The sequence below is a fragment of the Anaerophaga thermohalophila DSM 12881 genome, from assembly GCF_000191885.1.
Classification (GTDB): Bacteria; Bacteroidota; Bacteroidia; order Bacteroidales; family Marinilabiliaceae; genus Anaerophaga; species Anaerophaga thermohalophila.
Window position 1 is genome coordinate 1 of the sequence record NZ_AEWI01000012.1, and the last position, 57671, is coordinate 57671.

General features: G+C 43.4%; 49 protein-coding genes. 14 read left to right on the plus strand and 35 right to left on the minus strand.

Going from position 1 to position 57671, the window contains the following annotated elements; translation table 11 throughout:
• Positions 1-415: 415 nt before the first annotated feature.
• The 7 genes from ATH1_RS0104005 to ATH1_RS0104035 all read right to left on the minus strand — a co-directional run bounded on the left by ATH1_RS0104005 (position 416) and on the right by ATH1_RS0104035 (position 9551).
• Positions 416-1798, minus strand: a complete 1383-nt coding sequence (locus ATH1_RS0104005) for an aspartate aminotransferase family protein (RefSeq protein ID WP_280959755.1) — start codon at positions 1796-1798, stop codon at positions 416-418.
• Between the two features lie 276 nt (positions 1799-2074).
• Positions 2075-3166, minus strand: coding sequence for a hypothetical protein (locus tag ATH1_RS0104010; RefSeq protein WP_010417896.1), 1092 nt, complete (start codon positions 3164-3166; stop codon positions 2075-2077).
• A gap of 165 nt (positions 3167-3331) precedes the next feature.
• Entirely contained in the window at positions 3332-4849 is a 1518-nt protein-coding gene (locus tag ATH1_RS0104015; protein WP_010417898.1) for a SusD/RagB family nutrient-binding outer membrane lipoprotein, read from the minus strand.
• Positions 4850-4875: 26 nt separating this feature from the next.
• Positions 4876-6492: a TonB-dependent receptor domain-containing protein gene (locus ATH1_RS18905; RefSeq protein WP_010417900.1), complete on the minus strand. Its 1617-nt coding sequence runs from the start codon at positions 6490-6492 to the stop codon at positions 4876-4878.
• Positions 6493-6512: 20 nt separating this feature from the next.
• Positions 6513-7046, minus strand: a complete 534-nt coding sequence (locus tag ATH1_RS0104025; RefSeq protein ID WP_029163953.1) for a hypothetical protein — start codon at positions 7044-7046, stop codon at positions 6513-6515.
• Between the two features lie 92 nt (positions 7047-7138).
• Positions 7139-8245: a 2-aminoethylphosphonate--pyruvate transaminase gene (phnW, locus tag ATH1_RS0104030; RefSeq protein WP_010417904.1), complete on the minus strand. Its 1107-nt coding sequence runs from the start codon at positions 8243-8245 to the stop codon at positions 7139-7141.
• The gene (locus ATH1_RS0104035) at positions 8226-9551 is read right to left on the minus strand and encodes a DUF5690 family protein (protein ID WP_010417907.1); all 1326 of its coding nucleotides are present in this window, start codon (positions 9549-9551) and stop codon (positions 8226-8228) included. Before ATH1_RS0104035 ends, phnW begins: the two co-directional genes overlap by 20 nt.
• 209 nt (positions 9552-9760) lie before the next feature.
• Here ATH1_RS0104035 and ATH1_RS0104040 point away from each other — a divergent pair, with 209 nt between their 5' ends.
• The 3 genes from ATH1_RS0104040 to ATH1_RS0104050 are packed head-to-tail and all read left to right on the plus strand — an operon-like array spanning position 9761 to position 12174.
• Positions 9761-10342, plus strand: coding sequence for a helix-turn-helix domain-containing protein (locus ATH1_RS0104040; protein WP_010417909.1), 582 nt, complete (start codon positions 9761-9763; stop codon positions 10340-10342).
• A 2-nt stretch (positions 10343-10344) separates the two neighbouring features.
• Positions 10345-11061, plus strand: coding sequence for an HAD hydrolase-like protein (locus tag ATH1_RS0104045; protein ID WP_010417912.1), 717 nt, complete (start codon positions 10345-10347; stop codon positions 11059-11061).
• 12 nt (positions 11062-11073) lie between these two features.
• The gene (locus ATH1_RS0104050) at positions 11074-12174 is read left to right on the plus strand and encodes a zinc-binding dehydrogenase (protein ID WP_010417914.1); all 1101 of its coding nucleotides are present in this window, start codon (positions 11074-11076) and stop codon (positions 12172-12174) included.
• A gap of 51 nt (positions 12175-12225) precedes the next feature.
• On the opposite strand, the gene ATH1_RS18910 is transcribed toward ATH1_RS0104050, so the two are convergent.
• The 10 genes from ATH1_RS18910 to ATH1_RS0104095 form a co-directional block, all read right to left on the minus strand.
• Entirely contained in the window at positions 12226-12792 is a 567-nt protein-coding gene (locus ATH1_RS18910) for a sulfite exporter TauE/SafE family protein (RefSeq protein ID WP_010417920.1), read from the minus strand.
• Positions 12767-12988, minus strand: a complete 222-nt coding sequence (locus ATH1_RS22120; protein WP_245531703.1) for a hypothetical protein — start codon at positions 12986-12988, stop codon at positions 12767-12769. Before ATH1_RS22120 ends, ATH1_RS18910 begins: the two co-directional genes overlap by 26 nt.
• A gap of 229 nt (positions 12989-13217) precedes the next feature.
• Positions 13218-13928, minus strand: a complete 711-nt coding sequence (locus tag ATH1_RS0104065) for a tRNA threonylcarbamoyladenosine dehydratase (RefSeq protein ID WP_010417930.1) — start codon at positions 13926-13928, stop codon at positions 13218-13220.
• A 33-nt stretch (positions 13929-13961) separates the two neighbouring features.
• Positions 13962-14630 (minus strand): TatD family hydrolase, encoded by a 669-nt coding sequence (locus ATH1_RS0104070; protein ID WP_010417933.1) that lies wholly within the window; start codon positions 14628-14630, stop codon positions 13962-13964.
• A 57-nt stretch (positions 14631-14687) separates the two neighbouring features.
• Positions 14688-18326 carry an alpha-2-macroglobulin family protein gene (locus ATH1_RS18915; RefSeq protein WP_010417936.1) on the minus strand — a complete coding sequence of 1213 codons (3639 nt, stop codon included), beginning with the start codon at positions 18324-18326 and terminating at the stop codon, positions 14688-14690.
• Positions 18266-20215 carry an alpha-2-macroglobulin domain-containing protein gene (locus tag ATH1_RS22125; RefSeq protein ID WP_010417940.1) on the minus strand — a complete coding sequence of 650 codons (1950 nt, stop codon included), beginning with the start codon at positions 20213-20215 and terminating at the stop codon, positions 18266-18268. Before ATH1_RS22125 ends, ATH1_RS18915 begins: the two co-directional genes overlap by 61 nt.
• A gap of 538 nt (positions 20216-20753) precedes the next feature.
• The gene (locus ATH1_RS0104080; protein WP_010417943.1) at positions 20754-21515 is read right to left on the minus strand and encodes a class I SAM-dependent methyltransferase; all 762 of its coding nucleotides are present in this window, start codon (positions 21513-21515) and stop codon (positions 20754-20756) included.
• A gap of 280 nt (positions 21516-21795) precedes the next feature.
• Positions 21796-22701 carry a CPBP family intramembrane glutamic endopeptidase gene (locus ATH1_RS0104085; RefSeq protein ID WP_010417946.1) on the minus strand — a complete coding sequence of 302 codons (906 nt, stop codon included), beginning with the start codon at positions 22699-22701 and terminating at the stop codon, positions 21796-21798.
• A 6-nt stretch (positions 22702-22707) separates the two neighbouring features.
• Positions 22708-24000 carry a tyrosine--tRNA ligase gene (gene tyrS, locus ATH1_RS0104090; protein WP_010417949.1) on the minus strand — a complete coding sequence of 431 codons (1293 nt, stop codon included), beginning with the start codon at positions 23998-24000 and terminating at the stop codon, positions 22708-22710.
• 373 nt (positions 24001-24373) lie between these two features.
• Entirely contained in the window at positions 24374-24901 is a 528-nt protein-coding gene (locus ATH1_RS0104095; RefSeq protein WP_010417953.1) for a CvpA family protein, read from the minus strand.
• 335 nt (positions 24902-25236) lie between these two features.
• On the opposite strand from ATH1_RS0104095, the gene ATH1_RS0104100 reads away from it, so the two are divergent.
• Positions 25237-26748: a GH3 auxin-responsive promoter family protein gene (locus ATH1_RS0104100; RefSeq protein WP_010417954.1), complete on the plus strand. Its 1512-nt coding sequence runs from the start codon at positions 25237-25239 to the stop codon at positions 26746-26748.
• Between the two features lie 12 nt (positions 26749-26760).
• Entirely contained in the window at positions 26761-27375 is a 615-nt protein-coding gene (locus tag ATH1_RS0104105; protein ID WP_010417957.1) for a deoxynucleoside kinase, read from the plus strand.
• Positions 27376-27415: 40 nt separating this feature from the next.
• On the opposite strand, the gene nagA is transcribed toward ATH1_RS0104105, so the two are convergent.
• A complete protein-coding gene (nagA, locus tag ATH1_RS0104110; protein ID WP_010417961.1) occupies positions 27416-28558 on the minus strand; it encodes an N-acetylglucosamine-6-phosphate deacetylase in 1143 nt (380 codons plus the stop codon).
• A gap of 77 nt (positions 28559-28635) precedes the next feature.
• Between nagA and ATH1_RS0104115 the strand changes: the two genes are divergently transcribed.
• Together ATH1_RS0104115 and ATH1_RS0104120 are read left to right on the plus strand one after the other, a co-directional pair.
• Complete coding sequence (locus ATH1_RS0104115) at positions 28636-28836, plus strand: hypothetical protein (RefSeq protein WP_010417964.1); 201 nt, start codon at positions 28636-28638, stop codon at positions 28834-28836.
• Between the two features lie 425 nt (positions 28837-29261).
• Positions 29262-30251, plus strand: a complete 990-nt coding sequence (locus ATH1_RS0104120; protein ID WP_010417967.1) for a hypothetical protein — start codon at positions 29262-29264, stop codon at positions 30249-30251.
• 251 nt (positions 30252-30502) lie between these two features.
• Here the strand turns inward: ATH1_RS0104120 and frr are convergent, their stop codons facing one another.
• Complete coding sequence (gene frr / locus ATH1_RS0104125) at positions 30503-31066, minus strand: ribosome recycling factor (RefSeq protein ID WP_010417970.1); 564 nt, start codon at positions 31064-31066, stop codon at positions 30503-30505.
• Positions 31067-31443: 377 nt separating this feature from the next.
• Here frr and ATH1_RS0104130 point away from each other — a divergent pair, with 377 nt between their 5' ends.
• The 4 genes from ATH1_RS0104130 (at position 31444) to ATH1_RS0104145 (ending at position 36139) form a co-directional block, all read left to right on the plus strand.
• Positions 31444-32148, plus strand: coding sequence for a succinate dehydrogenase cytochrome b subunit (locus ATH1_RS0104130; RefSeq protein WP_029163955.1), 705 nt, complete (start codon positions 31444-31446; stop codon positions 32146-32148).
• 228 nt (positions 32149-32376) lie between these two features.
• Complete coding sequence (locus ATH1_RS0104135; RefSeq protein ID WP_010417975.1) at positions 32377-34317, plus strand: fumarate reductase/succinate dehydrogenase flavoprotein subunit; 1941 nt, start codon at positions 32377-32379, stop codon at positions 34315-34317.
• A gap of 175 nt (positions 34318-34492) precedes the next feature.
• Positions 34493-35248, plus strand: a complete 756-nt coding sequence (locus ATH1_RS0104140) for a succinate dehydrogenase/fumarate reductase iron-sulfur subunit (RefSeq protein WP_010417979.1) — start codon at positions 34493-34495, stop codon at positions 35246-35248.
• A gap of 183 nt (positions 35249-35431) precedes the next feature.
• Positions 35432-36139 (plus strand): hypothetical protein, encoded by a 708-nt coding sequence (locus ATH1_RS0104145; protein ID WP_010417982.1) that lies wholly within the window; start codon positions 35432-35434, stop codon positions 36137-36139.
• 12 nt (positions 36140-36151) lie between these two features.
• On the opposite strand, the gene ATH1_RS0104150 is transcribed toward ATH1_RS0104145, so the two are convergent.
• From ATH1_RS0104150 to ATH1_RS22735, 10 genes are all read right to left on the minus strand, one after another.
• A complete protein-coding gene (locus ATH1_RS0104150) occupies positions 36152-36898 on the minus strand; it encodes a glycosyltransferase family 2 protein (protein WP_029163956.1) in 747 nt (248 codons plus the stop codon).
• A gap of 236 nt (positions 36899-37134) precedes the next feature.
• Entirely contained in the window at positions 37135-38412 is a 1278-nt protein-coding gene (locus tag ATH1_RS0104155; protein ID WP_010417987.1) for a glycosyltransferase, read from the minus strand.
• Between the two features lie 34 nt (positions 38413-38446).
• Positions 38447-38698: a membrane protein insertion efficiency factor YidD gene (gene yidD, locus ATH1_RS0104160; RefSeq protein WP_010417989.1), complete on the minus strand. Its 252-nt coding sequence runs from the start codon at positions 38696-38698 to the stop codon at positions 38447-38449.
• Positions 38673-39089: a ribonuclease P protein component gene (locus ATH1_RS0104165; RefSeq protein WP_010417991.1), complete on the minus strand. Its 417-nt coding sequence runs from the start codon at positions 39087-39089 to the stop codon at positions 38673-38675. The genes yidD and ATH1_RS0104165 overlap by 26 nt, the downstream gene beginning before the upstream one ends.
• A gap of 175 nt (positions 39090-39264) precedes the next feature.
• Positions 39265-40011 (minus strand): uroporphyrinogen-III synthase, encoded by a 747-nt coding sequence (locus ATH1_RS0104170; RefSeq protein WP_010417992.1) that lies wholly within the window; start codon positions 40009-40011, stop codon positions 39265-39267.
• Positions 40012-40060: 49 nt separating this feature from the next.
• Entirely contained in the window at positions 40061-41233 is a 1173-nt protein-coding gene (locus tag ATH1_RS0104175) for a DUF4271 domain-containing protein (RefSeq protein ID WP_245531704.1), read from the minus strand.
• A 67-nt stretch (positions 41234-41300) separates the two neighbouring features.
• Positions 41301-41888, minus strand: a complete 588-nt coding sequence (locus tag ATH1_RS0104180; RefSeq protein ID WP_010417996.1) for an LOG family protein — start codon at positions 41886-41888, stop codon at positions 41301-41303.
• A 265-nt stretch (positions 41889-42153) separates the two neighbouring features.
• Entirely contained in the window at positions 42154-42858 is a 705-nt protein-coding gene (locus ATH1_RS0104185; protein ID WP_010417998.1) for a DUF6048 family protein, read from the minus strand.
• On the minus strand, positions 42818-43282 hold the full coding sequence (locus tag ATH1_RS0104190; protein WP_245531705.1) for a DUF6452 family protein: 465 nt from the start codon (positions 43280-43282) through the stop codon (positions 42818-42820). The genes ATH1_RS0104185 and ATH1_RS0104190 overlap by 41 nt, the downstream gene beginning before the upstream one ends.
• A 206-nt stretch (positions 43283-43488) precedes the next feature.
• Entirely contained in the window at positions 43489-43698 is a 210-nt protein-coding gene (locus tag ATH1_RS22735; protein WP_081467422.1) for a hypothetical protein, read from the minus strand.
• A gap of 311 nt (positions 43699-44009) precedes the next feature.
• Between ATH1_RS22735 and ATH1_RS0104195 the strand changes: the two genes are divergently transcribed.
• On the plus strand, positions 44010-45344 hold the full coding sequence (locus tag ATH1_RS0104195; protein WP_010418004.1) for a M16 family metallopeptidase: 1335 nt from the start codon (positions 44010-44012) through the stop codon (positions 45342-45344).
• A 48-nt stretch (positions 45345-45392) separates the two neighbouring features.
• Positions 45393-47456, plus strand: coding sequence for an insulinase family protein (locus ATH1_RS0104200; RefSeq protein ID WP_010418006.1), 2064 nt, complete (start codon positions 45393-45395; stop codon positions 47454-47456).
• Positions 47457-47721: 265 nt separating this feature from the next.
• Here the strand turns inward: ATH1_RS0104200 and dxs are convergent, their stop codons facing one another.
• The gene (gene dxs / locus ATH1_RS0104210; protein ID WP_010418011.1) at positions 47722-49632 is read right to left on the minus strand and encodes a 1-deoxy-D-xylulose-5-phosphate synthase; all 1911 of its coding nucleotides are present in this window, start codon (positions 49630-49632) and stop codon (positions 47722-47724) included.
• 349 nt (positions 49633-49981) lie between these two features.
• On the opposite strand from dxs, the gene ATH1_RS0104215 reads away from it, so the two are divergent.
• Positions 49982-51001, plus strand: coding sequence for an OmpA/MotB family protein (locus tag ATH1_RS0104215; protein WP_010418012.1), 1020 nt, complete (start codon positions 49982-49984; stop codon positions 50999-51001).
• Between the two features lie 343 nt (positions 51002-51344).
• Here the strand turns inward: ATH1_RS0104215 and nadB are convergent, their stop codons facing one another.
• From nadB to ATH1_RS0104245, 5 genes are all read right to left on the minus strand, one after another.
• On the minus strand, positions 51345-52952 hold the full coding sequence (nadB, locus tag ATH1_RS0104225; RefSeq protein ID WP_010418015.1) for an L-aspartate oxidase: 1608 nt from the start codon (positions 52950-52952) through the stop codon (positions 51345-51347).
• Between the two features lie 318 nt (positions 52953-53270).
• On the minus strand, positions 53271-54500 hold the full coding sequence (locus tag ATH1_RS0104230; RefSeq protein ID WP_010418017.1) for a glycosyltransferase family protein: 1230 nt from the start codon (positions 54498-54500) through the stop codon (positions 53271-53273).
• Between the two features lie 2 nt (positions 54501-54502).
• A complete protein-coding gene (locus tag ATH1_RS0104235) occupies positions 54503-55615 on the minus strand; it encodes a DegT/DnrJ/EryC1/StrS family aminotransferase (protein ID WP_010418020.1) in 1113 nt (370 codons plus the stop codon).
• A 44-nt stretch (positions 55616-55659) separates the two neighbouring features.
• Positions 55660-56127, minus strand: coding sequence for an acyltransferase (locus ATH1_RS0104240; RefSeq protein WP_010418023.1), 468 nt, complete (start codon positions 56125-56127; stop codon positions 55660-55662).
• A gap of 48 nt (positions 56128-56175) precedes the next feature.
• Positions 56176-57192 carry a Gfo/Idh/MocA family protein gene (locus ATH1_RS0104245; RefSeq protein ID WP_010418027.1) on the minus strand — a complete coding sequence of 339 codons (1017 nt, stop codon included), beginning with the start codon at positions 57190-57192 and terminating at the stop codon, positions 56176-56178.
• Between the last annotated feature and the right edge of the window lie 479 nt (positions 57193-57671).

Sequence of the window (57671 nt, forward strand, 5' to 3'; positions counted from 1 at the left end):
GAATGACAGACTGTCTAATGTCATTCTGAGGAGGTAACGACGAAGAATCTGTTACCTGTTTTTGGTTTCTTAGATGATTAAAGGTTAATTATACATGTTCTTTTGTGACAATTTTTGTCATGCTCGTTTCAATAGGTTTTCGGCATAGTGGATAATCCGGAGTATGCTGATCCCCTAATCCGGCAAGAAAATCCGCCATTTTTATAGCAAAAAAGCATGTCATTCCGGCGGATGCTGATCCCAATCAAGTAAAAATCCGGAGCATGTTGACCCCCTTGAGAGTTTCGTCCTTTCAGGATTCCGGAGCATATTGACCCCTTTCTGTAGTTATTAGTAGTTTAGCCCACATTGCAGCTATAGTTTCATAACTCCCAATTTTTCTGACAGGGCTTGCTTTTTGAAAATACAGGAAGCCTTACTCCATATTTTCAATAATGGCTGATTTCAGTATTGTTACCCCGGCAGATAAATCTTCCCTGGAAATTGTTAATGCAGGAGACAACTGAATAACATTGCCCTGCGACACCTTAAAACTCAGTCCTTGTTTTAAGCATTGGTACATCACTTTCTCCGCCAGATCAACAGCTTTTTCTTTTGTGGCAATGTTTTCTACCAATTCAACTCCCCACAGCAACCCCTTTCCCCTGACATCCCCAATTTTAGGACACAACTCTTTCAAAGCGTCCATTTGATCAGCCATAAACTGCTCATCATCTACAACTTTCTTAAGAATTTGATTTTCTTCAATAAATTCAAGGGTCGCCAGTCCGGCAGCACATCCCAGAGGATTTTTCTCAAACGTATAATGTCCCAAAGAAATATGTCCGGCTACATTATATTCCTCCCGGCAAACCATAGCTGCCATTGGTATCAAACCGCCACCAAGACCTTTGCCAAGACACAAAATATCGGGGACAATTCCGTAATGCTCAAACGCAAACATTTTACCAGTTCGTCCCATCGCGATGGGTATTTCATCCAGGATCAATAAAACGCCATGCTTGTCACAAATTTCGCGTACCCTTTGCCAGTATTGTAAAGAAGGTATCTGAACATCTGTGTTGCGAATGGTTTCGGCCACAAAAGCACCAATATCACCCTCTTTTTCAATAACATATTCCAAATAGTCGGCATATTTCAGTTGGTCCCCTTCATTATCGCCGAAAAAACCACGATATGTAGCTGGTGGCGGGATGCGGATTACGCCAGGCATCATGGGCCCCATATCCTGTCTAAAAACCGATTCTCCCCCAACCGATATAGCATCGAGAGAAGCTCCGTGAAACGAATCCCAGAGAGAAACAACTTTATGTTTGCCGGTAACTACCCGGGCAAGTTTCAAAGCCATCCCGATTGCAGATGTGCCTCCTGGAGCAAATAATACTCTGCTAAGCGGATCGGGCAACAATCCGGTTAACCGTTGAGCAAAATCTATCGCCACCTGGTTGGTATATCGCCTTGGGGAAAACGGGAGACGAACCATTTGTTCCATTACTTTTTGTACGACATATTCATTGCCATACCCGATTTGGTGAACATTATTGCCATGAAAATCGAGAATTTCCCGCCCCGACAGAGTTTTCAAACTGCTGTTTTTACAGGATTCCACGACTTCCATACAAGGAGAGGACATGGATTGATGCAGAAAAACTGCAGCGTCTTCTTCCAGCAATCTGCGTGTTGACGGATCCAGTGATTCAATCCATTTGGCTCTTTTCGGTGTTTGATTAATATCTCCTTCGATCATGTTAGAATTTTTTTTAGCGGACTCATCTTTCGAAACAAAAGAACCCCTCAATGCCAGACGGCATAAGGGGAAATAAAAGAGTAATCAGTATCTTTCCATGAAGTACCATTTGCGGTGTTACGTTTGCCGCCAAAATACTCATCCCGAAGTAGCTTTTGTAAGATTTTTCTTAATAAAAAACCAACAAGAAGCACATTCGGGACTCCGTTTTTGGCGGCTTCGCAAGCCTTGCAACCGACATTTTCTGAACAGACACATTATAAGTAAAAACATTCCCGACTTTATAGACGGGCACTGATTAAATCACTTACCTGCAATTGCAAAAACCTATAAATCAGTAAGATTAATGGACAGGGTTTTGTTGGTTCCGGTAAACATGTTTGTTACCCCGGCACTTTTCGCGTCATCGGGAAGTGTTAAATACACCTCAGCCAATGCAGGAATTGTAAACTGCTGACCGCTCTCATACGACAAATAAAACGGCATATCGGCCACGTTCTTTATCCTGAATACTTTTTGGTTTTTATCTTTGTGTCCGGTATTCCTGATCTCAACAGAAGCCTCAAAAAAAGCTTTCAACAACTCTTCGGGTCCGGCCATTTTATCATCAAACCAGGCAATGGTGCGACGGTCAAACATGGCTTCCTTGATAGCTTGCTGAGTTCGTTCTGTGGCAAAAACAAGTGTCATGGGACGATGTCCGTTTTCCACATCATAATAATGGGCATTGACATCGTGAATATCGGAATTCCCTATCATGGCAAGTTCTTTGTCCAGGCACCAATCGATTACTATCGGATACCATTCTTTTTCGTTGAAAACCTCTATCCCATGTATGTAGCCTTTCTCATACCAGTCCTGATGCATATCCATCCATACACAGGTATCCGGCTGCTGGGCCTTCCATCCCGGATGATTCCACAATACAAAACCGCCCTGGTTTATGGCAGCGCGTACCGCATCTTCCGGGTCGGGAGTGTCAAGGGCATTGACATCCTCAAGAAACAAACCGTTAAGATGTCCGGGAGGCATATCTCGAGTTATCTCTCCACCGCGAATAAGGATAATATCTTTTTGCTCAGCCACAGGCAATGCTATTTCATAAGGCGAATTGTGATTACCTTTTACATATTCGCGATGGGGCCTGTGCTCAATATGATCGGTAATAGATATGGCATCAAGCCCTTCTTCCCATGCCTCCCTGACCCGGGTAGCAGGCCAAACAATACCGTCCGAAAAAATCGTGTGCATGTGAAAGTCACATTTCAGGGTTTTATAGCCAGGGATATCAGGCAGTTGTATTTCTTTCCTGACCGATGGTTTTTTCATGTGCGATAATTGCATATTATTCACATTCTGTGACCAGCTCTGTAAAGCAATAAGGCTGATTATTGCTGACAAAAAAATAAGTTTTTTCATAATATAAGATATTTTGAATTATTGATTTTGAAATTCTTCGTTAAATATTTTGGGGTGCCGAAGAAGTCAGCGAATTAAGCGAAATTATTGAAAAGGTCTTCATAACAAAAAAAGTTTAAACCCGGCAAGCCCAATTGCCTGCCGGGTTGGATACAAGAAGACAACTTATTTATTTTCCCACCAAACAGGAGTCCAGTAGTCATAATTGCCAACACTTCCGGCCTGCCTGACAGCGGCCTCATCATGATTCTTAAGATTCAAAGCCTGCTCTTCATCCGGATAAAGGAACCGGCTGGGATAAACATCTCTGTTGGCATCAGGCCCGGGTTCGATAACCCGCGGGAAACCGGTTCTCTTAAATTCACAAAATCCCTGATAATCGGTATAAAAGAGAGCGAGCCATTTTTGTGTAATAATGGTTTCCACTGACCCGTCAAAAGCTACCGGTACCGAAACTTCCTGAGATGTTGAGGTTCTGAGCAAATAATCTTCAGGCATTTCAACATTCCAATAATCAAAGCTCAGAATGATGCCGGTCTCATAGTGGGTTTGAGCATTAGCGACAGCGCCCACTTCAGGGAAACGCACAGCGGCCTCGGCAATAATGAAGTGAACTTCGGCAGCTGTCATAACGATTCCCCGGGCTGCATTAGGCTCAAAATAAAAAATCTCAGGATTGATTTTGGAAATATTGGCGGGGCCCCCTTTATATTCATAAGCACTGCCATCAACCATACCATTAATCATTCCCGAATATTCCGGTGTTTCTTCATTCCTGGATGCCTCAGTCGGAGCAAACCACGTCATTTGGCGGGGATCATCATAAGCCTCCAAAACTTTTTCCACGGTTTCACTCATTCTGTATTCATCATATGAACCCACCCGGTGGCCCGATTGCTGCGAACGAGGATGAACATTGGGATAAGAAGTCGTGTATTCCAAAGCCACATTATAGCTGTTATTTTCAATTAACGGATATTTGACCGGGTTTGAAATTATGGCAGCCATTTTTCCTTCTACATCGATAGAGGTTTGCCCGACCATGTTTGATAAACGCATAAGAGCTCTTAGTTGCAGAGAATTGGCAAAACGCCTCCAGTTGTCCAAATCGCCGTTCAAAAGAATGTCACCTTTTACTACGTTCAGTCCCGAAGCTGACAGCAGATTATTGGCTTCCTCCAAATCATTAAGGATGGATGCATAAATCTCTTCCTGCTCATCGTAAACAGGGGCAAAAACATCACCATTCTTTCCCTTTAAAGCTTCCGAATAAGGAATGTCTCCCCACATATCTGTGGCAATCTGAAACATCCAACTCTTGAGGATCAACGAAATGGCCTGGTAACTATTGTTCTCCGTTTCTTCAGCAATGCTCTTAAGGTTATTGGCCTCTCTGGCCGACCGGTAGATGGTAGACCAGGTTCCGGAGCTTGTCCCCCACTCAAACTGATCAAAGGCAGTAAAAACAATTTTGGCAGAATACTGTGCCATCACATTTCCTTCGCCCCATGCATCATTCACCATAGTATTCACCATATTTCGCTCAATACCTGTAAGCAACAATTCAGGGTTATTACTGATATTCTCGGGGGCATTCGGGTTAACATTCATATTCCCCAAATCATCACAGCCAAAGGCACCAATCAGCAAAAAGGCCCAAAGTATTATTGTTTTAATATTCATCGTTTTATGCTTTTAAAGTCCAACAATTAGAATGTAAGGTTCACGTTAAACCCAATGCTTCGCAGCGATGGCATACTGTAATCTTCCACCCCGGGGATCAGGTATTGCCCGCTCATACCGAAAGTCTCGGGGTCACCATGCGGAAAATCCGTCCATAAAAACAAGTTACGCCCAATAACAGAGACTTTAGCGGTTTCGACAGGGGTATTTTTAAGTACTCTGGCAGGTACTTTATAGCCCAGTTTTACTTCACGTAATTTGAGATAAGTGGCATCGTACATACCTTCTTCTTCATTTTGGCGTTTATAACGCTTATTGTGATAGGACGATGCCTGCACCATCACATCATTTTCCACCAGATTACCCTGATTGTCGTACATCCAGCCGTCTGCAATCAAGCCATCGTAATAAGTCACTGTTTCACCTGCACTGTTGGTGGCTTCCCGGGGCAGCCCGCTGTCTTTTATTCCAGGATGCGCGCCACCATTTTTCTGATCTCGTCCCCATAACGTCTCCTCAATATTTCCGGAGGTAGCTGCAATCAGGCGTGTTGAAGAAAAAAGATCTCCGCCCTGGCTCCAATCCAGCAGAGCACTCAATGTGACATTGCCAAAAGAAAACTCATTGGTAAATCCCAGTTTAAAATCCGGATTGTAATTACCTATCTGTTTCAGCCGGTTATCTTCAACGGGAAGTCCATCCTGTAGGATTAAGCGTCCATCGGTATGTTTTTGGAGTCCTGTTCCGAAAATAGCTCCCATCTCTTCGCCTTCTTTGGCAATAATGGTTACCCGGTTACCGGCAATGGTATAAGAATCTATGCCTTCTGCCAGTTCATCAACAATGGTTTTATTGGTGGAGTAATTTGCCGTTGCAGTCCAGGAAAAGTCTTTTATTTTAGCAACTGTACCGGTAATAAGCAATTCAATTCCACTACTGGTTATTTGTCCAGCATTAATCCACTTTTTTGAATACCCCGTTGAAATAGGCAGGTTAGTCGCAATAATCTGATTCTTATTTACATTCTCATAGTAAGTAAAATCAATGCCTAACCGGTTGTTGAAAAAGAAAAGATCCGTCCCTATCTCATACGAAGACGCCTTCTCCGGCTTGAGTTCGATATTAGCAATAGAGGAAGACTCCGATGCAATAAGATTATCACCCCACGGCGTATCAAAAATATAGGTGTCGGATAAATTATATGGATCTGTATCGTTTCCTACCTGGGCATATCCGGCTCTTAGTTTGGCAAATGAAATAAATGCGGGCAGTTCAAACATATCGGATAGAACCATACTGGTAGTTACTGACGGGTAGAAGTACGAGTTATTGGAACCGGGTAATGTACTCGACCAGTCGTTTCGTCCGGTAAGTTCCAAAAAGAATCGCTCCTTGTAAGACAAAATAGCCAATCCGTAAAGACTTCTGATTTCTTTCTCATATCGGCGCATGTCCGAGGCTAATGGCACATCAGTATTGGAAAAATTATAAACACCCGGAATAACCAGTTGATTGGCGCTAAGTGCACTGTAATGATCTTTCTGGTTCATGATGTTACCGCCCAGAGAAGTATTGATCTGGAAGTTTCCCAGCGCTTTGGTGTATGACAATAGAAAATCGCTGTTTACTTCACGGAATATCACATTATCCTCGCGGTATTCTCTCAGGGGTATATCAGTTCAACCCTTGAGAATACATTCATAATTTCGGTAGCACTATCACTATTTTCCAGCTCGGACTCAAACCCGGGGGTTTCCTGAGAATAGATAGCAATAGCTACATCGAGCGCATGCTCAAATGTCTGGCCAAGCTGCCCGGCATTTTGAGCATTTCCTTCATAATTTATCTTTTTAAGATGTTTCTCCAGTTTGTTCAGTGCATTGTAAACCACAGGCTTTCGAATCACTGTTCGCATTGCAGGACTTCCGGGGCTGATAGGTGTTTGATAGGTGTATAAATTTTTAAACAGATAAAATTTCCGGGCAATATCTTCACCCAAATAATGTTTCCCTGCTTTGGAAACGGGAATTGACTCCCATTCAGATTTATCCGTAAAACTGAAAAACCGGAAATATTTGGTGGTATCTTCTGCACTACCCGAAACCGGACTTTCAGGTTCTTTCATCGTATCATTCCCGGTTGCTGAAATCAGACTGCAACCAAGAAAAACCATCAGTGAGACCAAAAATGTTTTCATAATTCTCATGTTTTAGATTAATTGTCTTCTTTTCGTAAATATGTATTTTGGCGGCAAGCGTAACGCAGCAAATAGTACTTTATGGACAGATACTATTTAGTCATGAAAGACTTTATCGTTAAAATCAGTCTTTCTATATCCGGAATATGGACATCTCCAATTGTTCCTATCCGAAAGCATTCGTAATGCGTGACCTTCCCGGGATATATCACAAACCCCTTTTGCTTAAGAGCGTCATAAAATTCCTGAAAGGAAAAATTATAGTCTCCTGGAAAAAGAAAAGTCGTAATAAACGGCGAATGAAACTGATCAGGCAAAAGAGGCATCAGTCCTAACTCCCGTAACCCATTAACCAGCAGAATCTGATTCGCCTGATAACGCTGATATCTTGCCACAGGGCCTCCTTCCTCGTCCAATTCGTTCAAGGCCTGAAGGAATGCTCTGACAACATGAGTCGGAGATGTAAACCGCCACTTGCCATCTCCCTGTTCCATGGTGTTCCATTGGTCATAAAGGTCTAATGAAAGCGACCGCGCCCGTCCCTTCAGTTTTTCCATTAATACTCTTCGGGCCACAACAAAGCCAAAACCGGGAACACCCTGAATACATTTATTGGCACTGCTTACAAGAAAATCAATGTTCCAGGCGCTGATATCGAAAGGAAAGCCCCCAAAACTGCTCATGGCATCAACGATAAATATCTTTTGATGCTTTTTGACCACTTCGCCAATGTCACTGACAGGGTTCAGCATGCCGGTTGTTGTTTCGCAATGAACAACGGCCACATGAGTGATGTCAGGATTTTCAGCAAGCGTTTTTTCCGTTAGTTCTGCATTTACCGGTTCTGTTTCCGAAAACCGCAGAACACTATTTTCAATTTGCAGATAACCGGCAATTTGAAGCATACGTTCCCCGTAAGCGCCATTGATCAGAATCAGTAATTTTCCATCGTTGGGAATTACAGACCCTATTACCGACTCCACAGAGAAAGTACCACTCCCCTGCATCAGAGTACAGGTATATTCCGATGAGGTTTGTGTAGCCATATTAACAATACGGCTTCGGATTTCCTTTACCAGATTATTATAATCCGTATCCCAGGTACACCAATCTCTCAACATTGCCGCCTTCACTGTTTTGGTCGTGGATAAGGGGCCTGGTGTTAAAAGCAGATAAGGATTATCTGGGTATTGTAGCATAGTCGTAATGTTTTGTGGTTAAAGGATATTCTAAACGATTGTATTTTCGCTGGAACCATATACTGGAGGCAATCATTATTACCACTCCGGCTACCGATACATAATAAGAGCTGCTTAAAAAAAAGTCTGCCCACGAATCAGAAGGTGAAAGAATATTTTTCAGCCCAAGAACACCAATGCTACTGAGATATCCGAAAGCATCAGCCAGGTACATCACATAACCGATGTTACTGCTATATTGAAAAGTGGCGATCATTCGTTCGAACAGCAAGGCATTGAAAGGAATAAAAGCCATGTACAAACCCAAACCGGTTATTACAACCCAATAGAACCCTGAGATATGATTACCCTGAAAGAGTATCGACCCCATACCTATCAAAATAAAGCCGCCCATAACTATGAAAATGATAGAAAACAGGGCTTTTATATTGCTGCGGATAAAAGAAACCAGCCCCAGAGAAAAAAGAGCAATTAGTCCTACCGGAATTTCCGATTTCGTAAAAATCTCAGGATTATCTACATACCCAAGGTCATTCCATATCTCTACCGCAAAATTATCTCTCATCTCCCTGAATATCATTAAAATAGAATATGCGCCAATTAACAACACAATGACTGTGGCGAAATGACGGAAGAAAGCCATTCTTTGTCTCTTGGTCATCGGCTTCCTCTCTGTTCGGAGAGCACGGTCTTCGGCAGTAGGTGAAGGAACTTTACTAAGGAGATAAAGAGAAATCAGCAATGGAAAAAAGAATAGAAGACCGGTCACAAAAGGCATCCAGTATTCAGAAACATTCAAATCGAGCATAACCCATTTCCCAACTGATTTGACAATTCCTGATGCAAAAATGAAGCTGACGCTCAGTCCGGCTCCAAGCAACTCGGTATATTTCCGCCCTTCGAGATAGGCAAACACCAATCCCCAAATCATCCCCAACGGCAGACCATTTGTAAATAAGAAGATAATTCTATAGGGAGACGGAACCAACCCGAAAAGGAATAAAGAAAGCCAGGACAAAACGATAAGCACCAATATGCCCGTAGCACGCTGTCCCGATTTCGTTTCAGACACTACCTTAATACCAATAAACTTCGAAAGGGTATAGCCTGCTACCTGAGCCGTGATAAACCATATCTTTTCATCTATTCCGAGAAACTGCTCACCCTCAAAAGTAGCCACCGCAAAAGGTTTTCGGAATGCATACATGCAGGCATAAGTAGAAAAAGAGGCTACAATGACATAAACCACAAAAACCCATTGGGGCTGTTTTTCTAACCATTGTTTTATATCAACTCTCAAAATCATCTCTTTCAAAGTTTACTATTAGTAAATTTATATTGCAAAACTACGAGGGATTTATGCCTTTTGTGTAAACCCTGTATTAAGGAATAATTAAGAACAAATTCGACACTTACATTTGATTTAAAGTAGTTTTAACAATATCTGTTGTGTTATTAATTAGATTGATTTAAATTTGCAATGTTTCTTATTAGTAAACTTTTTAACTTTTATATATGACGAGCAGTACCCTGTCAGGTATCAGTAAAAAAATTAAAGCCATACGGACGAACAAAATGCTTAAGCTCACCGAGGTGGCAGAAAAAGCCAAAATCAGCAAAGGACTCCTCTCCAGAATAGAAAACGGCAGAGTCATTCCCTCTCTTCCGGTATTACTGCAAATAATCAAAACTCTGGAAGTGGATTATGCCACGTTTTTCGATGGAATCGACAACGACCTGAACAGGGGATACCTCCTCATCAGAAAAGCTGATTATGAACGCATAGAAAAGGAGGATGCGATTGGTTTTCAATATTTCTCTATCCTATCCGAAAGTGTGGGGAACGTGTCGCTTGATTTCAACCTACTGGAACTATCCCCTAATGCTCAACGAGAGAAAGTGACAACACAGGGATACACCTATCTTTTTCTGATAAGCGGGAGCATTGAGTATATCCTGGACGATGAAGTACTTGTAATGAATGAAGGGGATTCTTTGTTTTTCAACGCAACCATCCCGCACGTTCCCAAAAACCCGACAACAGAAACAGCTAAAATTTTTGTTTTATATATTATTTCTCCGGGAAAAAACATTTAATTATGACACAGATCAAGCTTGTAGTATTCGACATGGCTGGTACTACCGTGAAAGACAACAATGAAGTTGAGCGGTGTTTTGTAGAAGCAGCTCATAAAACAAACCTTCCCTTTGCAAAAGAAGATATCCTTGCCATGATGGGATGGTCGAAAATAAAGGTTTTTGAAACCCTTTGGACCAAAGCATCTCCTGAATCAGACAAGAACACAATCAAAAAATTGGCCAATCAGTCATTTCTGGCTTTCCGGGAAATTCTGGAGAATCATTATCGAACCAGCCCGGTGGAACCCACCGATGGATGTATTGAGATGTTTGATTTTCTTCATTCCAATCACATAAAAATTGCGCTTACTACCGGATTTTACAGAGAGGTTACCAACATAATTTTATCGCGTCTGGAGTGGGACAAAAACCTTGATGAAAACTACCTGGGGAAAAATAACTCAATCATTGATTTATCCATATCCAGCGATGAGGTAGCCCATGGTCGCCCCGAACCCGACATGATAAAAAAAGCGATGAGTATAACCGGAATTAATGATCCGGAACAGGTAATTAATATTGGCGATACCCCATCGGATCTTTTGTCAGGGAAAAAGGCCGGATGCATTTACAGCCTTGGTGTTTGCAACGGAACTCACACTCGCGAACAACTCCAAAGCATCCCCAATGACGGACTGCTAAATAATATTGGCGAACTTGCGAATTATTTGAATTAAGAGAGTTGATGCATGAAGAACAGCGGTAAAGCAGTGGTTTTCCAGGGCTCCGGAAAACCATTGATGTTACGGGAATTTCCACTTCCAACATTAAAAGAAGGGGAGATATTGGTACAAATATCGCAATGTGCCATTTGCATAAGCGATTTGCACACGATCAGCGGAAAAAGGGAAAGCCCTCTTCCTTTGATCCCGGGTCATGAAATAGTGGGCACCATCAAAGAACTTCCGTCCAAAAGCAAATTAACCGATCTAAAAGGCCAAATCCTTCAACCCGGAGATATGATCTCCTGGACACTTAATACCTCATGTGGAAAATGCTTTAACTGCAAAAAAGAAATCCCTCAAAAGTGCAAACATCTCATAAAATACGGTCATTCCCCAATCAGTGAAGAGTATTCGCTCAACGGAGGTATGGCGGAATACATTCTCCTGCGCAAAGGAACCTCAATCATCAAACTGGACAATCACATTCCGGCACACCTGTACACCTGCATCAATTGCTCTTTATCCACCGTGATGGCGGCCATACATGCAGCGGGCAAAATTGAAGGGTCCACCGCTCTTATTTTTGGAGCCGGTATGCTGGGAACCCTTTGTTCAGCAGTCCTTAAATCACAAAAAGCAGAAAAAATAATTGCCATTGACCCCAACCTGAAGCGTTTAGAAATTATCCAACAGTTTGGCACAAGTCATGCTATTCAATGGCGCGATAACTTAAAAACAGAGGCCCTTATCCGACACATCCTTACGATCACAGAGAATCACGGGGCGGATCTGGTTTTTGAAATGAGCGGAGCTGAAATGGCTATCAGTACTGCACTTCAAACAATGGGCATAGGGGGAAAACTGATTCTTTGCGGCTCGGTTTTTCCTTCCCGTGATATATCATTTAACCCCGAAACCATTGTCAGGAATCTTTGGGAAATAAAAGGTATTCATAATTACAATACCCGGGATTTTCTGGCAGCCGAAAAATTTCTTTCCAATAATATAAGCAATTTCCCTTTTTCAGATCTGTTTCACCCCGGGTTCTACTCACTGGAGGAAACTGAAGAAGCCATAAAAACAGCAAGGACGAAGAAATTTCACAGGGTAGTCATAACACCTTAGGGTCAGGAATGACAGCCAGAGATTCCTTCACTACGCTGGCAATGACAGATTTTAAAAAAACAACAACACCGCCGAAATCGCGATCACCACTGTCACAAAAATCCGGAATTCCCGCTCGGGGATAAACCGCACCAGGTATTTCCCGGTCATCGAGCCAATCCATACAGCCGGCAGCATCACGAAATTCAGTTGCAATGTATCAAGGGATATTGATTTCCACACAAAAAAGTGAAGCGGTATTTTTAGCAGATTCAGGCTTATATAAAAGACAGCACCGGTAGCAATGAAGCTCTTTTTGGGCAATCGCATCGAGAGTAAGTACAAATTAAAAATTGGTCCTGCTGCATTGCCAATCATAGTGGCAAAGCCGCCGGTAAAACCAAGTGTCCGGGCGAACCAGCTTTTGCGGGTGAACCCGTTTGGTCCGCCGGAAAAGTCGCGATAGAAGATCAGTGCCAGGCAAAGCAATACGGAGATTCCTATGATGTTACGAAACTGATTATCCGAAATCATTCCCCCGACGATCAATGCCAGCACAATCCCGGTCAGGGCATAGGGGTAAAGTTTTTTAATGTGTTCCCACTTCAGATTTTTATAGTAATAACGGATGGCAAACATGTCGCCAAAAAACCAGAAATGGTACCAGTAGTCCGGCCGACGCCATGCCTCCGTAAAAGTGGGCCAACAACGGGATGGTGAACATTGCAATGCCTTTCAGCCCGCTCTTGGATACGCCCACCAGCCAGGCACTCCCCAACGTAATCAACCAGATTCCCCAACTTGTATCTAATGGATTTATTATTGATTCAATCATGCTGCAAAGAAACAAAAAAAGAACGGGTTCCACGGTTGAAGTTTTGGGTTCGGAGTTTTATGGTCAGTCATGGGCCGGGAGTGTTCATAAGGGAGTGTCTCTGTTTTCCGGTTATTTCCCCGTCTCAACCTCAACCTCAACCTTAACCTTAACCTTAACCTCAACCTCAATCTCAGCCTCAACCTTTTCCACACCCTTTGTTCCTTGCGCCCTTCTTTTTGCCCCTTGGTCATTTTATTAATTCCCGTATCACCTTTGAGGCTGCCATCATTCCAAAAATTGCCGGCATATATGAGATAGTGCCCACAGTGGTCTTTTTGTTCTGTTCGCCCCGGGTTTGTATAACAGCTGACTTGTGTACCGGCTCCGGACTGAAAACTACATCAAATCCTTTTTTGATGCCGAATTTGGTCAACCGTTTGCGTACCATTCGTGCCAGTTTACAGTGATAAGATTTGCTGATGTCTGCAATCTGTACCTGTTCCGGGGCCATTTTTCCGCCTGCACCCATGGAAGAGATCAGAGGGCGGCCATTCTGCATCGCAGCAACAATCAGGGAGACTTTGGGGCTGAGAGAGTCAATGGCATCCACCACATAGTTGAAAGGCTGTGTCATCAACACCTCAAAATCGTCGCCATTGTGAAAATGCCGGAAAGGATGCAGGATAATATCAGAATTTATTTCTTTGAGCCGGACCATCATCACATCGGTTTTTGACATTCCCTCGGTCGAGATAAGAGCCGGCAACTGCCGGTTTCGGTTCGAAGGATTTACTACATCACCGTCGATAATGGTAAGTTCTCCGATTCCCGCTCGGACAAGCATTTCGGCGCACCAGGAACCAACGCCACCGAGTCCGGCGACCAGTACATGCGACCGGGTTAATTTTTCAAGTTTTTCTTTTCCGATTAATAGTTCCGTGCGCTCAAGCCACTTCATGAGGATACTGTTTTTATAGATTCCCGTGCCGTTTTATTCAAACCTGAACAAGCGGTTAAAATTTTCTTCAATGCTACTGCCCAGTTTTTCAACTGTGGTATTTCTTATTTCAGCACCCCTGATATATAAGCCCGATATGGATTTATTGGTGTGATCGGTTTCCAGGAATAAATTTTTCTCCGGAATTTTTTCCAGTGATTCTGCCACTTTATAGTTTTGACGGTAAAGTATTTTCGGGCCGAACGAAAGATAAAAACCTTGTTTTACAAATTGTTCCATTTCCTGTGGATGCCCGCTAAAACCATGGATCACCCAGGGCTGTGAAGGCGTCGTTTTTTTATGCAGATTCAATATCTCGCTATTGGCTTTTACCGAATGAATGATCAATGGTTTTTTAATGTCCTCCGAAATATCAACCTGTTGACAAAATATTTTCTTTTGAAGACCCAGGGCAGGCCCCTTGATTTTATCAAGACCAGCCTCTCCAATGGCAATTACTTTAGGGTTTGCAGCAATATTTTTAACCTTATCCAATAATGCATGAATGTCTTGTCCGTGAATATACCAGGGATGAATTCCGTACGAAAACCATACGCCTTCAGGGCATTTCTGAAGAGGTTCCGGTGCCACACAGCTGACGATGGCAATTTCTGCATCAGGACTTTCGGGTGCTGTATGGGTGTGAAAATTGATGTACTTCATTAATATCTTTCCATTTTTATAGACGGGACATTATTTAGTACTTCCTGCTTCCCGCATTTAAGGAGTCGAAACAATGGTTTTTTCACCGGGAATTCCGGCCCTTATGGTATGATTATACATGGCTTCACAAATAACAGGGGGAAGATAATATTCACCGGGGAAAGCTGCATGTACTACAACAACAAATTGTTTGCTTTTACCGGCTTTCAGATCGAAATATGACAGAACCCTGTCATCACGGATGTCGCGATAATCAGGAAGGTCAACATCGTACGACCGGATACCTTCCAGGCGTGTATTACGTATTTCCCATCCTGACGGGATCATTTGTGTCAGGGCCAGATTCCGGGCGTCACCTCCAGAGCCGGGATTGCTGACTCTGATCACGTATTTGAAATCTGTTCCTTGCGGGATATTTTCGTATGAAACAGGGCGATCGTCCATGGTCAGGAATCTGCGTTCAATCTTCAGATTCTCTGAAAAGGCTGTCGAATCAACACCTCCAGGAGTTCCCTGAATCAGTAGTGAGGCAAACAGCTCCTTTTCCGAATCGTTGGTAACTGTTATTTGCCCGCTCGTTGCTTCACCAAAGCTGATGCTTCGTTGCGAAACCGGCTTGTCTGTTCCTACAGTGATATTATCTTCGTTATTCACAGAATAAGTGTATTGCAGTGACGAGTTATCTGCTCCGTTCCCGGAAAAATTAACAATACTCATCAATGTCCATGCTGTTGTTTGTGTACTGTACCAGTTCCCCGAATTAAGCGCCTCTGCTGCTTCTTTTACCAACGGCATGGCCGTTTCTTTTCGTCCCAGAAGATTCAAAGCCTGAATAAGAATGGCTTTATCGCGCAATGGTGAGCCGTACGTTTTGTATTGAATATCCGTGGCATTCAGCTCAGGTGCCTCATCCATTATTTCCGATGCAACTTTTTGCATACCCGTAAGAACATAGGCTGAAGCCAGTAACCATCTGGTTTGAGCGATGAGGTTGGACTGCTGACGCAGTCGGTTCATGGCACCGGTGGCAGGTTCGCCGGCGAGTGCAAGGGTAAAGAGCCTGTAAGCCTGAAGCATCTGTTCTGATGTATAAGCCTGTGTTTGGGGGCGTGGCAGCCACGATGAAGCCCTCTCTTTTTGCCATTCGATCCAGTCGGACTTTAATGAAGGACGCACCAGAAAGCCCTGTTTCTCTGCTTCGAGCATAAAATGGCCGGCATAACTGGAACCCCAGTCACTGGGTTGTGATTGTCCCGGCCAGTAAGCAAATCCGCCTTCGGGTGTCTGGTAAGAACTGTAGCGTTGAAGTACGCCGGTGATATTTTCCCTCACCCTCGTGCGTTGTTTCTCCGTAAGGTCGACAATCTTGCCGAGATACAATTGCGGAAAACCGCCCGAAGTAATCTGCTCGATACATCCATGCGGGTATTCAATGAGAAAGTTCAGTCGCCCGGCTAAATCCATTGGGGGCATTGCACTTACCTCCAGTTGCATGGTATTTGTTCCACGTATACCCGGGAGATTATATTCCAATGTCTGATTTGCTTTGGGATTAATAACGGCAAAGCGGGTTCGTGTCACAGGGGGATTGGGCATTCTTATTTCCAGATTCTTTGTCAGACGGTCTTTTTCCCCGTTGCCCGATGCTTCAATTACCAGTTGCGACTGGCCGGTAAGCGATTTGGTATGCACCTCAAAACTTACTGTTTTTTCACCGGGTGAATCGAAAGAGACGGTTTTGCTGCTGCTTTTTCCAAAGGAATAGTGTTGAGAACCTGTAATTGTCACCGTTACTTCCTTAATATTTTCTTCAGAAACAAAAACGGTAACCGGAAGGGACAATTTTTCATCAGGGCCTAACATACGAGGTAATGCAGTCCATGCCATCACGGGCTTTTTCACTTTTACAGTAGCCTCATTGCTGCCGGTAGCCTTTCCGTCGGTACCGATAACCATAACACGAACGGAGCCCGTATAAGAAGGAACTTCGAACCGGTGCGGGTTTTCCTCCCGCTTTTTCAACTTGTACGGACCGAAGAATTTCACCATGGGCTCGAAGCGTTGCAGACGGTTTTGGCCTTTATCACCCCTGAGCGATTCAGCTCCTCCAACGCTGAAGAGTTGTTCAATCCTTCCACCGAATGCACCTATGACGTCATCGTAAAGGTCCCAGGTTTTAACGCCAAGCGCCTGTCTTGCGTTGAAGCGCTCCCATGGGTCGGGTGTCTGAAAACCGGTTATATCCAGCAGGCCTTCATCTACTACTGCCAATACATAGTCCATTTCCCGGTTATTGGCCTCGCTGACTTTGATTTCAACATCTTCTCCGGGACGCCAGGTTTCAGAAGTCTTTATTTCCGGTTCGAGACGCGTGCCGGGATTTTCTATTTTAACCGGAATGATCCCGTAAAGACGCAGAGGGCGATTGTTGGTCGTCTGATCGTATGTTTGAATAAGCGTTATGCTGATATAAATATTGGGAGCCATCTCCGGTGTGGCTTCAAAGCTGAAGGTTGTTTCTTTGGACTGAGGTTCTATCCACCAGGATTTCAACACCTTGCTTCCCGACTCAAGACTGACAAGGGCTCGTCCCTGGTCGGATGAGGGGAACGTGACGGTAACTTCCTCACCAACCTGATATTTTTTCTTATCGGCAGAAAATACAAGGTGAGAAGCGCCGTCGCCCCCACGCGATTCACGTGCCCATCCCGGCCAGTCTACTCTCACTGTGGTGGCAGTTGAATGCCCCGACGAAGGATTTGTGACTCTTATCAGGTACCGTCCCCACTCCGGCTTGTTTATCCGAAAATTAAAACTGCCCGAGCCATCATCTCCGGTTATCAGTGTTCCTGAGTCGACAATATTCCGGCTGCTTGAGGTAATATAGCGTCCCAGGTCTTCTTCTGATGATTCCCACCACCAGCGCCAGTTTATTTTATAAACGGTATATTGTAGTTTTTGATTGCCTGCAGGATTTCCCTGGCTGTTTACAGTAACTACATCTATCCGGTGGTTTTGGTCGGTTAATAATAGTCCGCGATCATCGCCTTGCGGGGCACGAATGCCTGTATATACATCGAAGGGTGAAACAGCCAGGGTTTCGCTTCCGACACTAAAGGCGCCTCCTTTTTCAAATACACGGGTTCTTAATGTTGCCTGAACCATGCCTGGAACCAGGAGGAATTCAGGTATTCTGTAACGGAATGAAGAGCGGCCTTTTTCGTCCAACATGCCTTCGTAGATGGTTAGTTCCGATTCGTTCACCTCTCGTGAGGGATCGTCAAAAATAAAGTCTTCATATCCCTCAAAATGAGTTTTTGCGGGGTACAGGTTAAGTCTTACATCGGCTTTGAGATTGGAAGCAGGGGATCCGTGAAGCCAGTTGGACCGGATGTTGAAATTGTAGATTTGTCCGGATTCCAGAATTTTTCCGGGTGTTTCAAGTTCCACTTTCAGACGGTTGGGACGAAAGGTTTCAATGCGAAGATTCTTTTCGAACACAACACCTCCCACATGAACACTTGCGAGCCAATAGCCGGTGGGGGCGTCCTTGCCGGTTTTCGTCCTGAAAGTATATAAACTGTTTTCGGGATGTGTCTGGGTTTGTTTGTAAACAAGACGTCCCCTTGGATCCGTTAACTCAAACGTAACCGGATGATTTGGGGGAAGTGTTCCCGGCGTGCTTTCGACGGGCATAAAAGAGACAAAAAAGTGAGTCTCCCGGTCTCCATACCCCGCGTTCCCCGAAAAATGAATCCTCTCAGGCCTTCTTTCACGGTTTCACCTGATACGTCGAACCTGTCGAGGGCAAGCGCCTGCCCGTCATCGAGCCTTAAGTAACCTCTTTGCTTTCCATCTCTGGCAATCAGCAAAAAGGGAACTCCGTCAGCCGTTATACTTGCCTGTCCCTCTTTGTTGGTAGTGCCTTCCCCAATTTTAACCATTTGAAGGTTAAAAATCTCTACTTCGACATTGGCAAGGGGTTCGGATGAAATAAGGTCGTTCACGGTCACCAATAATTCGTTGCCGGTACCGCCTTTTACCAATAGTCCGAGATTCGAAGCCAGCACATTACGTGCCACCCGGCGGTCGCTTGTATAATATGAATCGGAGCAGGGGTTGTTTCTTTCGCTCCAACGATAATCCGGGTTATAGCGGTAAGGATAAACGGAGTAATAGTTATCGGTTTCATCCCAGAATCCTTCTTCCGGGTCAGGATGGTCGGTCTGTACGGAATTGTCCTCCTGGTCGTCACCTGCACAGGGATAAATGGCATCGGACTTTTCAAAGCCCAGCTCTACGCGGTAAATGGCTCCCGGATCGGGCTGAATGAAGCGGGATAAATCGAGAGAAAAGGTGTTCCATTTGGTTAGGTCGAGTGTCGGATCGGTGTTTATTTCGATGCGTTGCTTGTGAACCAGTCTTCCTGACCGCTTAAGCTGGTTTTCACCACCAAGTTGATTTACCTGAAGGAAATGACCGATGTTGTGTTCATAAATCTTGATAATACGGACTCTTACTGCATTCAGGCTAACCGCTCTGAAGGGCATGAACAAACCGTCTGAGTAAGGCATGACAGTTCCGTCTCCGATGATTTCTACCGCCGGCTTTTCACTTGAGAAAGAGAAGGTAAATTCTCCGCGTCCGGACAATTTTCGGCCCGATACATTTTTTACATCCTCAGAAATAATAAGCGTTTTTTCGCCGGTAATATCTTCATCCGGGTATAGCTCTACAAGGTTGTTGTCGATGTTCCAGTTCATGTCCTGTCCCGAAAGCCTGAAAAGGCCCGATATATCCTGTCCCGGGTCTAACGGATCGCTGAAAGCAATGGTAATAACTTTTCGTGGTGAGGTTTCGAGACGGGATGAAAGGATTTTGAAAGTATTTGCCGGAGGGATGCTTATTTTAAGGTTTTGTTCTTCATCGGGAGAAAGCGGACCTTCTTTGACCGTTACAGATAGTATGCCCTCATTTTCTCCCCGGGTTATGTCATTCACAATTAGGATGTGGTTCCGGCCATCTGAATGGAACCATTCGGGCTCGCGGGGGTCACCGTTGTATTTAACTTTCACATTGGTTTCAACCAGCTTGTTGTTGGCTACATCGGCCAACGCCACTTTTATGGCAGCCTGATATTTTTTGTAATCGCTGACAGACAGAGGCCCTATGTTTTCGGGGCTTAACCATGCATTCTGTTGAATAGTCTGAAAGGTAAAGAAAAAAGGCTCCTTTTCGTCAGGCAAAAGACGTTGGAGAGCTATTTCGGTTTTAAATTTTTTGCCGGAGGGAAGCAGTTCTGACGGCTTAAAAACAATGGTCCGATCATCTGCCCATACTGCTTCTCCCTTTATTGACGGAGAAAAAGAAATAATGCCATCTTTTACACTCCGGCCCGGAACTGCCTGGTTGACAGGCGAGGTAAATTCGACCATCACGGATGATTTCACAGAAATCTGCCCCGATGTAAAAGCACTGATTGCCGGATGAAAAGGGGAATGGGCAGCTTCCTTTTTATCGCTATGACAAGCAGAGAAGAAAATGATGATAAGCAGAAAGATTGCACGAAAAAAGGAACTTTTCATAACTATGGTATTTGAGTTATTCTCATAAATTGGTGTCTGCCCGTAAAGTGCCGATATTAATCTCTTTCTTTTTAGCATTTTAAAGATTTAACCTCGGGCCAATATCGTTTTTCGACATGGTTAAATTTAACTGATGAGTGCATTATAAAAAGCATATTTTTGTCAAAATCAAGGCGTTTTAAATTTTTTATGCCGGAGTTAACTTGTTGTTAATGAGGATGCAAAAATTTAAAACAACAACGAGTTTGGCAATAAAGATGCTTTTTATACTGCACTCATTGATGTTTGATACGACAACAGGTTAATTGGTCTTATGGAAAACTTGTATGCAAGTTAATATTTTTATCTTATTCTTCTGTTAAGCGAATTGGTTCATTTTTTATTTTTTTATTAATTTCCGGTATCATTTTTACATTCCGTCAATTTTTCCCGGTTATCAGACAATAAATTACCTGCAGAACTGATGAAACAGACCGTTAATTTTTCATAAATAACTTTGCGTTCTTATATTATAATGTTTTTATGTTTAGTCTTTGTTTTAACGGACTATCTTTTTTTTTACAGTAATTATTTGAAACATTGACATTGAGGGTGAAAGAAGGGGAAGCATCCGGTCGATCACTTCTACAGGCCGGTATAAAAAATCGGGTAGCAGTTGTTTGCTGGTGAAGCCTCCGCTCACAAGATAAAGTAATGGATTGGTATAGGTGATCCTGCCTACTTCCAGGTTCGGGTAGGAAGCGTTAAATTTTTCTCTGTCGCGGCTGAAAATAATCCAGGGCAGAGCCCCGTTGGCCGAAGAGAGAGGTCCTTTATCCGGCAGTGTCCAGTCGCCCGATGGATCGAACGCTTCGTGATGAAAGTTTTTATATATGAACCTTCCCCATAATGTGTTAGCAGGTTCTATCATCTTTATGATACCGCCGGGGATCAGGGTTCTCTCAGCTTCATTAAAAAACTTTGCAGCATCCGGAAGGTGATGAAGGGTATCGATCATGAAAATGGCTGCCAGGCTTTGATCTTCAAAAGGCATTTCCAGGGCTGAAAAGGTCATGTCGTTGGTTGGCAGTTTCTGTACATCGGAAGTGATGACCCGGGGTTCCAGTTCTTTAAGGAAGCCACCGCCACTGCCCAGTTCCAGTAATTTTCCGGGAGGCAAAGCCGGTATCTCTTTCAGGAAATGCGAATACCACTGCCTGTAAAGATTTTGAAGGAATTTCTTGCTCTTCAGAATCTTTCGGTGAACAAGCGTTCTTTCAGGCGAGTCAAGCGCGTGGTCTGTTTGGTACTTCCAGGGCATAAAAAATTAGTCAGTAGTTTTTAGTCAGTAGTCAGTAGATAAGTATCCGGCAGGTTAGTTTTATACTAATCGTTATATGCGGCATCACCTGGTCTGTTTCCTTGTCCCGTTCACGATTCAATAGTTCGTTAATTATTTACAATGTGCTGCGAACCTGTTGTATGTTACAGAAAGGTTTCGACTGTTAAAATACAGTATTCCACGGTTATATGGATCATTCTGCATTTAAAAACTTAACGATCTGTTAACCATTGGCTCTGTTTCCATATTTCGGCTTAATTTATCCCTTAGCGTTTCGTATTTTGTGAAATTTCCAGGAAAGAAAACCCACGAGTGCTATGGATGGCAGCACAAAGGTCCATTCGGTTGTCAAATCTTCTGTTCCGGTTTGGAGGGGATTGATATCGGGGTTGGTATATCTGTAATAATAAAAAATTATGAGCGACATGAAATTGTTCGCAAAATGCCCTGCAATCGGATACCAGAGATTTTTCCCAAAGAGCATGAGATACCCCAAAGCCAGTCCGAGGAAAAAACGCGGAAGGAATGTGAAGAATTGCAGATGAATGGCGCTGAACAGAAAAGCAGTTAGCCATACTGCAACGTGCTTGTTTTTGAACCATTCTCCGAAGACGGGCTGCAAAACCCCTCTGAAGAGCATCTCTTCGCCGATCGCCGGTAATATGGCAATCATTATGAAGTTGATTAGCAGGACCCCCGGCTGGTCGGTATCCAGAAAGCTGTACATGATGTCAGTTGCGCTTTCTTCCGATTGTTTCATCCATTGTTCCAGGCCCCCTAAAAACTCCGGCAGTTGCATGTTGCTGTTTAAAATACCCAGGTAGCTCACCAGCGGTTGGGACAAAACAATTATGGCCAGACTCATCAGAATCAGCCCGGTAGAAGGCCTCCGAAAACCAATTCCCCGCGTCAGATGCCCCCAGAAGAAAAGGCCGGCCAGTAACGAAGGAATGATAAACACCGAAAAACTTTGCACAATCTGAAAATACCGCAGCATATTAACAGACAGGGGCATCCCTTCTGTACCCGCGAGAGAAAGTCCGTCCGTAAAAGGCAATGCTGCCAGCAGTGCAAGCAATGTGAAAACGAAAAAACTGGTAACAACCAGCATTAAGGTCATTAATAGCTTGCCTAATCCTCCGAGATGGTTCCAAATTGCCCGCATAGTGGTCTATTCTGCTATTATCAGGAAGTAGTTTTTCTTACCTTTTTGTACCAAAAGATATTTGTTGTTCAACAAGTCGGTTGTTTTCACGATCAGTTCTTCGTTGGTCACTTTTTCTTTGTTGAGAGCGAGTCCGCCGCCTTTAATGGTTCGTCGTGCTTCACCTTTCGAGGGGAACACTTCGGTTTTTTCGGCCACAAGGTCAATAATTCCGATGCCCGGATCAAGTTCCTTTCTGTTGATGCTGAATGTGGGAACTCCCTCGAAAACAGACAAGAGCGTCCTTTCATCCAGTTTTTTTAAGATGTCGGTAACATTTTTCCCGAAAAGTATCTGTGATGCGTCAATGGCTATCTGCAGGGCTTCTTCGCCATGCACAAGGCGGGTAACAGTTTCGGCAAGCCGTTTCTGAAGTTTTCGCTGATGGGGCGCTTCGTTGTGTTCGTCAATAAGTGCTTCAATTTCGTCGCGAGGTATCAGTGTAAATATTTTGATGTATTTTTCGGCATCTGCATCCGAAGCGTTGAGCCAGAACTGGTAAAAAGCGTATGGGCTTGTACGTTCGGGATCGAGCCAGACGTTGCCCGATTCGGTTTTCCCGAATTTTCCGCCGTCGGCTTTGGTAATAAGCGGACAGGTCAGCGCGAATGCTTCACCGCCTGTTTTTCTGCGAATGAGTTCCGTCCCGGTGGTGATATTTCCCCATTGGTCGGAGCCACCCATCTGCAATTTACAATCATACTCCTCGTACAGGTGAAGAAAATCGTAGCCTTGCACTAATTGGTAAGTAAATTCAGTAAATGACAGCCCTTCGCGCGAATCACTCCCCAGGCGTTTTTTCACGGAATCTTTGGCCATCATGTAGTTAACGGTGATGTGCTTTCCTACATCGCGAATAAATTCCAGAAAAGTGAAATCTTTCATCCAGTCGTAATTGTTTACCATCAGGGCGCGGTTCTCTTCAGTGGTTTCAAAATCCAAAAACCTGGAGAGTTGCTCTTTCAGGCATTTCTGGTTATGACGCAGCGTCTCTTCATCAAGCAGGTTTCTTTCCTGCGATTTCATAGAAGGATCGCCGATCATTCCCGTGGCACCGCCCAGCAACACAATTGGTCTGTGACCGGCAGCCTGAAAATGCCGAAGCATCATAACCCCAACAAGATGGCCAATGTGCAACGAGTCCGCCGTAGGGTCTATACCCACGTAGGCTGTGGTCATCTCTTTCTCCAGTTGTTCTTCGGTACCGGGCATGATGTCGTGGATCATTCCCCTCCACTTGAGTTCTTCTACAAAATTCATGGTTTAATATTCCGTTAATCTTTTTTAATAGATTGCAAATCAAATGCTCGTGTCCACCTCGTTTTAGTTGTTAAAATGCAGCACTTCAGGGTTTGCATGCGTTGTCTGATATGCAGAGCAGGAACAAACATCAAAAAAATCTAATGAGCTGTTGCATGTTTGTTAAGGTTGCTTCCTGCAAGAGGCGCAAAAATAAGAATAATTAACGAACATGAGTGCGGTATAAAATGCATATTTTTGTCAAAATCAAGGCGTTTTAAATTTTTGTACCGGAGTTAACTCGCTGTTAATGAGGATACAAAAATTTAAAACAACAACGAGTTTGGCAACAAAGATGCTTTTTAGACCGGGCTCATGAACATGCCTTGAGTAATTAAATGGTTACCGGACTTTGTCCGTTTTCTGACGGATTCAACAATTCTTCGAGGTCCCTTTCAAAGAGGTCAAAGATAAGAGGAGCAGCCTTCTTTACCGGGGGATACAGTTTTGAGCGTTGCTGTTCTTTTGGTGTAATAATTTTCTCCTCCAGGCCGAAAGCGTTAAGTCCCAAAAGAAGGATGCTGATGATGAAAGTTGTTTTCAACATTCCGAAAACAAGGCCAAAGATCCTGTCAAAAGCTCCAAGTGCTACTGCATGAATAAGTGTTCGTAATAATGAAGCAATAAGATGAATAATCAACACCACAATAACGAAGGTAACCAGAAAGGCAATAATTCCCATGTATTGCGAATGAAATATCCCGGAGAGGAAACGTTCCGTAACATCAGAAAGCCGGACTGCGAAAATTATTCCCAGAATTAATGCTGCCAGGCCTGCCAGTTCTTTGATAAATCCGTTTTTTAAACCTTTCAGTGCGGCAAGGATCAGAAAAATACCGGCAATAATGTCGAAATAGCTCATAGTTTTATCTGAAAATCTGACGATCTATTAAATTATTGATTGGAACAAAATTATTTATATTTACGGTCAAAACAATAGATGAGTCCACTTCTAAAAGGCTCTTTTTTGGCGACCTTTTTGTTGCGGGTAGTTTTTTATTGTCATTTTTGAGTTCAAAGGTTAGCTGGATTTCAACTTTCGCAAAAATAGTGTTTTTGGGTCCAGGCTTTTAAAACGAAAGCCGGTTTTTAAAGAATATGTGGCTGAATAATGCCCGGAGCAATGTCATAACAACAAAAATCAGATGCGTGGGACTTGTAAACCTCAGAGTAGTGAATTTTTGAAAAGATAAGGAAATGCCAATTATATCCAGTATTGTAGGGCTTTTTAATGCCCGTCGTTTGTCACAGATCGATCTGTTCAGGAAAGCACCCATGGAGGTACAGGAATCGGTCTTTTTCTCCCTGATTGAAGAAGCACGCCAAACCGAATGGGGCAGGCAATACGATTACTCTTCTATCCGCAAGATTGATCAGTACCAGGAGAGAGTGCCCGTTCAGGGCTATGAGGAGTTCGAACCGTATGTAGAACGATTGCGACACGGAGAAAAAGATGTGCTTTGGCCGGGCGTCACCCGCTGGTTTGCCAAATCTTCCGGCACGACTTCATCTAAAAGTAAGTTTATTCCTGTGACCAAAGAAGCTTTGGAGGCATGTCATTTTCGTGGCGGAAGGGATGTGCTTGCCATATATAACGACAATTACCCGGATAATCAGGTTTTTTCAGGCAAAACGCTCACGCTGGGCGGCAGTCATCAGATCAACCATTTCAGCAACGATTCTTATTACGGCGACCTTTCGGCAATACTGATTGAAAACCTGCCATTCTGGACCCAGTTTTTCAAAACGCCGGGGTCTGATGTTGCGCTGATGGAGGAGTGGGAAGAAAAGCTGAAGAAGATTACTAAGGTTACCATTAAAGAAAATGTAACTTCTCTCGCGGGTGTTCCTTCCTGGTTTTTGGTTTTGATCAAGCATATTCTGAAAACTACGGGCAGGAAAAATTTACTGGAGATATGGCCCAATCTGGAACTCTTTATCCACGGCGGGATTAATTTTACACCTTACCGGGAACAGTATAAAGAATTAATTCCGTCCGAAGAGATGCATTATATGGAAACGTATAATGCCTCGGAAGGATTTTTCGGAATACAGGATGATCCGGCTTCTTCTTCGATGCTCTTGATGCTCGATTATGGTATTTTTTATGAATTTATGCCAATGGGAGAGTTGGGGAAAGAGAATCCCAAAACATTGGTTTTGGATGAGGTGGAACTCAATAAGGATTATGCAATCATTATATCAACAAATGGCGGATTGTGGCGGTATATGATAGGTGATACGGTAAGGTTTACCCATCGCTATCCCTTTAAATTTATCATTTCGGGTCGAACTAAGCATTTTATTAATGCTTTTGGCGAAGAAGTTATTATTGACAATGCCACCAGGGCGCTGGATGCTGCCTGTAAAGCTACGGGCGCGGTTATCAGGGAATACACTGCAGGACCGTTATATATGAGCACGGGTAGTAAAGGGGCTCATCAATGGATTATTGAATTTGAGAAGCACCCCGATTCTGTTGATAAGTTCAGGGAAGTGCTCGATAAAGCATTGCAGGATGTTAACAGCGATTATGAAGCCAAACGTTACAAAAGCATTACCCTCGATCCGCCCGATATTGTTGTGGCACGCGAAGGCTTGTTTTTTGACTGGATGAAGTCGAGGAATAAACTGGGAGGACAAAATAAAGTGCCCCGGTTATCGAACAATCGCGATTATCTGGATGATCTTTTAAAGCTGAATCAGTAAAAAGGTATTGCTATGCATGTTGCTATTGCCGGGAACATCGGATCGGGAAAAACCACTCTGGCCGGATTACTGGCCAATCATTACGGTTGGGAGGTCCATTACGAAGAGGTGGAAGAAAATCCTTACCTGGCCGATTTTTATAACGATATGAAGCGATGGTCGTTCAATCTTCAGGTCTATTTTCTGAAAAGCCGTTTCTCTCAAATCGTAAAAATCAGGGAAGGTAACAAAAGTGTCATCCAGGATCGTACCATCTATGAAGATTCGGTTATTTTTGCGGCCAATTTGCACGATATGGGACTTATGAGTCCTCGCGATTATGAAAATTATAGCGGACTTTTTGATCTTATGAGCAGTTTGATAGCACCCCCCGACCTCCTGATCTATCTGCGGGCTTCTGTACCCACCCTTGTCCGGCAAATCGAGATGCGGGGACGTCCTTACGAATCGTCTATACGCCTGGATTACCTGCGGCGCCTGAATGAACGCTACGAGGGATGGATACGTAGTTACAAAGCGTCCAATTTGCTCATTGTTGATGTTGACAAGAACGATTTCATTAAAGAAAAAAGTAATCTGAGCGGTGTGATTGACAAAGTGGACAGCAAGATACACGGGTTGTTTTAACCGGCACTTTCTGAACAGACACTCATTTGGGTCAGCCGTGTTAAGCCTCAACTTCTTCTCCTTCATAGTAAACCGTTTCAGGCATCCAGTCGTCGTTCAAAACAACCATATTGGCCAGGACACCTTTGCCTATGCGTCCTATGCGGTGTGTTTGTCCCATAACGGCAGCCGGAGTGAAGGAGGCCATGCGTAATGTTTCTGCTTCTGGCAATCCGACCTCTTTGATGCAATACTGTACGGCTTGTGCGATCGAAATGGAGGAACCGGCCAGCTTGCCTTCCTGGTTGTAACAGATGCCGTTTTTCATCCTGAAAGTGGTGGGGCCGAAATAAACCTCACCGTCTTTTTGTCCCAGAAACGTTGCATCGGAAATCAGGAACAAGCGGTCGCCCATGACGCGGTGAGCCAGGCGGATGGCTGCCGGATGCACATGGTGGCCGTCGGCAATTACGCCTGCCCGTGCACTAGGATGTTCGAAGATAGCGGTAATGATGCCCGGTTCTCTTCCTGATATTGGCGACATGGTGTTATACAGATGGGTCGCCATCCGTCCGCCATGATCGAAGAATGACATCGCTGTTTCGTAGGATGCATTAGAATGACCGGCCGACAAAATCCATCCGGTTTCCATCAGAGCATCCATGTTTCCTGAGGTGAACAACTCGGGAGACACAGTGATGGCTTTAATAACTTCGCGCCCTTCGCCTGTTATTTCTTTTAACAATGAGGGCGTTGCCGGTTGTAGCCATGGTTCATGGTGAGCCCCCTTTTTAGAGGGATTCAGGAAGGGGCCCTCGAGGTGTCCGCCCATGAGCAATGATTGCTCTTTTGCCATTATTTTGCGTATGGTCTCGATGGCATTTTTCCTTGTATCGGTAGCTGAAGTTATGATGGTCAGAAGCAATGACGTGGTTCCGTGTGCCAGATGGGTGTTCAGTATTTGGCGGAATGACTTTTCCGATGGATCCAACGAGGCATACTTCCCTCCGCCACCGTTGACCTGGAGATCGATATATCCTGGTGCAATCACCTTCCCCTGTAAGTCGATGGATGGTAAATGTGTTGGGGGATGTGTGGTTATGCCAAGAATGTGTGGCGGTTTAACAACTACAGAAAATCCCGGTGAGAGAAAAGACCTTCCGTCAAAAATCCGACCGTTTTTAAGAATGAAAGATGGTAGCATATTTGTTCTTTTCTTTAATTCTATAAATTTAGAAATTTGGAATTAATTATGCAGAATTTTGCAGGCTATTTTGACAGATGTATAACAGTGTTTTCCGTTCGTCTGCTGACATTGATGAGCTGAAGGTTCCAAATCCTGAAACCGACGGATTACTGCCTATTATGCTTAGCCGGTTGATGATGTGCCGGCCCGGTGTTGAAGAAGCAGGCCATAGAATTCGCTTTTCTGTTTCGCGCTTTTCGCAGGTCACAAAATGTTCTCCATCATCTCAAAAATAATAAAAATCAAAATAAATGATTGATTAATTGCTTATTTGTTTATATTTAGGGCCGGAAAGAATTACAGCTAACTATTATGTTAGATAAACTAACAATTTCATTTATTCGTATAAAATTTATTTATTAAGGCCGGATGGAACTCGCATGCAAGAACTTATACATATTCTTTTGTGACAAACCTTGCCATGCTCGTTTCATCAGTATAAAATAAGTCTAAGTCATTGGTCTGATGGAACTCGCATGATTGAGTTTTATACATGTTCTTTTGGGACAAACCTTGCCATGCTCGTTTCATCGATCTAACAAAATGATGATTGTTATCAATAAACAGTTAAAGTGTAATTCGTATTGATTAGCCCCGCCCCCCCGATAACTGATAACCCTTACCGGAGTATTAGCTTTAAACTTTCTAAATCTAAAAAATCATGTTTCAGGGGATTGCAGATCAGATTACAGAAGCTCAAAGAGAAATTTTGAGACAGGAAACGCTCCAGAATTATTATGAAATGCTGGAAAAATTCCGAAAAGACCAAATCAGGGAACAGAAAAAAACGAACACCGCCTTTTCTAAATTTTCGTTTCCGCATTTATCTTCGACCGACCTTGACCAAATTCCGGGATTAAAGTCATTGTTCTATGTGGTTTTTGAGAATCAGGAGAATGAGAACGATAAGAAGAGGCGTAGTTTTATTCAGATGTATTTGCTGTTGAAGTCTTTTCCCGAAAGCATCAGGGTGTTTTCCGATGAGATGAAACGAATAAAACCCGAGGTTAAATCCAAACGAGAAATACGCAGTTTACGTATTCTTGTCCGTAATATCAAGGAATCCACTATGGACAAGTATTTCTATCAGGAAGTATCTACTTTGCTGCATTTTGTTGAGAAAGCAGGGGAAGTGAAAGCCCGTTCGTCAGTTCTGGATATGTTACTCAAGTTGGGTGAAGAGTTACAACAACGGCTTTATGGCGCCGTTAAAAATCTGAAGCAGGAAGAGAACTGGGGTTCCTGGGAAATGTTTTTCTCCCGTAAGATACAATATGATAAAATTCAGCCCGGCGGCATTGACAGAGCTTTTGAGGTTATGCCGGCTGCCGAAAGTCTGATGTCATGTTTTTCCATTCTTGCCGAGCCGTTTTTCTCGACCCGCGATATACTTATACTTAATAAAATAGCAGACGGGTTTGTGGAAGGATTGATTGACGACATGATGCAGGACTGGCTCGTTGAATCCAAAACAAAGAAAATGCTTTCAAGAATCAATCAGGCACTTGGAACTATAAATCTGATGGTACGTACTTTGACTGCTATGAAAGAGCAAAACAAAAATGAGATTTCACTCATGGAGGTAGAGCGTAAAAAACGCATCGAAAAGACCGAGGAATACGTTAAGAAAAAGCTCTCCCAGAAAGTCTGATTCCCGGAATTGCTGAAATAGCAAGCCCGGGATAAAAAAAACCGGATATCCGTAAGCAAATATGAGTGCAGTATAAGAAGCATATTTTTGTCAAAATCAAGGCGTTTTAAATTTTTGTACCGGAGTTAACTTGTTGTTAATGAGGATACAAAAATTTAAAACAATAACGAGTTTGGCAACAAAGATGCTTTTTAGACTGGGCTCAAATATTTTTTGCAACTGATATCCGGTTTTTATAACAATAAGCCGTCCTAAACGGTCATAATATCTTTTTCCTTTTTCTCAAGCATTTCTTCGACCTTTTTTGTGAACTTGTCGGTCAGTTTCTGAACCTGGTCTTCAGCATCTTTCTCCATGTCTTCGGGTAGACCGTCCTTTTTCAGTTTTTTAAGTTCATCGTTGGTCTCGCGTCGTGCATTACGGATGCTGATGCGTGCTTCTTCTCCTTCTTTCTTCACATGTTTAACCAGGTCCTGCCTGCGTTCTTCAGTTAAAGGGGGGACGTTAATCCGGACAATTTCGCCGTTATTGTCGGGATTGAGTCCAAGATTGGCATTCATAATGGCCTTTTCAATGGGCTGGATCATCCCTTTTTCCCATGGCTGAATAGCAATGGTGCGCGGGTCGGGTGTATTAATGCTGGCCACCTGTTGAAGAGGGGTCATGGTTCCGTAGTATTCAACCATTACATCGTCAAGCATGCGGGGATTGGCTTTGCCGGCGCGTATTTTACCCAGCTCGTGGTCGAGATGATCGATGGCCTTTTGCATTTTTTCTTTTGTGCTTTCGATCAGTATTTGAACATCATCTTCCATGGCAATACGTGTTGGTTAATGTCTGATTTTCGATTATTTGTGAACAAAAATATAAAACTTTTGGACATTTCGAAATAGTCTCTGGATTTATGCTGTAAAACAGGCATCTGTTTTAAACAAAATGCAACTATTTATCCTACTTTTGTAATAGTGCAAATATGAAAAGGCGAAAATTGTTAAAATGGTTTATAAAACTGTGAAAATTTGCTTCGGGAAAGTGCATTTTTAAAGGTGCAAATTAGATTAGTTATAAATAAAGAACAATTTCTTTAATTTTCTTAGCGAATAAGAATCGTAGCATCTACCTTTGCAGCTTAAAACTCCCGGACGGGATATGTATGTAAGACAAACAAGATACTAATAAAATTAATGGATTTATGAGTAGTACATTAGGTTCTTCAATTGGGAAAAAGTTGTTGATGAGCATATCAGGACTTTTTCTGATTTTGTTCCTTATCGTTCACCTTACTGTGAACTCATTTCTTCTGGTGCCGGATGGTGGCGACCTGTTTAACGCTGGAGCACATTTCATGGCAACCAATCCGGCAGTTCGTGTTATTGAACCATTGCTGGCAATTGGATTTATTGTCCACATTCTCTATGGAGTGAAGCTCACCCTTGAAAATCGTAAGGCCCGTGGGCCTGCCCGTTATGCGTCGGGGAAAAAGACTACGGGTGTGACCTGGGCATCTCAGAACATGCTTGTTCTGGGTATCACCGTTGCTGCTTTCCTGGTGCTTCACCTTGCCAATTTTTGGGTGAAAATGAGGCTCACCGGCGATCCTTTGCTTGAACACACCACGGTGGACATAGCCGGCGTTCCGACGGAAGTGGAAAATGCTTATGCACTGGTTAATGCCACTTTAGGTTATCTTTGGATTGTAGTGGTTTATGTTATTGGTTCTGTCGGGCTTGCCATTCATCTTTCACACGGTTTCTGGTCGGCATTTCAAACCATCGGCTTCAGCAACCGGATATGGAGAAAAAGACTGTCCGTATTGGGTAATATTTTTGCCTGGATCATAGGAATCGGCTTTTCTTCTATTGCCGTTCTTCAATACTTGTTTTATCAGCCTAGTTAGTGCTTGTCTATAAATCCGCAAAAATTTTTTACAAGATGCGTGTCTGTTCAGAAACTACCGGTTGCAAGACTTGTGAAGTTCGAAAACACGGAACCCTGAATGTGCTTTTCGTTGGTTTTTTTGAAAAAACCTTACAAAAGCTACTTTGGGATGTGTAATTTTCGGACAAGCGTAACACAGTAAATGGCATTTTATGAACAGTCACTAATTAAAAAATACTGAAAGATCATGGTAAAATTAGATGCAAAAATTCCCGAAGGGCCTCTCGCTCAGAAATGGGACAACTATAAAGCGAACCAAAAACTGGTCAATCCGGCCAACAAAAGGAAACTCGACATTATTGTTGTAGGAACCGGTCTGGCCGGCGCCTCAGCAGCTGCATCATTTAGTGAGATGGGGTTCAATGTTAAAGTGTTCACCATACAGGATTCACCTCGTCGTGCGCACTCCATTGCCGCACAAGGTGGTATCAATGCCGCGAAGAATTATCCCAACGACGGAGACTCTGTTTACCGCTTGTTTTATGATACTGTAAAAGGTGGCGACTACCGGGCCCGTGAGGCCAATGTTTATCGCCTGGCGCAGGTTAGTAACAACATCATCGACCAGTGCGTGGCACAAGGTGTCCCTTTCGCCCGTGAGTATGGAGGGTTACTCGACAACCGTTCTTTTGGCGGAGCTCAGGTGAGTCGTACTTTCTATGCCAAAGGACAAACCGGTCAGCAACTTCTGCTGGGAGCTTATCAGGCACTTATGCGCCAGGTGCATACCGGTAGTGTGAAGCTTTATACCCGGAATGAAATGGTGGAGATTGTGATCGTTGACGGGAAGGCTCGCGGCATTATTTCACGCAATCTTGTGACCGGTAAACTGGAGCGTCATTTCGGGCATGCTGTTGTTCTTGCCACCGGGGGTTATGGAAACACCTTCTTCCTTTCAACCAATGCCATGGGGTCCAACGGCTCGGCAGCCTGGAAAGCTTATAAAAAAGGCGCCATGTTTGCCAATCCCTGTTTCGCGCAGATTCACCCGACATGTATTCCTGTTCATGGTGAATTTCAGAGTAAGCTTACACTGATGTCGGAATCATTGCGTAACGATGGTCGTATATGGGTACCAAAGAAAAAGGAAGATGCCGAAGCCATTCGTGCCGGCAAGCTGAAGCCAACTGAAATTGCGGAAGAAGACCGCGATTATTACCTGGAACGACGCTATCCTGCATTCGGGAACCTTGTTCCGCGTGACGTTGCTTCACGTGCTGCCAAAGAGCGCTGCGATGCGGGTTACGGGGTCGGCCCGACAGGGCTGGCTGTATATCTCGACTTTCAGTCAGCCATCGACCGGTTGGGACGTGATGTCATTGAAGCTCGTTATGGGAACCTTTTCCAGATGTACGAAAAGATTGTGGACGACAATCCTTATGAAACCCCGATGATGATATATCCGGCTATCCACTATACCATGGGTGGCATCTGGGTAGATTATGAATTGCAGACTACCGTTCCGGGTTTGTTCTGTGCCGGGGAAGCCAATTTCTCTGATCACGGAGCCAACCGTTTGGGAGCATCGGCGCTTATGCAGGGGCTGGCCGACGGTTATTTTGTGCTGCCATATACCATTCAGAACTATCTCGCCGATGATATTTCCACGCCACGTATGACAACCGAAGAGAAGGAATTTGAAGATGCTGAGAAATCTGCCAAAGAACGGCTGGATAAGATTATGAGCATTCATGGTAAACGTTCGGTCGATAGTATTCATAAAGAGTTGGGACTGGTTATGTGGGACTTTGTCGGCATGGCTCGTAACAAAGAAGGACTGCAGCAGGCCATCGAAAAGATACAAGCCATCAAGAAAGAGTTCTGGACCAATGTGCGTATCCCGGGTTCTTCCGAAGATATGAATGCAGAATTGGAGAAGGCAGGCCGGCTGGCCGATTTCATTGAGATAGGAGAGCTCATGGCTCGTGATGCCCTGCACCGCGAAGAATCGTGTGGCGGACATTTCCGTGAAGAATATCAAACCGAAGACGGTGAGGCGCTTCGTCGGGACGACCAATTCGCTTATACCGCCTGCTGGGAATACAAGGGCGAAGATCAGGAACCCGAACTGCATAAGGAAGACCTGACATTTGAAGTTGTGAAACTGGTACAGCGGAATTACAAATAACAAGAGTGTATAACTTCAATAAGCCTTTCGATTTTTAGATATCAGAGGTAAGATGAATTTTGTAACATTTTGAAAATCTGAATTTTTATACGAACACCCATTGATTTATAAACAATTGATATCAAGTTTATTGCAAAAGCTTAACGGAGTATTGTAACTAAATGAAGAATTTATCATGGAAACAACAATCAATATCAAACTCAAAGTTTGGCGCCAGGCCGGACCTAAAGCAAAAGGCCGGTTCGAAACTTATGAGCTCAACAACATATCTACCGATAGTTCTTTTCTAGAGATGCTTGACATCCTCAACGAAAAATTGATAAACGAAGGGAAAGAGCCGGTTGCCTTTGACCACGACTGCCGGGAAGGTATTTGTGGTATGTGTTCGCTTTATATCAATGGCCGGCCTCACGGGCCCGACGACGATGTAACGACCTGCCAGTTGCACATGCGTAAGTTTAAAGATGGAGAGACCATCACTGTGGAACCCTGGCGTTCGGCCGGTTTTCCGGTTATCAAGGATCTGATTGTCGACCGTAATGCATTCGACAAAATTATTGCTGCCGGCGGTTACATTTCTGTTAATACAGGAGGCGTTCCCGATGCTAACGCCATTCCCATTCCGAAAAAAGATGCTGATGAGGCCATGGATGCCGCCTCCTGTATTGGATGCGGAGCTTGCGTGGCGGCCTGTAAGAACGGATCTGCCATGCTGTTTGTTTCGGCCAAGGTAAGCCAGTTGGCCTTGCTACCGCAGGGACGTGTAGAAGCTGCACGGCGTGCCAAAAACATGGTGGCTAAAATGGACGAACTGGGATTTGGAAATTGTACCAACACAGGTGCTTGTGAAGTGGAATGTCCAAAAAGTATTTCTCTTGCCAATATTGCGCGGCTTAACCGTGAATTTCTGAAAGCCGGGATACAGGACTAACTTCATATTTTCTAAAGGGGAACAAGCGGTGACAAGTAACAACATAACTTGTCACAGCTTGTCGCAGCCTGACCAGAATTTTCCGGGGGTGCTTTTGCTGAGGCGTCTGAAACATGATTATCTCTTTGTATTGTAATTGGTTAAACTTTTATTTAACTTCATGCCCCATGAAATGATAAGAACATGCCATACAGACGACTTCCCAACACCGACCAGGCCCGGCTCAGGGCTCTGAAAACCGCACAGGAAAAAGGTGCCCGACTGGCACCTATGGACCTCGCTTTTTCCCAGAAATTGCTTTTTGATGTAAAAGCTTTTGTCCCTCAATATGAACAAGTGATTCAGCAGTACCAGTTCAGCAAAGACCGCCAGGCAAAATTCGGGAAGTCGCTGGCGGAACATTTCCGGGTGGCAAGAATGTATCTTTCTCATTTTCTTCAGGTCGTCAATATGGCTATTACCAGGGGAGAGTTTAAACCCGGGGTCAGAGCTTTTTATGGTCTTCCCGAGGACGACAGGACCATTCCCGAAATTAATACCGAGCAACAACTTATCGAATGGGGCCGAAAAGTTATTAAAGGTGAGGAAGAAAGAATAGTACGAGGCGGTTCACGTGTTTTTAACCCTACCATCGCGATGGTTAAGGTGCATTTCGAGCAATTTCTGGAAAATTATGATTTCCACAAGGATCTGGTCAAAACTTCCCGGAAAATACAGGAAAAAGTTGCAGCAGAAAGAGAAACAGCCGACAAACTGATTGGAAATATCTGGAACGAAGTAGAAGCCCGGTTCGCCGATTTGGAACCCGAAAAAAAGCGAAAGAAAGCATCGGAATATGGGGTGGTTTATATTTACCGTCCGTCGGAAAAAGAAAACGGGAAAGTTTCGTAGCGGAGAAAAAGCCTAAAACCTGCGGTTTTGCATCCAGTACCGGAAAAATTTCGGGGCAATTACAAAATGCGCCAGAATAGTAGAACCCAAACCAAAATTTTTGACCATTATTCTGAAACGTTCTTTCAGTCCCGGAATAATATTTTGTCTGGTCATTCCTCCTTCCCTGAATTTTGACAAAATAAGACCGGTATTTCTGATTTCGGAAGCATGTTTAAGTGCATGCAGGCACCACTCATAGTCGGCTGAGAAACGATAGCTTAAATCGTATTTTCCGGCTACTTTTCCGGATGCAATAAACGATTGATGACTGACGAGCATTCCTCGCCTGAAATCGCGCCAGCTTAAATGATCAGGAGGCGAATGGCGCCGTAATCCTATCTCATTGCCCGCTTCATCAATGAGCATGGTTTCGCCATAATAGACGTCTGCAGTTGAATTACCGGAAAAAACTTTGTCCAGCACATCGGGAGATGCGGGTTCGTCACCAGAGTTTATGAACCAGAAATAATCTCCTGAGCTCATTTCCATTCCTTTATTCATGGCATCATACAGACCGGCGTCGGGACCGCTCGTCCAACGAGATATCTGTTGTTCGTATTTTTTTATTAGGTCGATGGTACCATCAGTACTGCCACCATCTACCACAATGTATTCCACATTTGAGTAGGTAAGTGCCAGAACAGATTTGATGGTGGCCTCAATGGTAGTGACGCTGTTGTACACAACGGTGATGATACTTACGCGGGGTTGTTGCATAAATTCGGATATTAAGTTTGAGTCCGGTCTAAAAAGCATCTTTGTTGCCAAACTCGTTGTTGTTTTAAATTTTTGCATCCTCATTAACAACAAGTTAACTCCGGTACAAAAATTTAGAACGCCTTGATTTAGACAAAAATATGCTTTTTATACTGCACTCAAGTTTGTTTTCAATATTTCTTACGGTAAGTGAATCAAAAAATTGTAGGGAAAGACTCATCCATGTAAAAGGGATTTTATGAAGAGACCTGGTTAAGTATCGAGTTATAGATTGCTGTGTATTTTGAGGCCACTATTTCCGGCGAAAAATTATTCACTGCGAATTCTCTGGCATTAGAGGCCAATTCCTCATGGTTGTCCAGAATATACAGAATGCCTTCACCGAGGTTTTTCCACTTGTCGGGAGCTGCCAGAAAACCATTTTCCTGATGTTTTACCATTTCCGGGACACCACCGATATTAAAAGCAACAACCGGTGTACCGCATGCCAGTGATTCTACCACGGTATTGGGCAGGTTATCCTGCATAGAAGGCAGCACGAAAACGTCGGCGGCCTGATAAAGACGGGCCATGTTCGCCTGACCGGTTACAACGTCGAAGGTATGCATCAGAAAAGGAGATTGCCACTGAAAGGCTTCAACCTTTTTGCCGAATACCACCAGCTCTATCTCTTTTCGCAGATGAGGACGTGTTGCATTCAGATTTTTCAGGGCGCGAAGCAGCAAATTGGCTCCTTTCCTCGGGTCAAAAACATTTGCTGCTCCAAAGAGAACAAGTTTTTTATTTAACGGTAGTCCAAGCTGTTTTCTGACTTCTTCTTTATTTGCCGGGCTGAAAATATTGACATCGACGGGATTAAAGACCTGGCGAACCGAATGTTTAAGGTCTTTGCGAACCAACGAACTTTTTTCGGCCATCTCTTTCATCCAATTGCTGCAGCCAACAAACGTAATGGCAGCATCGGCATACATCTTCTCTTTCAGCACATGCTGGTGTGCCGATAAATCGTTCTCTCCCGGTGATTTGAGGAGAGGACAGTTTCCGCAGGCAGATGTGAATCCACCACAACTACCCGGATAATGACATCCTCCGGTAAAAGGCCACATGTCGTGTAAGGTCCAGATAACCGGTTTGCCGGTCTGTATAAGTTTTTTTAATCCATGAAGTGATAAGAATCCCTGGTTAATCCAGTGAAGGTGAAGAACATCGGCATCTCTGACCAGCGGATGACGGCTGATATCATATCCGAAACGGCCGGACGAGAAAGCAAATCTTTTTTCCCGGTTTTTCTCATCCCTGACGAAGGCGAATACTTCTGCCGCGAATTTTAATTGTTGGAGAATTTGCCCTGCACGCGACTTAATAAAAGGTGTAATGCCGGGATGTTCTCCTTCGGACTGCAAGACAAGCATCTTGGCATCCGTGCCGTTTTCCCTGAGCGCGTCAAGCAATCTTAAGGCTGCCAAAGCAGCACCACCTGTCTGGTCGCTTTTATTGATGTGCAGAACTTTCACGGGCTCGATTGTTTAAGCGTAAAGATAGAAATTTTTATGGCACCGGATCATATCCGCTACCGCCCCACGGATTGCAGGATAAGATACGTTTGGTAGCCAGCCACAATCCTTTGAATGGGCCATGCTTTTTCAAGGCCTGTATTGAGTAAACCGAACATGTGGGTGTATACCGGCATGATGGGCCTGTCATAGGAGAGATTACCCATTGGTAAAATTTGACCGGTATGATCAGAATGAATATCAGTAATTTTCTGATTCCCTTATATATTTTGCGAAGTATTTCCATATCCCTCGGTTTTTTCAATCAATTGCAACAGCGCTTTCTTCATCCCTTTTTCAATGGTATGATAATCCAGCTCTTTTTCAGCAATGTACAAAAAGGCAACTGCAATTTGAAGATTTCTTTCCTGAAAAACACGGATGAAGCAGGGTTTGTTTAAACGATAGGATTCACGCATACGACGTTTCAGAAGGTTTCGTTTTACAGCCTGTTTAAACCGTTTTTTCGAAACCTGAAACATTACCTGAACCGGAACATCCCCGGGAAGTTCTGTGGGCAAAAACCGGATACGCAACGGATATGCCAGAAAGGTTTCACCTTTTAGAAAGAGCTGGTCGATGATTTTACGACTGCACAGCTTTTCGTTTTTCCCGAAAGTGAAACCTGATCGATGCATACCTGAAATTAGTTATTTTGAGCAGGGATATCGCCTGGCAAAGTAGTACAGAAAAAAGCCTGTAGTGAAAATAGCCGGGAAGGCACTACTGCTTAAAAATCAACATAATTCTTCAGCTCCCGGCTTAGTTCTTCCCTTATAACCATAAATGCCCGTAGGCGGACCTTATGATGCACTACTTTTTGTTATGCTTCTTGATGTACATCTCCAAAGCTGCTGTCATGGATGGTGCCTGCGGCATGGGTGCCTGGATGTCGAGCCGCAATCCGGCCTCTTTAACGGCCTTGGCTGTTGCAGGGCCAAACGAAGCAATAAGCGTATCGTTTTGTTTGAAATCAGGGAAATTCTGCAACAACGACTTTATTCCCGATGGGCTGAAAAAGACCAAAACATCATAATCAATGTCTTTCAGATCGCTTAAGTCGCTGCTCACCGTCCTGTATAAAATGGCTTTGGTGAACTTGACTTTGGCCTTTGTCAGAAGGTTGGGTATTTCAGGTTTGTGGATGTCGGAAAGCGGCACCAGAAACTTTTCCTGTTTATGCTTTTTTATCACTTCCACCAAATCCGGAAATTTCCCGGTAGAGTGGAAGATTTTTCGCTTTCTGTACACGATATACTTTTGCAGATAGAAAGCAGTGGCTTCTGAAATACAAAAGTACTTCATGTCGTCGGGAACTGTTACCCGGGTTTCTTCACATATTCTGAAGAAATGGTCGATGGCCGTACGGCTTGTGAAAATTACCGCATTGTGGTCGAGAATATTGATCTTCTGTTGTCTGAATTCTTTGGAAGATACCCCTTCAACCTGAATGAATGGCCTGAAATCAATCTTCACATTGTTCTTCTCAGACAGGTCGAAATATGGGGATTTTGGCGTTGACGGTTTAGGCTGCGAAACCAGAATTTTTTTGATCTTCAATTTGCTTAAGTTTTAGTTCAACAAAACCAGAAACCATTCCAGTACCAGGTCAATAAAACAGCACCTTATACAGTATTGACAAGGGTAAAATTTCCAGGGCACAAAGGTACAAAATAATGTAATAACCTGAAAGTGCATCCCTTAAATTTGCCTGTATACCTCTTGCTATCTGTATTAGATACAGCAAAATAAAAACAGAAAAACCGATTTTCGGAACAAAATGCCGTGTTTCGGGTTCCAAAAACGGGAAAAGAGCAATCAGGGGCAGCAAAATAACACCATAAGCTTTGCTCATTACCGATGACTGAGATAAATATTCCTTTGTTCGATCCTGTACTCTGAAAACCCATCCGATGAACTGGTAAACGATTATTTTCAGGGTGAAAATTACAAGCAGAAATCCGAAAAGTGTGAGCCAGAGTTTCCAACCTGAAATATCGAAGAAACTGCGATCGGTCAAAATCATGAACTCATATAAAAACAGCGAGAAATTGGCATAGAATAAAAATCCCAGCCATATTGAAGCAGGTTTTTCACTGCGTGAAGAAGTGGATTGAAGGGTATTGGCCACATTTGTAAAGGCGATTGCATTAAAAACATTTGTCAGATATTTTTGCCATCTGAAACGGATGATACCGGTGACTGCAACCATGATAATAATGGTTGTTATAAACCAGGTAACAGAAAGCAGGTCGCTGTTTTGTTCCTGTGAAGTCGGAAGTTTCTCCTCCCCGACAGGAGTAGTTTCTTTTAACGCCTCAATGGTTTTTTTGCCAAAAACAGCGGTGTCGGATTTTGTTTCGGCAATAACCTCCTTTGTTTCTTCTCTGCCTTCTTCGTGCTCAATTATGTTACCTGACTTCATAACAGATTGCAACAAGCAGACAGAATCGTTGGATGCTGAGGACCAAAGCTGCTTTGCAAATCCCGATGATTTCCAGTCGGAGATAAGTATGTAATCGAGAGTATCCGGATAATTTGCTTGCGCAGGTTGGGTACCAGTTTTTTCGGGCTCTTCCGTCACTTTGGTTGTAACCTCTCTGATCTGCTCTTGTTCAGTCCGGGCGTGGACAGGATCTTCTTCTGACAGAACCTTTATTTTTGGCCGTTCCACTTTGAGCTCGATGTCTTGTGGTACGTCAACGGCAGGACGAAGGATATTCAAGGCAGTGTCCTGTTGCGGAACAAAAGGCATATATGCAGGATGCAGGTTGTTCTTCATAGAAACGGTATTGAAATGCAAAAATATAATATTTTTGGGGGATATGTTTTTGTTTGGCGCTGAGAAATTAAACCGCCGCAAACCGGATAGAATCTTTCCCCCATGGTTTTGCATTTTCTATGGCAGGTACCACATCTTCGGGACGGTCAACAATGTTCCACATTTCGTTATGAACAGGGCGCATAAATTTTTCTTTGACCATTTTCGCGGTTAATTGCAGCAACCCGTTGTAGAAGCCGTCGGTATTAAGTACGATGATGGGATGGGGATATTGTCCCAGTTTTTTAAGCGATAATACTTCGAAAAGTTCCTCCAAAGTGCCGGTACCGCCGGGGAGGGCGACTATGCCTGAACTGCGTTGCACCATCAATTCTTTACGTTTGTGCATGGTTTCCACATGTATCATGTCTTGCACATCCTTATGCTCCCACTCCACGTCAACCATGAATCGCGGAATTATGCCGGTAATCGACCCGTTAAGTTTCAGTGCTTCGTCGGCGACTGCACCCATCAGACCAACTGCTCCGCCACCGTAGATAATACCATAACCGGCTTTTACAAGGGAGGCTGACACGCTGCGGGCTGCCATGAAATATTTCTCTGGTACCTTAGGACTGGAAGCACAGAATATGGCTATTTTTTTATTAAGGCTCATAGAGGAATCGTTAGATTTTTAGATATAAGATACGAGATACGAGATACAAGATGATTCATGAGCCCGCTCTAAAAAGCATCTTTATTGCTAAACTCAGTGTTGTTTTAAAATTTTGCATCCTCATTTACAATGAGTTAACTCCGGTACAAAAATTAAAAACGCCTCGATTTTGACAAAAATATGCTTTTTATACCACACTCATTCATTATTTTGTCTGTCGGCTACATTTATCAAATTCCCTTTGAGGTCAGGATGTCCTTCACCCTTATTTACCCCAGGGGATAAAATATTCAAGAGAATACGAGAAACCCAGATTTAAATTGTTATCACCGTTCCCGTATCCCGGTATAGAGTAAGGTTCCAGTACCCGGGAATTATTTTCCATTATTTTCACTCTCAGGTTGAGCGTCCAGCCCATGTATAAGTTCTTCAACAGCTCAGTCCTCGGTCCTGCCAGTAATTCAATCCAGTGATTGTTGATGACATATTTACTCATAGAGCCATGATAATCATCCCAGTAATTGTTCTCAATGATGAAACTGTTGCTGCCATGCTCCTGAAAGGCAAAGCCGTAGTTTAGTCCAATGAAAATATTGTCTTTATTCCCGGGTTCATCCACATCGAAAAAGTCGTATAAAATTCCCAGTTTAAGGAATGACCCGTTGCTTTCGTAATGATAGTTTCGTTCCTCCTGATTTTCCTCCGAGAAAGTAAGGTTTTCAAAGCCTGCTTCAGCACGGATAAACCATTTGGTGGATAGTTTAAAATGCGAAATTACAGAAAATGCAGTTTTGTCTGTGTCAAATAAATGTCCAATAGGCCCTTCAAGGTTTAGCCCCAGAGTCATTCCCTGTTGCTCCCTGTCTTCTTTTAATTTTAGACTTTCCCGTTCCTGGCCGGAAGAAGTCTGATACGGAAAAAGAAAAAGGCTAATAAATATAAAGCTTAATATTTTCGAGTGTTTCACCATATTGTACAGTAGGATAAATGACAGAAACGGAATCAATAAATGCATTACTGTGTATAACAGTATCTAAATCAAAGGAAAAAATGTACCCACACTCTCTGGAGATAAAGTTGAGTTCTTTCTCGTATATAAAATGGATGGTATCTTTCAGGGTGTTGGCTGAAATAACAAATGAAGTGGTATCGGTATGATAATCCAGAGGTAAGAACAGCTCAGAAATAGTTTGATTGCGGTAAATACTGTCTTCCATGTTAAGTCCTGTTACTGAAACTTGTGTCAGGGTGGTGTCGTTGTCTTCTTGCCACCAGGCCGAAAACAAACTTGCCTGAACTGCATTCTGGTTGGAGAGACAGGCTTCATCGCTTTCGCATCCGGCAATTGACAGGATGAGTGATGTGCTAATTAATAAATAAGTTATCAGTTTCATAAAATCCCGGATATATTCGTGCAAAGTTAGAAAATAAAGTGGTTTTTTTGTGTGCCCGTTTTAGTACATCCTTTTGTTCGATTTCGTGCAATTTGATATTCTGTCAGGATGATCACGTTTTAATTTAATTTGTTATGCGTCAGCTAAATATTTTCTTTGGCCTGCAAATTGTTTTAACAATTTTTCAGACCTCAAAACCATTCTCTTCAAAATGATAAAAATATTTGTTGAGTGCAGTATAAAAAGCCTTCAAACTGCTGATTTTTACTATTTTTACCCCTGACCCCTAAAGAGGAACTGCTAAAAATCAGCAGTTTGAAAAAGTCCCCTTTAGGGGATTTAGGGGTCAAAAGGCTTTTTAGACTGCACTCTTTGTTGGTTTTATTTTTCAAAATGTTGAATGGCTGCGGGCACAATACAATGCGGGTCACCTTTTTGGTTTTTTGGCTGTTGCAATGATTGAGATGGTGGCAGAAGGCATTTATTGAGGTTGTTTTTAATATCTGAGTACGTTATAAAAAAGCATATTTTTGTCAAAATTAAGGCTTTTTAGATTTTTTGTGTCTCAGTTAACCCGTTGTTAATGAGGACGCAAAAATTTAAAACCACAATGAGTTTGGCAACGAAGATATTTTTAGCCTGATTTATGAATAGATTAGGTTAGATTGGGCCTGGATCAATAAGTAAAATTTTTATACAAGCCTCTTAACCAATAAAAAGTTATAGTATGAAGAAAATGAAAAGAAGCTCATTATTCCTGCTGGCGTTGGTGCTTTCAGGAAGTGTAATGTTTGCCCGGCAGCGGCAGATCGAATTCACGGAGTATGACCTTGACAACGGACTGCATGTCATTCTCCATGAAGACCATTCTACGCCGATTGTATCGGTAAGCGTGATGTATCATGTCGGATCGAAGAATGAACAACCCGATCGTACCGGATTTGCACACTTCTTTGAACACCTGATGTTTGAAGGAACAGAGAATATTCCCCGGGGCGAATATTCCAGGTATGTGGAAAAATCGGGCGGAACCTTGAATGCCAACACATCGGCCGACCGTACTTATTATTATGAAATTCTTCCTTCCAATCAGCTCGAAATGGGGCTCTGGCTTGAGTCGGAGCGGATGCTTCATGCGAAAGTCGACAGCATGGGTATTGCCACACAAAAACAGGTTGTGATAGAAGAGAAAAAACAAAATTACGACAACCGGCCTTACGGTTCAATGCTGATCGAGGTAATGAAAAGGGCTTTTAAAGAACATCCCTATCGCTGGACAACCATCGGTGATCCCGATCATATCAGGGCAGCCAAAGATGAGGAATTTCGACACTTCTATGATCAGTTTTACGTGCCCGACAATGCCGTTCTGGTTATAGCCGGTGACATTGAACCTGAAAAAACCAGGCAGTTGGTTCAAAAATATTTTGGAGACATTCCTTCCGCCGAAGGAGAGATATACCGTCCCGACGTTGTTGAGCCACCGTTAGGAGGGGAAGTCCGTGATACCGTTTACGACAACATTCAGGTGCCGCTTATACTTCATGCTTATCGTACACCCGCCATGGGAACAGAAGATTATTATGCACTGGAGATGTTGAGCACCCTTTTGGCCGACGGACAGAGTTCGCGTCTTTACAAGTCGCTCGTCGATGAACAGCAAATTGCCATGCAGGTGAGTTCTTTCCCGCTTCCGTTTCGTGATCCAAGCGTTAGCATCGTGTTAGCGTTGCCCAATATGGGAAAGGATACTGAAGAATTGGAACAGGCCATGATTGCCGAAATTGAAAAGGTGAAGAACAATCTTATTGATGAAAAGGAGTTTCAGAAACTGAAAAATAAATTCGAGAACGATATTATCAGCAGCAAAACCAGAGTTGCCGGTATCGCCAACGATCTTGCGCGGTATTATACCTATTTCGGCGATACCGATATGATTAATTCGGAACTGGATAAATACATGTCGGTTACCCGCGAAGATATTAAACGAGTGGCCAATAAGTACTACACCGAAGACAATCGTGTCGTTCTTTATTATTTACCTGAAAGTCAGAAAAAGTAACCTGACACTGAAAAAACCAGATTTTTCCATTTTAAAATACTGAGTATTATGAAGCGATATTTTTCAATAGCCGTCCTTTTTCTTCTGATGGTTTCAACGGTAAGTGCACAACTTGACCGGACGACGCCTCCGGAACCGGGCCCGGCTCCGGAAGTTAAAATAGGTGACTACAAAACATTCACCCTGTCTAACGGGCTGACCGTTATTGTTGTAGAGAACCATAAAGTACCTATGATAACCTATTCTCTGACACTTGATGTGATTTTACCACGCGAAAACGATGCCGTGGGTTATATTCAACTGGCGGGTGATTTGCTGCGTGCCGGAACCACCAATCGTACCAAGGCGGAAATCGATGAAGCGGTTGATTTTATAGGTGCTACACTTCAGACTCATTCTAAAGGCATATATGGCCGGTCGTTGTCGAAACACAGTGAGCAATTATTGGAGGTTATGTCCGATGTGTTGTTAAATCCTACATTTCCCCGGGAAGAGCTTGATAAACTGGTAACCCAGTATAAAACAGCAATTCAGGCCAATAAGGAAGAATCGCGTGCTATAGCAGAAAATGTTGCCGGTATCCTTGTTTACGGGAAAGATGATCCCTATGGGGAGATAATGACTGAAAACACACTCGACAATGTAACAGTGGAACTTTGTAAGAACTATTATACGTCTTACTTCCGTCCCAATGAAGCTTATTTGGTTATTGTAGGTGACATTTCGGTGAAAGATGCGAAAAAGCAGGCCGGAAAATATTTTGGCGATTGGAAAGAAGGTCCTGTTCCACAAAATCTTTTCCCTTATCCGGCTTGCTATGAACAACCGAAGGTTGCCATTGCCAATAAGGAAGGGGCAAACCAGTCCACCGTGATGGTGACGCATGAAGTCATGCTTATGCCCGGACATCCCGATGCCATAAAAGCACGTGTGATGAACCAGATACTTGGGGGTGGCTCTTTCAACGCCCGGTTATTTCAAAATCTCCGTGAAGACAAAGGATTTACCTATGGTGCTTATTCCAGACTGGAATCTGACGAACGTGTAGGCCGCTTCACTGCTGCGGCCGATGTCCGGACTTCTGTTACCGACAGTGCTCTTACCGAGATTCTGAAAGAAATGGAAAGAATGCGTTCCGAACCCGTATCTGATGAAGAGCTGCAACTGGTAAAGAATGTGATTGCCGGAGAATTCGGGCGTTCGCTTGAAGACCCGCAAACAGTGGCCCGTTTTGCCCTGAATATCGAGCGATACGACTTGCCGAAAGACTATTATGAAACGTATCTCAAGAAAGTAGAAAGTGTTACCAAAGATGATGTTCGGGAAGCAGCCATGAAATACCTGAAGCCCGGCCAGGCTGTTATTCTTGCCGTTGGAAATGTTTCTGCCATCGAAGAAAAGATGAAAAAGTTCAGCCCTTCGCAGGAAGTAACTCAATACGACTATTACGGGAATGTCGTAGAGAAAAAAGCTATTTCCGGCGACGTTAAAGCTTCTGATGTGATAGAAAAGTACATTGAAGCAATTGGAGGAAGAGAGGCCCTGAATGAAGTTGATGATTTGAAAATGGTTATGGGTATGGAAGTCCAGGGAATGGCTCTGGAAGTTAACCTGTTTCAGAAACGCCCCGGTAAGCTGTATCAGGAAACAGTTATGAATGGAAATGTTGTTTCCAAACAGGTTTTTGATGGGGAAAAAGGAAAGATGCAATCGCCTATGGGAGAGCAAGTCATTGAGGGTGAGGCATTGACCCAAATGAAAGAAAGCGCTAAAATTTTCCCCGAACTCACTTATATGAAAGATGGTGTAAAACTGAAGATTGAAGGTATAGAAAACGTGGATGGAAAAGAGACCTATAAGGTTGTTGTTACCAAACCTTCAGGAACTGTTTCAAGCGTTTTCTATGGTGTTGAGGACGGTCTCAAATATAAAGAAGTGGCGCAGACTCCGCAAGGTGCTGTTTCTACCACTTTTGCCGATTATGAAGTTGTTGACGGGATTCTTTTTCCTATGACCATGAAACAGGTAATGGGGCCGCAAAGTTTTGATATTCAGATTAAATCGGTTGAATTAAATACCGGTATTGAAGACAGCCGTTTTGAAGTGAATTAATCCTTTTTTATTTCCTTTTTTTGACCGAAATACCCGGTAACTTACTGTAAGTTTCCGGGTATTTTCTATATGCAGAATAACGGACCGGCATATAGAACTGAAGCTTTTTATTGATGTACGACTCACACCGGCGCTGATTTATAGTCATTAACCAGTAGTGGGATTTTACTTTTTTGAATTTCTTTGTAAACCGGACAGAGGGTAACGGAAAAACAACCGATTTTGAAGGAGCAGTGAGGTTAAAATGGTTTTTTTGAATAAGGGATTAAACCCTTTTTTGTACAATTTCCCGTGCAGCATTTCTAATGCTTTCCATATCAAAGCCGCAATCGCGTGCCAGTTCTGTTTGGGTACCCTGGTCGATAAACCGGTCCGGAATTCCCAACCGTTTTGTCGTTGCCCGATAACCGTTTTCAGTCATAAACTCCAAAACAGCTGAGCCAAGTCCGCCAATTATCGTTCCATCTTCTATCGTTATGATTCTTTTATATTTAGCTAACACTTCATGAAGTAAAGCTTCATCCAAAGGTTTTACAAAACGCATATCGTAGTGTCCGGCAGAGATACCTTCTTCTTTTAGTTCCTGAACGATGCGTGCAACTTTCACGCCTACTGGCCCGATCGTCAGAAATGCCAGGTCTGTTCCCTCGGCCAGTTTTCTGCCCGTACCGATTTCAATTTTTTCAAACGGGGTTTGCCAGTCTATCAGGCTGCCACAACCCCGCGGATAGCGGATTGAGAACGGTCCCATGCCGGGTAGTTGGGCAGTGTACATAAGGTTTCGCAGTTCCGATTCATCCATGGGAGAGGAGACAATCATGTTGGGTATGCACCGGAAATAGGCCAGGTCAAAAGCTCCGTGGTGAGTGGGCCCGTCGGCTCCGACCAGGCCTCCTCTGTCGAGACAGAACACAACATTTAGTTTTTGCAGAGCTACGTCATGTATGGCCTGGTCGTATGCTCTTTGCATAAATGTGGAATAAATATTGCAGAAAGGGACCATACCGGAAATGGCCAGACCAGCCGCAAAAGTGACGGCGTGTTGTTCTGCAATGCCCACATCAAACGCGCGGTCGGGCATCTGTTCCATCATAAGATTCAGGCTACAACCGGTGGGCATGGCAGGAGTTATCCCTACGATTTTTTCATTTTTCCTGGCCAGTTCAATAATGGTGTGGCCAAAAACATCCTGAAATTTGGGGGGTTTGGGCTTGTTGGAAACAGTTTCCAGAAAACGACCCGTATGTCGATCAAATTTACATCCGGTGGCATGCCAGGCTGTTTGGTTTTCTTCGGCCAGCTTAAATCCTTTGCCTTTTTTTGTTATGATATGCAATACTTTAGGGCCTTTTATTTCTTTCAAATCTTTAAGTATGTTGGCCAGTCTTTCAACATCATGCCCGTCAACAGGGCCAAAATAGCGGATGTTGAGTCCTTCAAAAATATTGGTCTGACGTGTCAATAAGGTTTTAATGCTGTTGTTAATCTTAACGATCATTTCACGTGAGCGGGGGCCGCCTATATTGAATTTTTGCAATGCTTTGAAGACCTCTTTTCTCAGTTTATTATAGGTTTGGCTGGTGGCAATGTCTACCAGATATTCGCTGAACCCGCCCACGTTAGGATCAATGGCCATGTTATTATCGTTGAGAACAACCAGCACATCGGCTTTGCTTGTAGCAAGATTGTTTAAGCCTTCAAAAGCAAGCCCTGCAGTCATTGCACCATCTCCTATCACTGCAACAGTTTGGCGGTTTTCTCCCTTGGTCCGTGCCGCAATTGCCATTCCCAGGGCAGCAGAGATGGATGTGGAAGAATGGCCTACCCCGAATGCATCGTATTCACTTTCGAAAATGTTGGGAAATCCGCTTAATCCCTTATATCTTCGATTGGTATGAAAACGATCCCTTCGGCCTGTCAGTATTTTATGTCCATAAGCCTGATGTCCTACATCCCAGACAATTTTATCGTATGGCGTGTTAAAAACGTAATGAAGGGCCACAGTAAGCTCTACCACTCCAAGACTGGCTCCGAAGTGACCGGGATTGCACGATACGGAATCGATGATGAAGTCCCGGAGTTCTGCACAAACCTTTATCAGATCTTTCTGAGGTATTTTTCGCAGATCTTCCGGACTGTTTATTCTTTTTAAAAATTCTGTTTCGGCCTCTCCCATTCCCGTTTTCCTTGATTTTAGGTTAAATGATAATCGTTTTAATCGTACAAAGATAAAAGATTGTTAATATTTTGACTATGATTGATGCCCGGGGTTTTTATATTTGTAAAATAATTGTCATTAACCATCCGTTTTCTGATGAAACGAGCATGGCAAAGTTTACCACTGCAAGAATATGTATAAATACTTGCATGTGAGTTCCATCAGGCCAATAACTTAAATATATTTTATACTGATGAAACGAGCATGACAAGGGGTGCCTGCGGAGCACGTGTATATGACAGACATACATCCGGTACAAATTTTTATGAGTTTACAGACGAACACTAAACTGTTAATTAACCACCTTATGAAGTTTTTCCGATATCTTTTTTACAGCATTATTGCAGGTTTCTTTTTTATGGCTTGCGTACCTCTGAACCAGTTTCGCGAACTTGAAGAGGCCAATAAGCAGCTTTCCGATAAAGTGGAAAGCCTTGGAAGTGAAAATGAGGTGCTTCAGGGACGCACCGAAGAATTAAAGGAACTTGCCGATCGTTTAAAGAAACAGGTTGCAGAACTTACAGCCGATACTCTCCGAAAAGGGCGGGAAGCCAGGAAATGCAGGAACGACCTTCAGAAACTGAGAGAAGAGTATGACAATCTTCTCAGTCAATTACGTAACCAGACAGGCACGGGCGATACGGAAGAACTACTTGCTTACCTTCAGAAACTGCAGGAAGATCTTCAACAAAGGGAAGATGCTCTTATCGCGGCCGAACGTGACCTAAAACAAAGAGAGCAGGAACTGCACGATGCAACTGCCAGTCTCGATGAAGCCCGGGCCGAACTCGAAGCTCAAAATCGGCGCCTGCTTGAACTGGAACAGGCACTTGCAAAGAAAGACAGTGCCAGTCGTGCACTAAGGAAAGCCATTGCGGATGCACTGACCGGATTTGACCAAAGCCAGTTGAACGTACACATGAAGAACGGTAAAGTATATGTTTCGATGGAGGAGAAATTACTTTTTGGATCAGGTAGTTATCAGGTTAGTTCCGAAGGCGCTTCGGCCATCAGACAGGTAGCCAAAGTCTTGGCCGACAATGAAGATATCAACGTTATGATTGAAGGGCATACCGATCCGGTTCCTTATCGTAGTGGGGTTTTGCTCGACAACTGGGATTTAAGTGTTAAACGGGCAACTTCGGTTACACGGATACTCCTGGAAAATTCCGGAATTGATCCTTCAAGGGTCATTGCTGCCGGGCGTGGTCCGTATGTCCCTCTGGTCTCGAATGAGACAGCCGAAGGAAAAAGGAAGAATCGCAGAACTGAAATTATATTAACACCAAGGCTCGATCAGGTTCTGGAAATACTCGAAAACAATTGATGAGCCGGGTATAAAAGCATCTTTTTTATTGCCAAACTCGTTCTTGATTTAAATTTTTGAGTGCAGTCTAAAAAGCCTTTTGACCCCTAAATCCCTTAAAGGGGACTTTTTCAAACTGCTGATTTTTAACAGTTACCCTTTAGGGATCAGAGGTAAAAATGGTAAAAATCAGCAGTTTGAAGGCTTTTTATACTGCACTCATTTTTGAAACGAACCTGAATTTAGAGGGCATAATTTTCAAAAAGGCATGGACAAATTTGGCTAACGCTGATCTTATGATTCATCGTGAGTGTCATCAGACCAATAATTCAGATAAATTGATCATAAACGAAGTTGCGCTCTTTTAATGATCATTGTGCCTCAGTTCAATGGTCTCGGGATAATCGCTGTTGTAATGAAGTCCGCGGCTTTCTTTTCTCTGGCGGGCCATTTTGATGATGAGGTAACCAACCTGTATGGTGTTTCGAAGTTCGCAAAGACGCTGAGAGACCGTTGAACGCTGGTAAAGGTCTTCTGTTTCGTGATACAATATTTCCAGCCGGTCCAGCGCGCGTTTCAAACGCAGATTGGAGCGAACTATTCCTACATAGTAGCTCATGATCTGTTCGAGTTCTTTCTGACTTTGGGTAATCAGAACCATCTCTTCGGGGTGCGTGGTGCCTTCATCGTTCCATTCCGGCACTTCATTGCAGAACGAATAATTATTAAAAACAGTTGAGGCATTTTTTGCAGCGGCATCAGCAAACACAATGGCCTCGAGCAAAGAATTGGATGCCAGACGATTGGCGCCGTGAAGCCCGGTGCAGCTGCATTCACCGGCTGCATACAAACGGGCAATCGAAGTTTTCGATTCCATATTGACCTTAATTCCGCCACATGAAAAATGCGCTGCCGGAACTACCGGAATGTATTCTTTTGTGATATCAATTCCCAGCGACAAACACTTATCATAAATGGTCGGGAAATGCTTTTTTATTTCTTCGGCCGGTTTGTGTGTTACATCCAGGTACACGTAATCGTCGCCGGTGGCTTTAAGCTCGTTGTCGATGGCACGAGCCACTATGTCGCGTGGTGCCAGGCATTCGCGCTCGTCGTATTTGTGCATGAACTTTTTGCCGTCGCGACGACGGAGGATGGCACCAAAGCCACGCATGGCCTCAGTGATGAGGAACGAAGGTCTTTCTTTGGGATTGTACAAAGAGGTAGGATGGAACTGGATAAATTCCATGTTCTCTACGATACCTTTGGCTCGGTAAACCATTGCTATTCCATCACCTGTGGCGATGACCGGATTGGTGGTGGTCTGATAAACGCTGCCGACACCGCCCGTGGCCATCATGGTCACTTTCGAGAGTATGGTTTCAACAGAATTGGTTGTCCGGTTCAGCACATAAGCGCCGTAACATTCTATGTCTCGCCTCCAGCGGTGTACAAGTTCTCCCAGATGATGCTGGGTAATAATTTCTACGGCAAAATGGTTTTCCAGTATTTCAATATTTGGATGTTTTTTTACAGCCTCAACAAGACTTCGTTGTATTTCATAGCCGGTTTGGTCTTTGTGGTGTAATACCCGGTTTTCGGAGTGCCCGCCTTCGCGATGAAGATCAAATTTTCCGGTTTCATCCTTGTCGAAATGAACCCCCCACTTCAGAAGTTCTTCTATCTGTTTGGGAGCTTCTTCCACCACTTTGCGTACGACCTCTTTGTTGCAAATGCCGGCCCCTGCAGTTAGGGTATCCTCAATGTGTTTCTCGAAATTATCGGGAGCATAAGTTACTGAAGAGATACCTCCCTGCGCATAGGAGGTATTGGTCTCATCCAGCCGCGTTTTGCTGATGACACATACCTTTCCCTTATCCGCCACTTTAAGGGCAAAGCTCAGTCCTGCAACACCTGATCCTATAACCAGAAAATCAACCTTCTTGCGCCGTGAAGTATCTGCTTTTCTCATGTGGTAAAGATTTTTGAAAAGGTAAAATTACAAAAATCTTTATTGTCTGTTTTAATTACGTGTACGTATTCATTGCAGGGCTTAAATATTTTTTTCAGGTGATATAAGTTTTTGTCTGTTTTTATACCACGCTGAGAACGCAAAATTAATGGAATGCTAAAATCGCAAAGACAAGATTTTATGATCTTTTGCAGCAATTTTGCGTGCTGATTTCAGCGGCATTTGGGTGGAAAATTTTACCAGTGCTTCAGATATTTAGCGATTGCAGGGTATTTATTTCTGTCCGTACCATCATAACAGATGATTTTTTACAAAAGTTTAGCGAAGTCTTGACATCAAGTATTGATGAAATAGTTCTATTCTTGATTCAAAGGAATGCGATTGTAAAGTTCTCCGTTGGCCTCTCTTTGCAATTTTTTCGCATTCATCAGGGTTATTCATCAGCCATTTTATTTTTTCCACGCATTCGTTCGGTGTTTTGTATGTCACGACTTCTTCGTCAATTCTGAAAAAATCTGATATGTTGCTTTTGTAGTCGGTAACAAGACAAGTTCCTACTCCGGTTGTTTCAAAAAGGCGCATGTTGGCTGCGTAATCACCGGCACAATCAATGTGAATGTTAAAACCAATTTTAGCCCGTGACAAGGCTTTGAACATGTCGAGTCCGAAAACCGGTGGTCTGGCCCTGTCATAAAGCTTTTTAGAGAGCATCAACCGGCGCGGCATCTTTTCATGATTTCTACCCTTTCTGATGACTTTAATAGCATCTGTCAGTTTGTGTAAACCGAAATTGTCCAATGTCCGGGCAGCGATAAAAGATGCCTGTCTTTTTAGTAAAGCAGTGAGGCTTCGGTCTGGTAAATTTCCGTAAAAGGCGATGGGAATATCATCATTTATGAGTTGTTCCAATACCTGCCGGCGTGTACTGTGAAAACCTTCATCGGCAAAGATGGACCCGATAAAAACAAAAGGAACTTCAGGGAAAGGGTTGTCACGATCTATTTTGTCAAGAATACGATGGTCAAATGCATGGGGGATAACTACCGAGTCAATGTTATATTTCTTTAATTGTTGTTGAAAGAAAGGGGAGCAAACGGTGAAAAAATCAAAAGTCTGAAAGGCATTTACCTGGGCCGGAGAAAAAGGAGCACAAAGATTTCCGATACACAAGCGGATTTGGGAATGTTTCTTTTTGAGCATATCAATGAAAGAACCATTGAAAGTTACAGAATCCTGAAAATAAATAATTTCAGGCTTAAAATAGTTGATTTGTGCTTCTAAAATGGCATCGGCCGATGCGTCCGGAGAAATATTATTTTCAAGCGCCCAGGCTCTTTGAAGCGATTCCGCGTTGGCAACAACTTCCATGGTCTCCATGCCTTTTTGTGCTAACAGGCGACCGTAATTATCCGACCATGCAAAATACTGTCCCATCAGATGGTCGTATTGTTCCCGGTAACTTAGCGATTTGACCTCCGGATATTTACCATAGTAATGATTCAGAAATCCCCGGTAATAACTTGATATTTTCAGAAACCTGATGGTCATTATTATTCCTTGAAAAATTTTTTGATTTTATCTACAATGAATTCGATCTCGGTTGATGTCAACTCAGGAAACAAGGGCAGGCTGATTAGCTCATGCGAAAATTGCGTGGCTTTCGGAAAGTCGCCGGGTTTGTATTCCAGGTATTGATAAGCTTTAAGGTTTGGCAATGCCACGGGGTAATGAATTCCTGCATCAATTCCTGCATTTTTTAAATAGCGCAGCAAATCGTTGCGATATTCTGTATCCACTCTTATGGGATAGATGTGAAACACATGTTCGGCCCCTTCACGGATGGGAGGCGTAACGATTTCTTCTGTCCGGGAAAGCTGTTTTGAGTATTCCATGGCAATTTCCTGTCGTTTTTTGGTCCACTCCGGCAGGTATTTCAGCTTAACATTCAGGATGGCGCCCTGTATGCCGTCCATCCGGCTGTTAATGCCTTCGAAATCATGTTCATATTTATTGGTGCGCCCGTGATTCGCGAACATTTTTGCTTTCTTGAAAAGCGTTTCGTCTCTGGCTGCCAAAGCTCCGGCATCGCCATAGGCGCCAAGGTTTTTGCCGGGGAAAAAACTAAAGGTGGCAAAATGTCCGAACCCTCCGGGAGGCGTTCCGTTTAGTCCGGCCAGAACCGCCTGAGCTGCATCTTCAACTACAAAAAGATGGTGCTTTTCAGCCATTTCCATAATGGCGTTCATATCTGCCATCTGTCCATACAGGTGGACGGGAATAATCGCTTTTGTTCGTGGCGAAATTTTTTCTCTGATATCATCGGGGTCAATTCCGTAAAAGTCGTCACAATCGGCGAAGACAACCCTCGCACCGGTCATTGTAATCGCTTCGGAGGTAGCGATAAAAGTGTTGGCTGCGGTAATTACTTCATCGCCGGGGCCAATCCCAAGGGTTTTCAGTGCAATATAAAGTGCGTCGGTTCCGTTTCCTACACCCACACAGTGGGGCATACGGGTGGATTTGGAAAAATTTTCTTCAAATTGTTCCACAAACGGGCCACGAATAAATGATTTCTGTTCAAGAACTTTTGCGATGGCCTCATCAATTTCATCTTTTATGTTGTCGTATTGACGATGCAGGTCGGTTAATAAAATTCTTTCCATTTTGACAGGTTTTGCCGGCTTTACATTTAATAAATTCTTCTGATTTACTCTGATGATTTAAGAAAACGGGCGGGATTTCCGGCATAAATTCCCGGACGTTCAATATCTTTAATGACGACTGACCCGGCACCAATGACTGTATGGTCGCATATACTTACGGGCAAAATGGTTGCATTGGAACCGATGGAGACGTTGTTTCCGATAGTTGTTTTTCGCCAGAGGCTTTTATTGCCGCATGCGGGGCCTCCGATACTAAAGGTGTCGTTGATGAACATCACGCCGTGGCCGATAAAACAATTCTTTCCGATTGATACCAGTTCGCAGATGAAACTATGTGATTGTATGCGGGTTTTGTCCCCGATGGTTACATCTTTCTGTATTTCAACAAAGGGGCCGATGAAGCAATCATTCCCGATTTTGCAACCGTATAAATTAACCGGCTCTACGTATTTTACATTTTTACCAAAGGTAACCTCTTTTATTCCGGATTTTAACGCGGTTGGTTTAGTCATTGGCTTTAGCTTTTTGTTGAACAGACAGAGTTGGAATAAGAATCGGTGTTACTTCGCTTTGGAATATATTTTATCAATTATTTCTACTGTTTTCAAACCTTCGAAACCATTAGTGGCAATCACCCCTTCACGGGTTAATACGCTCACCAGATTTTCGTAAACCTTATCATGATTCGACATAGACCCCTGATAGGTTCCGTAGTCGTTGGGTTGCCGACTTTCTACGAGGTTTTCGATACGAAAATCCTTTATGTTCTGATATTCCAGTTTATTCAGGTATTGACCGCCAATTTTAACGGTTCCTTTGTCTCCGAAAACCGTAATTGAACCTTCCATGTTTTGCTGATGACTGCTTACCGTATAGTTAATTGTACCTATTGCCCCGTTGTAAAATTCCATGGCGACTACCCCGGTGTCTTCAAAATCGATGATGTTCTGATGGGTGAAGTTTCTTGTAAAAGAGCGAACAGATTTGACATCGCCGATGAGCCAGTAAAGAAGATCGATGAAATGGCTGAACTGTGTAAAGAGCGTACCACCGTCCATCTCTTTAGACCCTTTCCAGTTGCTTTCTTTGTAATAACTTTCATTACGGTTCCAGAAGCAACTAAGCTGCACATTAAAAATTTTTCCCAGACGGTCTTCTTCTATTGCTTTTTTTAATGCTTCAACGGGTGGATTAAACCGGTTCTGTTTGACGATGAAAAGACGACGATTGGCGTGTTCGGCCTCATTGATCATATTTCCACAATCCTCAACAGAAATAGCCATCGGTTTTTCGCATAGCACGTGATACCCGTGTCGGAGGGCGGCAATTGTATGGTCGGCATGCAACCCGTTGGGTGAGCAGACCGACACCACATCCATTTTTCCTTTATTTTCGGTCAGGAATTTTTCCGTGTCCGACCATGCTTTGCATCCATATTCGTCGGCCAGATTTCCGGCTTTTTCAATATCGATGTCGCAGGTTGCGGCTAATTGGCCGTTATTGGCAATATGTTTTGCATGACGATTAGCTATTCGGCCACAGCCGATGATCCCAAAACGAATCAATTCTGTATGCATTTATTTGTTATTTTATGAAGTGCCCGGTATTTGGGCACTTTTTTGTGCTGATGAATCCGCATTAACAAGGAGTTAACTCCGGCACGAAAATTTAAAACGCATTGAATTCGACAAAAATATGTTTTTTATACCTCACGCAATCATGTAAAATTGATCTTACGTTCAAAAAATCAGGATAAAAATTGAAAGTATAAAGATAATGACAATATTTTGAAACAATACTCCGTTAAACTTTTCCAGATGTCAGGTCATTAATTGTATAAAGATTTAACGATGCAAGTCACAACTCTTTCATAATAAAACTTTGCGTTATTGCGTTTAGACTTTTTTTAGCGAACTATTGTTGAGCCCGGTCTAAAAAGCATCTTTATTGCCAAACTCGTTGTTGTTTTAAATTTTTGCATCCTCATTAACAACAAGTTAACTCCGGAACAAAAATTTAAAACGCCTTGATTTTGACAAAAATATGCTTTTTATAC

Bases quoted from the DNA above. Each gene is read 5' to 3' on its own strand.
- ATH1_RS0104010 (WP_010417896.1), bottom strand. From the start codon at position 3,166: ATGAAAAAACTTATTTTTTTGTCAGCAATAATCAGCCTTATTGCTTTA.
- ATH1_RS0104015 (WP_010417898.1), bottom strand. From the start codon at position 4,849: ATGAATATTAAAACAATAATACTTTGGGCCTTTTTGCTGATTGGTGCC.
- ATH1_RS0104025 (WP_029163953.1), bottom strand. From the start codon at position 7,046: ATGAAAACATTTTTGGTCTCACTGATGGTTTTTCTTGGTTGCAGTCTG.
- phnW (WP_010417904.1), bottom strand. From the start codon at position 8,245: ATGCTACAATACCCAGATAATCCTTATCTGCTTTTAACACCAGGCCCC.
- ATH1_RS0104035 (WP_010417907.1), bottom strand. From the start codon at position 9,551: ATGATTTTGAGAGTTGATATAAAACAATGGTTAGAAAAACAGCCCCAA.
- ATH1_RS0104040 (WP_010417909.1), top strand. From the start codon at position 9,761: ATGACGAGCAGTACCCTGTCAGGTATCAGTAAAAAAATTAAAGCCATA.
- ATH1_RS0104045 (WP_010417912.1), top strand. From the start codon at position 10,345: ATGACACAGATCAAGCTTGTAGTATTCGACATGGCTGGTACTACCGTG.
- ATH1_RS0104050 (WP_010417914.1), top strand. From the start codon at position 11,074: ATGAAGAACAGCGGTAAAGCAGTGGTTTTCCAGGGCTCCGGAAAACCA.
- ATH1_RS18910 (WP_010417920.1), bottom strand. From the start codon at position 12,792: ATGTTTGCCATCCGTTATTACTATAAAAATCTGAAGTGGGAACACATT.
- ATH1_RS22120 (WP_245531703.1), bottom strand. From the start codon at position 12,988: ATGATTGAATCAATAATAAATCCATTAGATACAAGTTGGGGAATCTGG.
- ATH1_RS0104065 (WP_010417930.1), bottom strand. From the start codon at position 13,928: ATGAAGTGGCTTGAGCGCACGGAACTATTAATCGGAAAAGAAAAACTT.
- ATH1_RS0104070 (WP_010417933.1), bottom strand. From the start codon at position 14,630: ATGAAGTACATCAATTTTCACACCCATACAGCACCCGAAAGTCCTGAT.
- ATH1_RS18915 (WP_010417936.1), bottom strand. From the start codon at position 18,326: ATGCCCGTCGAAAGCACGCCGGGAACACTTCCCCCAAATCATCCGGTT.
- ATH1_RS22125 (WP_010417940.1), bottom strand. From the start codon at position 20,215: ATGAAAAGTTCCTTTTTTCGTGCAATCTTTCTGCTTATCATCATTTTC.
- ATH1_RS0104080 (WP_010417943.1), bottom strand. From the start codon at position 21,515: ATGCCCTGGAAGTACCAAACAGACCACGCGCTTGACTCGCCTGAAAGA.
- ATH1_RS0104085 (WP_010417946.1), bottom strand. From the start codon at position 22,701: ATGCGGGCAATTTGGAACCATCTCGGAGGATTAGGCAAGCTATTAATG.
- tyrS (WP_010417949.1), bottom strand. From the start codon at position 24,000: ATGAATTTTGTAGAAGAACTCAAGTGGAGGGGAATGATCCACGACATC.
- ATH1_RS0104095 (WP_010417953.1), bottom strand. From the start codon at position 24,901: ATGAGCTATTTCGACATTATTGCCGGTATTTTTCTGATCCTTGCCGCA.
- ATH1_RS0104100 (WP_010417954.1), top strand. From the start codon at position 25,237: ATGCCAATTATATCCAGTATTGTAGGGCTTTTTAATGCCCGTCGTTTG.
- ATH1_RS0104105 (WP_010417957.1), top strand. From the start codon at position 26,761: ATGCATGTTGCTATTGCCGGGAACATCGGATCGGGAAAAACCACTCTG.
- nagA (WP_010417961.1), bottom strand. From the start codon at position 28,558: ATGCTACCATCTTTCATTCTTAAAAACGGTCGGATTTTTGACGGAAGG.
- ATH1_RS0104115 (WP_010417964.1), top strand. From the start codon at position 28,636: ATGTATAACAGTGTTTTCCGTTCGTCTGCTGACATTGATGAGCTGAAG.
- ATH1_RS0104120 (WP_010417967.1), top strand. From the start codon at position 29,262: ATGTTTCAGGGGATTGCAGATCAGATTACAGAAGCTCAAAGAGAAATT.
- frr (WP_010417970.1), bottom strand. From the start codon at position 31,066: ATGGAAGATGATGTTCAAATACTGATCGAAAGCACAAAAGAAAAAATG.
- ATH1_RS0104130 (WP_029163955.1), top strand. From the start codon at position 31,444: ATGAGTAGTACATTAGGTTCTTCAATTGGGAAAAAGTTGTTGATGAGC.
- ATH1_RS0104135 (WP_010417975.1), top strand. From the start codon at position 32,377: ATGGTAAAATTAGATGCAAAAATTCCCGAAGGGCCTCTCGCTCAGAAA.
- ATH1_RS0104140 (WP_010417979.1), top strand. From the start codon at position 34,493: ATGGAAACAACAATCAATATCAAACTCAAAGTTTGGCGCCAGGCCGGA.
- ATH1_RS0104145 (WP_010417982.1), top strand. From the start codon at position 35,432: ATGCCATACAGACGACTTCCCAACACCGACCAGGCCCGGCTCAGGGCT.
- ATH1_RS0104150 (WP_029163956.1), bottom strand. From the start codon at position 36,898: ATGCAACAACCCCGCGTAAGTATCATCACCGTTGTGTACAACAGCGTC.
- yidD (WP_010417989.1), bottom strand. From the start codon at position 38,698: ATGGAAATACTTCGCAAAATATATAAGGGAATCAGAAAATTACTGATA.
- ATH1_RS0104165 (WP_010417991.1), bottom strand. From the start codon at position 39,089: ATGCATCGATCAGGTTTCACTTTCGGGAAAAACGAAAAGCTGTGCAGT.
- ATH1_RS0104175 (WP_245531704.1), bottom strand. From the start codon at position 41,233: ATGAAGAACAACCTGCATCCTGCATATATGCCTTTTGTTCCGCAACAG.
- ATH1_RS0104180 (WP_010417996.1), bottom strand. From the start codon at position 41,888: ATGAGCCTTAATAAAAAAATAGCCATATTCTGTGCTTCCAGTCCTAAG.
- ATH1_RS0104185 (WP_010417998.1), bottom strand. From the start codon at position 42,858: ATGGTGAAACACTCGAAAATATTAAGCTTTATATTTATTAGCCTTTTT.
- ATH1_RS0104190 (WP_245531705.1), bottom strand. From the start codon at position 43,282: ATGAAACTGATAACTTATTTATTAATTAGCACATCACTCATCCTGTCA.
- ATH1_RS0104195 (WP_010418004.1), top strand. From the start codon at position 44,010: ATGAAGAAAATGAAAAGAAGCTCATTATTCCTGCTGGCGTTGGTGCTT.
- ATH1_RS0104200 (WP_010418006.1), top strand. From the start codon at position 45,393: ATGAAGCGATATTTTTCAATAGCCGTCCTTTTTCTTCTGATGGTTTCA.
- dxs (WP_010418011.1), bottom strand. From the start codon at position 49,632: ATGGGAGAGGCCGAAACAGAATTTTTAAAAAGAATAAACAGTCCGGAA.
- ATH1_RS0104215 (WP_010418012.1), top strand. From the start codon at position 49,982: ATGAAGTTTTTCCGATATCTTTTTTACAGCATTATTGCAGGTTTCTTT.
- nadB (WP_010418015.1), bottom strand. From the start codon at position 52,952: ATGAGAAAAGCAGATACTTCACGGCGCAAGAAGGTTGATTTTCTGGTT.
- ATH1_RS0104230 (WP_010418017.1), bottom strand. From the start codon at position 54,500: ATGACCATCAGGTTTCTGAAAATATCAAGTTATTACCGGGGATTTCTG.
- ATH1_RS0104235 (WP_010418020.1), bottom strand. From the start codon at position 55,615: ATGGAAAGAATTTTATTAACCGACCTGCATCGTCAATACGACAACATA.
- ATH1_RS0104240 (WP_010418023.1), bottom strand. From the start codon at position 56,127: ATGACTAAACCAACCGCGTTAAAATCCGGAATAAAAGAGGTTACCTTT.
- ATH1_RS0104245 (WP_010418027.1), bottom strand. From the start codon at position 57,192: ATGCATACAGAATTGATTCGTTTTGGGATCATCGGCTGTGGCCGAATA.